At 65.2% G+C, this 56,372-nt stretch carries 53 protein-coding genes and 1 tRNA gene (1 of these 54 only partly in view); 26 read left to right on the top strand and 28 right to left on the bottom strand.

What is annotated here, in order from left to right; all coding sequences use genetic code 11:
• Positions 1 to 656, bottom strand: partial view of a CheR family methyltransferase gene (locus DFR31_RS08775; protein WP_121442309.1) — the 5' portion only. The gene continues 172 nt to the left of window position 1, outside the view; 656 of the gene's 828 nt are visible here — the first part of the coding sequence; it begins with the start codon at positions 654 to 656; the stop codon falls past the left edge of the window.
• A gap of 118 nt (positions 657 to 774) precedes the next feature.
• Entirely contained in the window at positions 775 to 1,713 is a 939-nt protein-coding gene (locus tag DFR31_RS08770) for a chemotaxis protein CheV (protein WP_121442308.1), read from the bottom strand.
• A gap of 273 nt (positions 1,714 to 1,986) precedes the next feature.
• Here DFR31_RS08770 and flgA point away from each other — a divergent pair, with 273 nt between their 5' ends.
• The 4 genes from flgA (at position 1,987) to DFR31_RS08750 (ending at position 4,204) form a co-directional block, all read left to right on the top strand.
• Positions 1,987 to 2,670 carry a flagellar basal body P-ring formation chaperone FlgA gene (gene flgA / locus DFR31_RS08765; RefSeq protein ID WP_211328277.1) on the top strand — a complete coding sequence of 228 codons (684 nt, stop codon included), beginning with the start codon at positions 1,987 to 1,989 and terminating at the stop codon, positions 2,668 to 2,670.
• Between the two features lie 148 nt (positions 2,671 to 2,818).
• Positions 2,819 to 3,136 (top strand): flagellar biosynthesis anti-sigma factor FlgM, encoded by a 318-nt coding sequence (gene flgM, locus DFR31_RS08760; RefSeq protein ID WP_121442306.1) that lies wholly within the window; start codon positions 2,819 to 2,821, stop codon positions 3,134 to 3,136.
• A 26-nt stretch (positions 3,137 to 3,162) separates the two neighbouring features.
• Positions 3,163 to 3,663, top strand: a complete 501-nt coding sequence (locus DFR31_RS08755; protein ID WP_121442305.1) for a flagella synthesis protein FlgN — start codon at positions 3,163 to 3,165, stop codon at positions 3,661 to 3,663.
• Positions 3,664 to 3,805: 142 nt separating this feature from the next.
• The gene (locus tag DFR31_RS08750; RefSeq protein ID WP_121442304.1) at positions 3,806 to 4,204 is read left to right on the top strand and encodes a hypothetical protein; all 399 of its coding nucleotides are present in this window, start codon (positions 3,806 to 3,808) and stop codon (positions 4,202 to 4,204) included.
• 102 nt (positions 4,205 to 4,306) lie between these two features.
• Here DFR31_RS08750 and rplS read toward each other — a convergent pair whose 3' ends face one another.
• From rplS to rpsP, 4 genes are read right to left on the bottom strand one after another with little or no spacing between them, the layout of a single operon-like run.
• Entirely contained in the window at positions 4,307 to 4,660 is a 354-nt protein-coding gene (gene rplS, locus DFR31_RS08745; RefSeq protein ID WP_121442303.1) for a 50S ribosomal protein L19, read from the bottom strand.
• A gap of 22 nt (positions 4,661 to 4,682) precedes the next feature.
• Positions 4,683 to 5,486, bottom strand: a complete 804-nt coding sequence (trmD, locus tag DFR31_RS08740) for a tRNA (guanosine(37)-N1)-methyltransferase TrmD (protein WP_121442302.1) — start codon at positions 5,484 to 5,486, stop codon at positions 4,683 to 4,685.
• Positions 5,483 to 5,989 carry a ribosome maturation factor RimM gene (gene rimM / locus DFR31_RS08735; protein WP_121442301.1) on the bottom strand — a complete coding sequence of 169 codons (507 nt, stop codon included), beginning with the start codon at positions 5,987 to 5,989 and terminating at the stop codon, positions 5,483 to 5,485. Before rimM ends, trmD begins: the two co-directional genes overlap by 4 nt.
• A gap of 21 nt (positions 5,990 to 6,010) precedes the next feature.
• Positions 6,011 to 6,277 carry a 30S ribosomal protein S16 gene (gene rpsP / locus DFR31_RS08730; protein ID WP_121442300.1) on the bottom strand — a complete coding sequence of 89 codons (267 nt, stop codon included), beginning with the start codon at positions 6,275 to 6,277 and terminating at the stop codon, positions 6,011 to 6,013.
• A gap of 388 nt (positions 6,278 to 6,665) precedes the next feature.
• Between rpsP and DFR31_RS08725 the strand changes: the two genes are divergently transcribed.
• The gene (locus tag DFR31_RS08725; RefSeq protein ID WP_121442299.1) at positions 6,666 to 7,136 is read left to right on the top strand and encodes a Z-ring associated ZapG family protein; all 471 of its coding nucleotides are present in this window, start codon (positions 6,666 to 6,668) and stop codon (positions 7,134 to 7,136) included.
• Between the two features lie 47 nt (positions 7,137 to 7,183).
• Here DFR31_RS08725 and DFR31_RS08720 read toward each other — a convergent pair whose 3' ends face one another.
• The 5 genes from DFR31_RS08720 to DFR31_RS08700 form a co-directional block, all read right to left on the bottom strand.
• A complete protein-coding gene (locus DFR31_RS08720) occupies positions 7,184 to 7,642 on the bottom strand; it encodes a PaaI family thioesterase (RefSeq protein ID WP_245971138.1) in 459 nt (152 codons plus the stop codon).
• A complete protein-coding gene (locus DFR31_RS08715) occupies positions 7,639 to 8,106 on the bottom strand; it encodes a PaaI family thioesterase (protein WP_245971137.1) in 468 nt (155 codons plus the stop codon). The genes DFR31_RS08720 and DFR31_RS08715 overlap by 4 nt, the downstream gene beginning before the upstream one ends.
• Before the next feature lie 135 nt (positions 8,107 to 8,241).
• On the bottom strand, positions 8,242 to 9,510 hold the full coding sequence (gene ltrA / locus DFR31_RS08710) for a group II intron reverse transcriptase/maturase (RefSeq protein WP_211328276.1): 1,269 nt from the start codon (positions 9,508 to 9,510) through the stop codon (positions 8,242 to 8,244).
• Positions 9,511 to 10,192: 682 nt separating this feature from the next.
• Positions 10,193 to 12,445, bottom strand: coding sequence for a TonB-dependent receptor family protein (locus DFR31_RS08705; protein ID WP_245971160.1), 2,253 nt, complete (start codon positions 12,443 to 12,445; stop codon positions 10,193 to 10,195).
• A 315-nt stretch (positions 12,446 to 12,760) separates the two neighbouring features.
• Positions 12,761 to 13,963, bottom strand: coding sequence for a pyridoxal phosphate-dependent aminotransferase (locus tag DFR31_RS08700; RefSeq protein WP_170153646.1), 1,203 nt, complete (start codon positions 13,961 to 13,963; stop codon positions 12,761 to 12,763).
• Positions 13,964 to 14,198: 235 nt separating this feature from the next.
• On the opposite strand from DFR31_RS08700, the gene DFR31_RS08695 reads away from it, so the two are divergent.
• The 5 genes from DFR31_RS08695 (at position 14,199) to DFR31_RS08675 (ending at position 21,416) form a co-directional block, all read left to right on the top strand.
• Positions 14,199 to 15,185 carry a D-2-hydroxyacid dehydrogenase gene (locus DFR31_RS08695; protein ID WP_121442296.1) on the top strand — a complete coding sequence of 329 codons (987 nt, stop codon included), beginning with the start codon at positions 14,199 to 14,201 and terminating at the stop codon, positions 15,183 to 15,185.
• Between the two features lie 64 nt (positions 15,186 to 15,249).
• On the top strand, positions 15,250 to 16,701 hold the full coding sequence (locus DFR31_RS08690; protein ID WP_121442295.1) for an NAD-dependent succinate-semialdehyde dehydrogenase: 1,452 nt from the start codon (positions 15,250 to 15,252) through the stop codon (positions 16,699 to 16,701).
• 281 nt (positions 16,702 to 16,982) lie between these two features.
• Entirely contained in the window at positions 16,983 to 17,969 is a 987-nt protein-coding gene (locus tag DFR31_RS08685; RefSeq protein ID WP_121442294.1) for a TAXI family TRAP transporter solute-binding subunit, read from the top strand.
• Positions 17,970 to 18,123: 154 nt separating this feature from the next.
• Positions 18,124 to 20,397, top strand: coding sequence for a TRAP transporter permease (locus DFR31_RS08680; protein ID WP_121442293.1), 2,274 nt, complete (start codon positions 18,124 to 18,126; stop codon positions 20,395 to 20,397).
• A 92-nt stretch (positions 20,398 to 20,489) separates the two neighbouring features.
• Complete coding sequence (locus DFR31_RS08675) at positions 20,490 to 21,416, top strand: AEC family transporter (RefSeq protein WP_121442292.1); 927 nt, start codon at positions 20,490 to 20,492, stop codon at positions 21,414 to 21,416.
• A 21-nt stretch (positions 21,417 to 21,437) separates the two neighbouring features.
• On the opposite strand, the gene DFR31_RS08670 is transcribed toward DFR31_RS08675, so the two are convergent.
• Both DFR31_RS08670 and recQ read right to left on the bottom strand, forming a co-directional pair.
• A complete protein-coding gene (locus tag DFR31_RS08670) occupies positions 21,438 to 21,755 on the bottom strand; it encodes a hypothetical protein (protein WP_121442291.1) in 318 nt (105 codons plus the stop codon).
• Between the two features lie 12 nt (positions 21,756 to 21,767).
• Positions 21,768 to 23,603 (bottom strand): DNA helicase RecQ, encoded by a 1,836-nt coding sequence (gene recQ, locus DFR31_RS08665; RefSeq protein WP_121442290.1) that lies wholly within the window; start codon positions 23,601 to 23,603, stop codon positions 21,768 to 21,770.
• 106 nt (positions 23,604 to 23,709) lie between these two features.
• On the opposite strand from recQ, the gene DFR31_RS08660 reads away from it, so the two are divergent.
• Positions 23,710 to 25,755 (top strand): translocation/assembly module TamB domain-containing protein, encoded by a 2,046-nt coding sequence (locus tag DFR31_RS08660; protein WP_121442289.1) that lies wholly within the window; start codon positions 23,710 to 23,712, stop codon positions 25,753 to 25,755.
• A 98-nt stretch (positions 25,756 to 25,853) separates the two neighbouring features.
• Positions 25,854 to 26,471, top strand: a complete 618-nt coding sequence (locus tag DFR31_RS08655; RefSeq protein WP_121442288.1) for a YdbL family probable chaperone protein — start codon at positions 25,854 to 25,856, stop codon at positions 26,469 to 26,471.
• 59 nt (positions 26,472 to 26,530) lie between these two features.
• Here the strand turns inward: DFR31_RS08655 and DFR31_RS08650 are convergent, their stop codons facing one another.
• Both DFR31_RS08650 and prmB read right to left on the bottom strand, forming a co-directional pair.
• Positions 26,531 to 27,814 carry a M48 family metalloprotease gene (locus DFR31_RS08650; RefSeq protein ID WP_121442287.1) on the bottom strand — a complete coding sequence of 428 codons (1,284 nt, stop codon included), beginning with the start codon at positions 27,812 to 27,814 and terminating at the stop codon, positions 26,531 to 26,533.
• A 20-nt stretch (positions 27,815 to 27,834) separates the two neighbouring features.
• The gene (gene prmB, locus DFR31_RS08645; RefSeq protein ID WP_121442286.1) at positions 27,835 to 28,767 is read right to left on the bottom strand and encodes a 50S ribosomal protein L3 N(5)-glutamine methyltransferase; all 933 of its coding nucleotides are present in this window, start codon (positions 28,765 to 28,767) and stop codon (positions 27,835 to 27,837) included.
• A gap of 130 nt (positions 28,768 to 28,897) precedes the next feature.
• Between prmB and DFR31_RS08640 the strand changes: the two genes are divergently transcribed.
• The 9 genes from DFR31_RS08640 to DFR31_RS14120 all read left to right on the top strand — a co-directional run bounded on the left by DFR31_RS08640 (position 28,898) and on the right by DFR31_RS14120 (position 38,006).
• Positions 28,898 to 29,536, top strand: a complete 639-nt coding sequence (locus DFR31_RS08640; RefSeq protein WP_121442285.1) for an SCO family protein — start codon at positions 28,898 to 28,900, stop codon at positions 29,534 to 29,536.
• Between the two features lie 131 nt (positions 29,537 to 29,667).
• The gene (gene asd, locus DFR31_RS08635; RefSeq protein ID WP_121442284.1) at positions 29,668 to 30,558 is read left to right on the top strand and encodes an archaetidylserine decarboxylase; all 891 of its coding nucleotides are present in this window, start codon (positions 29,668 to 29,670) and stop codon (positions 30,556 to 30,558) included.
• A 112-nt stretch (positions 30,559 to 30,670) separates the two neighbouring features.
• Positions 30,671 to 31,165, top strand: coding sequence for a GspH/FimT family pseudopilin (locus tag DFR31_RS13990; RefSeq protein WP_121442283.1), 495 nt, complete (start codon positions 30,671 to 30,673; stop codon positions 31,163 to 31,165).
• A gap of 24 nt (positions 31,166 to 31,189) precedes the next feature.
• Complete coding sequence (gene pilV, locus DFR31_RS08625) at positions 31,190 to 31,720, top strand: type IV pilus modification protein PilV (protein ID WP_425452535.1); 531 nt, start codon at positions 31,190 to 31,192, stop codon at positions 31,718 to 31,720.
• 12 nt (positions 31,721 to 31,732) lie between these two features.
• Positions 31,733 to 32,851, top strand: a complete 1,119-nt coding sequence (locus DFR31_RS08620; protein WP_170153658.1) for a PilW family protein — start codon at positions 31,733 to 31,735, stop codon at positions 32,849 to 32,851.
• 10 nt (positions 32,852 to 32,861) lie between these two features.
• Positions 32,862 to 33,413, top strand: a complete 552-nt coding sequence (locus DFR31_RS08615) for a pilus assembly PilX family protein (RefSeq protein ID WP_121442280.1) — start codon at positions 32,862 to 32,864, stop codon at positions 33,411 to 33,413.
• A gap of 101 nt (positions 33,414 to 33,514) precedes the next feature.
• A complete protein-coding gene (locus DFR31_RS08610) occupies positions 33,515 to 36,847 on the top strand; it encodes a pilus assembly protein (protein ID WP_121442279.1) in 3,333 nt (1,110 codons plus the stop codon).
• A gap of 89 nt (positions 36,848 to 36,936) precedes the next feature.
• Positions 36,937 to 37,353, top strand: coding sequence for a type IV pilin protein (locus DFR31_RS08605; RefSeq protein WP_121442278.1), 417 nt, complete (start codon positions 36,937 to 36,939; stop codon positions 37,351 to 37,353).
• Between the two features lie 53 nt (positions 37,354 to 37,406).
• Positions 37,407 to 38,006: a GspH/FimT family pseudopilin gene (locus DFR31_RS14120; protein ID WP_121442277.1), complete on the top strand. Its 600-nt coding sequence runs from the start codon at positions 37,407 to 37,409 to the stop codon at positions 38,004 to 38,006.
• Here DFR31_RS14120 and ispH read toward each other — a convergent pair.
• The 5 genes from ispH to murJ form a co-directional block, all read right to left on the bottom strand.
• A complete protein-coding gene (gene ispH / locus DFR31_RS08595) occupies positions 38,003 to 38,953 on the bottom strand; it encodes a 4-hydroxy-3-methylbut-2-enyl diphosphate reductase (protein ID WP_121442276.1) in 951 nt (316 codons plus the stop codon). The two genes, DFR31_RS14120 and ispH, sit on opposite strands and share 4 nt — an antisense overlap.
• Positions 38,954 to 39,040: 87 nt before the next feature.
• Positions 39,041 to 39,520 (bottom strand): signal peptidase II, encoded by a 480-nt coding sequence (gene lspA / locus DFR31_RS08590; RefSeq protein ID WP_121442275.1) that lies wholly within the window; start codon positions 39,518 to 39,520, stop codon positions 39,041 to 39,043.
• 7 nt (positions 39,521 to 39,527) lie between these two features.
• A complete protein-coding gene (gene ileS / locus DFR31_RS08585) occupies positions 39,528 to 42,353 on the bottom strand; it encodes an isoleucine--tRNA ligase (RefSeq protein ID WP_121442274.1) in 2,826 nt (941 codons plus the stop codon).
• A gap of 25 nt (positions 42,354 to 42,378) precedes the next feature.
• Positions 42,379 to 43,320 (bottom strand): bifunctional riboflavin kinase/FAD synthetase, encoded by a 942-nt coding sequence (locus DFR31_RS08580; protein ID WP_121442273.1) that lies wholly within the window; start codon positions 43,318 to 43,320, stop codon positions 42,379 to 42,381.
• A gap of 45 nt (positions 43,321 to 43,365) precedes the next feature.
• The gene (gene murJ, locus DFR31_RS08575) at positions 43,366 to 44,934 is read right to left on the bottom strand and encodes a murein biosynthesis integral membrane protein MurJ (protein ID WP_121442272.1); all 1,569 of its coding nucleotides are present in this window, start codon (positions 44,932 to 44,934) and stop codon (positions 43,366 to 43,368) included.
• A gap of 138 nt (positions 44,935 to 45,072) precedes the next feature.
• On the opposite strand from murJ, the gene rpsT reads away from it, so the two are divergent.
• Positions 45,073 to 45,333, top strand: a complete 261-nt coding sequence (gene rpsT / locus DFR31_RS08570) for a 30S ribosomal protein S20 (RefSeq protein WP_121442271.1) — start codon at positions 45,073 to 45,075, stop codon at positions 45,331 to 45,333.
• Positions 45,334 to 45,442: 109 nt separating this feature from the next.
• On the opposite strand, the gene proB is transcribed toward rpsT, so the two are convergent.
• The 4 genes from proB to rplU form a co-directional block, all read right to left on the bottom strand.
• A complete protein-coding gene (gene proB, locus DFR31_RS08565; protein WP_211328275.1) occupies positions 45,443 to 46,585 on the bottom strand; it encodes a glutamate 5-kinase in 1,143 nt (380 codons plus the stop codon).
• Positions 46,582 to 47,661, bottom strand: coding sequence for an Obg family GTPase CgtA (cgtA, locus tag DFR31_RS08560; protein WP_121442270.1), 1,080 nt, complete (start codon positions 47,659 to 47,661; stop codon positions 46,582 to 46,584). The genes proB and cgtA overlap by 4 nt, the downstream gene beginning before the upstream one ends.
• Before the next feature lie 95 nt (positions 47,662 to 47,756).
• Entirely contained in the window at positions 47,757 to 48,017 is a 261-nt protein-coding gene (gene rpmA / locus DFR31_RS08555; protein ID WP_121442269.1) for a 50S ribosomal protein L27, read from the bottom strand.
• 19 nt (positions 48,018 to 48,036) lie between these two features.
• Positions 48,037 to 48,351 (bottom strand): 50S ribosomal protein L21, encoded by a 315-nt coding sequence (gene rplU / locus DFR31_RS08550; protein WP_121442268.1) that lies wholly within the window; start codon positions 48,349 to 48,351, stop codon positions 48,037 to 48,039.
• A 251-nt stretch (positions 48,352 to 48,602) separates the two neighbouring features.
• Between rplU and DFR31_RS08545 the strand changes: the two genes are divergently transcribed.
• Together DFR31_RS08545 and DFR31_RS08540 are read left to right on the top strand one after the other, a co-directional pair.
• Entirely contained in the window at positions 48,603 to 50,495 is a 1,893-nt protein-coding gene (locus DFR31_RS08545; RefSeq protein ID WP_121442267.1) for a DUF294 nucleotidyltransferase-like domain-containing protein, read from the top strand.
• A gap of 9 nt (positions 50,496 to 50,504) precedes the next feature.
• Complete coding sequence (locus DFR31_RS08540; RefSeq protein ID WP_121442266.1) at positions 50,505 to 51,227, top strand: 3'-5' exonuclease; 723 nt, start codon at positions 50,505 to 50,507, stop codon at positions 51,225 to 51,227.
• An 86-nt stretch (positions 51,228 to 51,313) separates the two neighbouring features.
• Here the strand turns inward: DFR31_RS08540 and DFR31_RS08535 are convergent, their stop codons facing one another.
• On the bottom strand, positions 51,314 to 53,014 hold the full coding sequence (locus tag DFR31_RS08535; protein WP_121442265.1) for a BCCT family transporter: 1,701 nt from the start codon (positions 53,012 to 53,014) through the stop codon (positions 51,314 to 51,316).
• A 48-nt stretch (positions 53,015 to 53,062) separates the two neighbouring features.
• Complete coding sequence (locus tag DFR31_RS08530) at positions 53,063 to 53,488, bottom strand: universal stress protein (RefSeq protein WP_121442264.1); 426 nt, start codon at positions 53,486 to 53,488, stop codon at positions 53,063 to 53,065.
• Between the two features lie 206 nt (positions 53,489 to 53,694).
• Here DFR31_RS08530 and ispB point away from each other — a divergent pair, with 206 nt between their 5' ends.
• Both ispB and DFR31_RS08520 read left to right on the top strand, forming a co-directional pair.
• Positions 53,695 to 54,663, top strand: a complete 969-nt coding sequence (ispB, locus tag DFR31_RS08525; protein ID WP_121442263.1) for an octaprenyl diphosphate synthase — start codon at positions 53,695 to 53,697, stop codon at positions 54,661 to 54,663.
• Positions 54,664 to 54,679: 16 nt separating this feature from the next.
• Positions 54,680 to 54,756, top strand: a tRNA-Pro gene (locus DFR31_RS08520).
• Positions 54,757 to 54,830: 74 nt separating this feature from the next.
• On the opposite strand, the gene DFR31_RS08515 is transcribed toward DFR31_RS08520, so the two are convergent.
• Together DFR31_RS08515 and DFR31_RS08510 are read right to left on the bottom strand one after the other, a co-directional pair.
• Positions 54,831 to 55,358: a 6-pyruvoyl trahydropterin synthase family protein gene (locus DFR31_RS08515; protein WP_121442262.1), complete on the bottom strand. Its 528-nt coding sequence runs from the start codon at positions 55,356 to 55,358 to the stop codon at positions 54,831 to 54,833.
• A gap of 191 nt (positions 55,359 to 55,549) precedes the next feature.
• Positions 55,550 to 56,212 carry a peroxiredoxin gene (locus DFR31_RS08510; RefSeq protein ID WP_121442261.1) on the bottom strand — a complete coding sequence of 221 codons (663 nt, stop codon included), beginning with the start codon at positions 56,210 to 56,212 and terminating at the stop codon, positions 55,550 to 55,552.
• Positions 56,213 to 56,372 lie beyond the last annotated feature (160 nt).

The raw sequence follows: 56,372 nt of genomic DNA, 5'->3' as shown, positions 1-56,372 counted from the left end.
TTGCGGCAGAAGATAATGTCGAACCGGCCCAGCGAGGCGTAGCTGTCCAGCAGGTTGTGCAGCTTGAAGGTGGCCCGCCGTTTGATCTCCGGGCGCACCTCCCAGACGTCATCCCCCAACTCACGGAAGTAGCGCTGCTGGCGCTCGGAGGTCAAACCACGCCGGGCGACGCTGGCGCGGTACCGCCCCTGGCGGGCCGCCTCGATCATCCGGGGGGCGATATCGGTGCCGACAATCTCGGCATCGATGCTGCCCCTGCCCGTCCGGTTGAACTCGTCCACCGTCATGCTGATGGAGTAGGCCTCCTGTCCGGAGGAACAGGCGGCGGACCAGACGCGCACCGAGCGCTGGTTCTGCTTCACGTAAGCGGGCAGGATGTGCTCCTTGAGCACGCGGAAGGGGTAGCCGTCACGAAACCACTGGGTCTCGTTGGTGGTCATCGCCTCAATCACCCGGGCCTGCAGCGTGCCGCTGCCCGGCCGGCGCAGGCGTGCGACCAGTTCGCCCAGGTCGGACACCCCCTGGTCGGCCATCAATGGCCCCAGGCGGCTGGCCACCAGGTACTGCTTGTTATCGCCCAGCACGATCCCGCTGGAGGTCTCCAGAATCTGGCGGAATGCCTGGTAATCCTGCTCTTTGATGGCTGAAACGCTCAAGCTGGGCTCCTTGCGTGTTCGACCCCTGAAAGCCGGCCCTTCCCGGTGGCCGTGACGGCGTGCCGGCGCAGTATAACACCCCGACCGCCCCACGCCGACGCTGCCCGGGGCCTCGGGATCAGCCCGCCGAGACAGTCTGAAGACGCGCCTCTAACTTCTCGGCGAGTTCGTTCGAGCGAAACTTGGAGAGGAAGTCATCCGCCCCCACCCGCTCGACCATCTTCTCGTTGAACACGCCGGACAGGGAGGAGTGGAGCAGGACGTTGAGCCCGGCCAGTCGCTGGTCATCGCGGATACGGCTGGTCAGGGTGTAGCCATCCATGCGGGGCATCTCCACGTCGGAAATGACCATCAGCAGCCGCTCCAGCGGAGAGCCTTCCTCCTCCGCCCAGGTCTGGAGCAGTTCCAGCGCTTCCTGGCCATCGCGCACGGCCGTGCATTGCAGGCCCAGGTCCTCCACGGTATGGACCACCTGCCTGCGGGCGATCACCGAGTCATCCGCCACCAGTACATGCCAGTCATCGGCCCCCGCCAGCGCTTCGTCGGCACCGCCCTCGATCTGCCTCGGGTCCAGACCACCGGCGGCGTTGAGCTCCGCCAGGACCTTCTCGACATCGATGATCTGAACCATCTGCCCATCCAGGCGGGCAATGGCGGTCAGGTAGGTACCGCCCGAGCCCTGGGACGGCGGCGGCAGCACGTCCTCCCACTTCATGTTGACGATGCGGTCCACACCGCCCACCAGGAACCCCTGCACGCTGCGGTTGTACTCGGTGACGATCACGTAACCGCCCCCCTCCACGTCCAGGGGCGCCCCGCCGATGGCCATGCTCAGATCCACGACCGGAATGGTCTGTCCCCGGATATGCGCAATGCCCCGCGCTACCGGATGGCTGTTGGGAACGCGGCTCAGCTTCGGCGCCGGAATGACCTCGCGCACCTTGAACACATTGATGCCATATCGCTGCGAGCGCCCCATGTGAAACAGCAACAGCTCCATCCGGTTACGCCCGGCCAGCTGGGTCCGCTGATTTACCGCGTGCAGGATCTGCGACATGACTTCCCCCAAGATACGAAAGACGCCCGATGCGCCCGTGCTCTTACAGTCATCGGACAAGGGCGGCCGGACTTGAGCCCCGCTGTCACCGAGCCTGTTTTTCCGACCTATTCCAACAGACATTATCATGTTTGGACACCGGGCCTGCTACGGGCACCCCGCCAGACATAGGCATGGATCATGCTTGCTTCCCTTCAGCAATCGCCCGGACGGGCCTGAAATGGGGAAAATCCACTCATGCTGAACGGAAGAATGTCGATAAGGCGCATTGGCATGACTCTGGTGGCAGCCATTTTTCTGACGGCCCCATGGGCGGCTCAGGCGGAGCGGCAGCCGCTCGAGGATATCCGCGCCACGGCGGCGGAGTGGGCCCAACAGGCCTACGCAGAGCACGGCGACACGCTGGAGGTGGAGATCGGCCGGCTGGACCCCCGCCTCCGCCTGGCCCGCTGCGACGGCGAGCTTGAGGGGTTTTCCCCCCACGGCGATCGCGGTGTCGGCAATCTGACGGTCGGGGTGCGCTGTACCGGCACCCAGCCCTGGACGGTCTACGTCACCGCCCGGGTGGACACCGAGGTGGAGGTGCTGGTGGCCGCGCAGCCGCTGCGCCGCGGCGAGCGCATCCGCCCGGGCAGCCTGACCCTGGAGACCCGGTCGCTGTCCTCGTTGAACCGCCCCTATGAGACCGAAGCGGACCGCCTGATGGGCATGGAGGTTCGCCGTTCCCTGCGCCGGGGCGACCTGATCAGCCAGACGGCACTGGCGCAACCGCAGCTGGTGCACCGCGGCCGCACCGTTACCCTGCGGGCCGGCAACGGCGCCGTGGCCGTCACCGGTCGCGGCAAGGCCCTGGAAAACGGTAGCATGGGCGATATCGTCCGCGTGGAATCAGGCAGCTCCGGCCGGGTCATCGAGGGCCGGGTGGTCGGCGAATCGCTGATCGCTGTCGGGCAATAGGCCGGATCACCGGGCACGGAATTCGCATGTTCTCAAACCGGCAGGAGAAGGCTAAAGTCTTCGGAACACCTGCCGACATATTATCCAGAGTGGGCGTCCGGCCGCTGACCACAGGGCCGGGTAACGTGACCTGGACGGAGAGACGACAATGACCGACCCCATCAACAACGGCAATCGGCTGCCCGGCTCCCCCGGCCTGAACCCCGGCGGTGCAGGCAAGGCGGGCAACGCGAGCCGGCAGGAAGGCGCCGCCGACCGGCCAGCCACTGCCGACAACCGCGGTGCGGATCAGGCCAACGTGTCCGATCGCCTGCAGGCCGTGCGCCAGCAAATCGACGCCACGCCCGAGGTTAATCAGGAGCGGGTCGAGGCGCTGAAGGAGCGCATCGCCAACGGTGAGTACCCGGTGGATGCCGACAAGATCGCCAGCCGGATGGTCGAGTTGGAGAGCCTGCTGCAGCGCTGAGCATCGGCAACGGATGACGGACTGACATGACCATGACCGCCGTAGAGCCTGCCATCGTCGACGCCCTGCAACGCTGCAGCGACTGCGCGCAGTCGGTCATGGCGGTGTTGCGGCGCGAGCGCGCACTGCTGGATGAGCGCGACGCGGAGGGCCTGACCGCGCTGATGCCGGAGAAGCTGGAGGCACTGTCCGCCCTGGAAAAGGCGGAGCAGCAGCGGGCGGAAGCGGCCAAGGCGCTGGGCTACCCGGCCGGGCCGGAAGGCATGCAACGATTGCTGAAAGACCATGAGCAGCCCGAGCTGGAGGCTGCCTGGCGCGCCCTGACGGATCAGCTGCGCACGCTGCAGACCACCAATGAGGCCAATGGCCGGCTGATCCATCGCAGCCTCGAGCAGACCAGCGAGGTGCTGGCCATTCTCACTGGGGGCGGCGCGGGCACACCCGCCACCTACGGCAGCGACGGCATTCAGGGCAGTCGCGTTACCGCCGGCCAGGGCGGCGTTGGCCGCAGCATCACCCGCGCCTGACCCCCCCACCACGGCGCTGTTTTCAGCGCGCCGGTTCGATAACCCGCCCCGATTCCCTGCCGTCGGTGAACGTCGGCAGGCGTGTATTGTCTCAGCAGTACGAGCTATAGTAAGTCATTCATTCGCAGTTCCCGGAGGCCGCATGGTCGAGATCAACGCGAACCCGACAATCGCGCAGCAGGTCGCCAACTCAGGCGCCACCCAGGAAGCGCGGCGTAACGACCCGGCGAACACCACCCAACAGCAGGCGAACCAACCCGCTGCTGACACCGCCAACCCGGTGAACAACACGCCCGGCAACGAGGCCGCCCGCCCGGTCGAGCCCAACTCGGGCAGTGACCAGGTGACCCTGAGTACCGGCCAGGACCCGGTCGACGATGCGGACTCGGGCGCCCAGAACAGTGAGGCCGCGGCCGCCCTGGCGAATGAGGTCAGCGAGGCGGTGGCCGAGCAACCGGAGGCCGCCCTGGCCGCTGCCAGTGCCGGGTTTGAAACCAGCGATAGCGAGCGCGCCGAGCGGGCCATCGCCGCCCTGTCCTGAGCCCCTTTCCCGGTGACCTGACGCAAAAAGCCCCCAGCGGCCATGCCGTGGGGGCTTTTTGCTGCACGGGCCCGGTGCAGAACCGGGCCGGTCCGGGTCGCTTTACTTGACCTTTTCCTTGATGCGGGCGGACTTGCCGCTGCGCTCGCGCAGGTAGTAGAGCTTGGCGCGGCGCACATCACCCCGGCGCTTGACCTTCACGCTCTCGATGATGGGGCTGTAGGTCTGGAAGACGCGCTCGACGCCCTCACCGTGGGAGACCTTGCGCACCGTGAAGGCGCTGTTGATGCCCCGGTTGCGCTTGGCGATCACGACGCCCTCGAAGGCCTGCAGACGCTCACGGCCACCCTCTTTGACCCAGACCTGCACGGTCACGGTGTCGCCGGGACCGAACTCGGGAATCTTGGCCTCGCGGGCCTCCATCTGCTCCTTGTCGAGCTGCTCGATGATGTTCATGCCTGTACCCTCGGTTCTCGATTTACCGGTCCGCTGTCCGGTGCTCATCAATGAATTCTTCCAGAAGCCGGCGGCTATTATCGTCCAGCTCCTGAGCCTGCAGCAATTCCGGCCGCCTCAGCCAGGTCCGCCCCAGGGCCTGTTTGCGCCGCCAGAGATCCACCTTGCCATGATCGCCCGACAACAACACCGCCGGCACCTGCTGGCCCTCCCAGCACTCCGGCCGGGTGTAATGAGGGCAATCCAGCAGCCCCTCGGTAAAGCTGTCTTCCTCGGCGGAATCCTGGTGGCCCAGCGCCCCCGGGATCATCCGGGTGACTGCATCTACCAGCACCATGGCCGGCAGTTCGCCCCCGCTGAGCACGTAATCGCCGATGGACCACTCCTCGTCCACTTCGGATTCGATCACCCGCTCGTCGATGCCCTCGTAGCGCCCACAGATCAGTATCAGGCGCTCTTCCGCCGCCAACTCGCGCACCCCGGCCTGGTCCAGCCTGCGCCCCTGCGGGCTCAGGTAGATGACCCGCGTGGGCAAGTCACTGGCCGCCCGGGCCTTGCGCAGCGTGGTAGCCAGTGGCTCCACCTTCATGACCATGCCGGGACCGCCACCGTAGGGACGGTCATCCACCGTACCGTGGCGATCGGTGGCATCGTCGCGCGGGTTCCAGAGCTGCAGGTCGAGTAACCCCCGCTCCACCGCGCGCCCGGTGATGCCGTGCTCGCCCACCTGGGCGACCAGCTCCGGGAACAGCGTGACCACGTCGACCCGCCGTAGCCGGCCCGTGCCGCGTGCGCCCTCACCGTTGTCCTGCGCCCCGGTGGTCAAAAGTCGGGATCCCAGTCCAGTTCGATCACGCCGGCCTGCAGGTCTACCCGGCGGACAATCTCGCCGTAGACGAAGGGCACCAACCGCTCCCTGTCACCCTTGATCACCAGCACGTCATTGGCGCCGGTGGCGAACAGGTGGGCTACCCGGCCCAGCGTCTCGCCGTCGGGCGTGCGGGCTGTCAGCCCCTCCAGGTCCGCCCAGTAATACTGCCCTTCCGGTAGTTCGGGCAGGTCACCGCGCGGGATGCCGATCTGCAGACCGATATACTCGCGGGCCTCGTCGCGGTCGTTCACACCCTCAAAGGCAACAACGAGCCCCTTGCCCTGCGCACGGCCCCCGGTGCGCTCCACCGGGGCCCAGTCTGCGTTACCGCGGCGCAGGTACCAGCGGGGATAGTCCAGAATGGCGGCTCGCGGCTCGGTGTGGGAAAACACCTTCACCCAGCCCCGCACGCCATGCAGGCCAACCACCTCGCCCATCAGCACGATGTCGTCGGCCATCCCCTACTGCCCCGGGCAGCGTTACTCGGCAGCCGCAGTCGCGCCCTGGGCCTCGGCCTTGCGCAGCAGCTTGGCGGCACGCTCGGACGGGCGGGCACCCTTGTCCAGCCAGTGACGCGCACGCTCCAGGTCCACCCGCAGGGGCTCTTCCTGGCCGGCAGCGATGGGGTTAAAAAAGCCCAGGCGCTCGATGAAACGGCCATCACGGGCGTTGCGGCTGTCCGTCACCACGATGTGGTAGAACGGGCGCTTCTTGGCTCCGGTCCTCGCCAAACGAATGGTTACCATTGCGTAAACCAACCTCTTCAACTGAACAAAGCCGCGCCCACCTGGGAGCGCAGACACGGCTACGGCAAACTTGAGTAAGCCGGGCATTGTACCGGTTTTGCACGCAAAGTGAAGAGCCTGGATTGCATCGCGGAATGCCGGCGGCAGACGCCCTGCGCGCACCGTACTCTCTCCCCGGCCAGCAGGACCGACGGCGCGCTGACGCAACTGGCAGCCGACATTGGTGCCTGCGCCCATGCCGATGGCCAGCCGCGTTATCTCTGTCAGGGTGGTCATCAGAATGGGGCGCAACCGCCTGATCCTGGGCGTTGTGTACCGTTGAACTACCCTGGGGTTTAGTGCATGGTTCCTTGGTCATCCTCAACAAAACAGGGCGGAGAACCAGACAATGACCGGAGGAGAACTGCTGATCGTATTCCTGGGGCTGGTAGCGGTCGCCATCGTCGGTTTTGTGGTGGGTCGCGCCACATCATCTGGCAGTGGCCAATCGCACAAGCTGGAGCAGGAACTGAAAGAGGCCAAGGAGGCCCACGACTCTTATAAACAGGAAGTGAACACCCACTTCGAGAAGACGGCCGAGCTGTTCAAGGACATGACCGGCGCCTACCGCTCGCTTTACAACCACATGGCGGAGAGCAGCGGCAAGCTGGGCGTCGGACCAAGCGATCCGCTGTTGGAGGCGGACCCGGCCCGGCAGGAGCAAACCCGACTAGACTACGGCACAGCCGACGCCGAGACTGACGAGACAGCCCCGGCCCCGGAACGGCCGGCGGATTATGCTCCGGAAGAGACACCGGAAGAGAAAAAGGGACAACAGGCCCAAGAAGGCCAGGCCGGCACCCGCGACGACAAACGCTGACAAGCCCGCCTTAAACGGTGCCCCGACCCTCGGGCGGGGCACACACCCTACCGGGCACCGACGGCCCCGGCCTCGGCCTCGGGCATCAGGAAATGCCCGCGGGCCGTGGCGATGATCCGGTCCGGATCCCCTTGCCAGGCGGCCACCGCAATGTTGGCCACCCGCTGGCCCTGACGCCAGACCCGGCAGTCCCCCATGACATCCTCCGGCCTGCCCGGGCGCAGGTAGTCGATGGAAAAGTCCACTACCCGGGGCAGGGCCGCCAGCTGACAGTCCGCCTCCCAAAGGATCTGTGCCTGCGCCGACAGCTCCATGAAACCGCCCAGCACGCCGCCGTGAATCGCCGGCAATGCCGGATTGCCGATCAACTCCTCGCGATAAGCCAGCCGGAACTGCAGGCCCTCGTCGTGCAGCAATGGCTGCATGCCGATCAACGCCGCGTAAGGCCATTGCTCAATGGCGGCCTGTAACGCCCGGAACCTTGATTCGATGGGCTCTGCACTCACCGGCTGCCCTCCACGAAACCAGGCACCTGCCCCGTGCGCATGAAGCTACTCATGCTGGCAGCGACGGGCCGGGCCCGCTCGCCTTCCGGGAACACCGTGCAACGCGCAAAGCAGATGTTGGGGGTCACGCGGTAGCACTCCGCCTCCGCCACCACGGCCTGGCCAGGCCGGGCCCGGGCCAGGTGATCCACGCGCAGGTCCAGGGTGGCCACGGCCTCCAGCCGGCCGAGCCGGCAGAGCACCGCCGAACCACTGGTCTGGTCGATCAGCGTGGTGATGACGCCGCCGTGGAGATGGCCGCCCTGCGGATCCCCCACCAGGTCGTCGCGATAGGCGAGCCGTGTCTGTACGCGCTCGGCGTCAGCCTGGCGGACCTCAATGCCGAGCAACCGCCCATGAGGCAGTAGCTGGAAGAACTCCCGCGCCATCTGGAGCATGTCAGCGGTTTTGACGTCCTGCGCCACTGGACAGCCCTCACGTGTGAACCTGGTGTCAGGTTACCAGAAAGGGACCCGTCTGCGCCCGGAATCGAGTAGGAGGGGGAGTTGCCTCCCCCGTCCTCTCACACCACCGGGCGAACGGTTCCGTACCACGGCGGTTCACGCAAGATACTTGAGCCGATGGTGATGATCCATCAGCGATACCAGTTGAAGCCGATCAAAGCGCTTTTTGGGCAGCGCCTGGTTCATGTGCGAGGCCCCGGCATTCCACCACGGACCGCGTCCGTTGGTGGCGCTGCGCCAGGCTCGCTCCTCACCCAGTCCCAGGCGCATGAGCATCACCGCCCGACGGCGCGGGCGTTTCCATTGCCGCCATAGTAGCTTGCGCAGGTGCCGGCGGATCCACCCATCCAGTTCCTCGAAGACGCGCTTCACCCCGGCATGGCGGAGGTAGTTCAACCACCCCCGCAGCTTCGGCGCCAGCTCGGCAATGGTGCGCCGTAGAGAGCATCCGCGACCGCGTCGGAACACCGCCTTGACGCTGGCCTTGAGCCGTTCCACCGGCTTGGCCGCCACCTTCAGGCGGACGTTGCGTTTGCGGTTGCACACGGTGTAGCCCAGAAAGCTCCGTTTCCAGGGGCGGTCCACCGCGGTCTTCTCGCGGTTGACGCGAAGCCGGAGCCGTTGCTCCAGAAAGCGCGTCATCGAGGCCAGCACCCGCTCTCCCGCACGCTGACTATGCACGTACACGTTGCAGTCATCGGCATAACGGCAGAATCGGTGGCCCCGGCGCTCCAGTTCCCGGTCCAGGTCGGTCAGCAGAATGTTCGACAGCAGCGGCGAGAGCGGACCGCCTTGCGGCGTCCCCTCCGTGCGTGCCGTCGCCACTCCGCCTTCCATGATCCCGGCCTGAAGGTAGCGGCGGATCAACCTCAGAACCTGGCGGTCGTCCACCCACCGGGCCACGCGCGCCATCAGCACGTCGTGGTTCACCCGGTCGAAGAACTTCTCCAGGTCCACATCCACCACCCAGCGCCGGCCTTCTTCGATGTGCCCGCGCGCCGCACAGACCGCCTGGCCTGCGCTCCGACCCGGGCGAAAGCCGTAGCTGTGCTCCGAGAACGTCCCCTCAAACAGGGGACTCAGCACCTGATGCAGGGCCTGTTGGATAAAGCGGTCCAGCACCGTCGGGATACCCAGCATGCGGCGGCCGCCCCCCGGTTTCGGGATCTCGACCTTACGCACCGGGGCCGGTCGGTAGTGGCCCGCTTCCAACTGCGCTCTGATCCCGGGCCAATGGACCTTCAGGTAGCCTTTGAACTCGGCCACCGTCATCCCGTCCACGCCAGCGGCGCCCTTGTTGCGCACCACTCGGTCATAGGCCCGGTGTAAATTGCTCCGTTCCAGTACCGCCGACATCAGTCCCATGTCGGCCCCTCATGGGTCATCCCCGATCGCGCCGCAGGGCTTGTCGCCTTGTCCCGGTTATCTCGCAGGTTCCGCCCGCTACCGCCCCAGGCAAGGAAAGGCCTCTCAGCCTCCCGGTCTGCAACTCCACTCCCCATCGAGCGATCCGGCACCCAATCCATCTCACATGTTCGGCCCTTCAGTGGACGGTTACCCCACCTACTATGGCCTCGGCTGACTTCTGCGCACCCATCACGCCACCTCGCAGCAGCGCTAGCCTGTGGCAGGCGTGCAGACCTCCCAGGGTAATGCGCGCGACCTTCACACTTATGCCCGCCGCATCTACGCCGACAGCTCCCGTGCAAGTACCGGGCTTTGAAGATAGACGCCTTCTCACCCACTGCCGTCGCCTCGTATGCGATTCCTGTTCGTCGGACCAGTGCTTTGCCTTCGGCTTCCTTCAGATTCCACCTCACGATGGACACCCTTGCCGTTCGGCTAACCGTTCCCCTTGCCGGGCCGGTAGAGGACTTGCACCTCCAAGTCATCCGGAAACCACCACAGCCCCCGGAATAGCGCCACTCAAGGCGCTGCGCGCCATGCCTGGCGCACACCAAAAAAGCCTCCGACCATCCCTGTCGGGGGCCCGCAGCAGGGCGGCCGGCGGCCACCCCGTCCTGCTCAGCAAAACGCGGAGGATGGATCAGAAATCGACTTTCACCCCGGCCCAGAACTCACGCGGCTTGCCGGGCCGCGCGCCGGCCGGCCGATAGTGCGCGACATACTCCTTGTCGGTCAGGTTCTCCACAGCCCCGAAGAGCCGCACGTTATCGTGCACCCGATATTCACCGGACACATCGAAGAGCAGACGGGAATCGATCCGTTGGCTGCTCAAAGCCGGATCTGCCTTGGCATTGACCGAATTGACGTAGTTGGCATTCAGGGTCAAGCGCCACACTTCCTGGGCCAGTCCAATGCTCGCATTGATCTGGTGCTCCGGCACCTCCGGCAGGGAATCACCCCGCCGCGCGTTGGCCCACTGATTCGGGGCATCACCCCCGATATCCTGCTTGAACTCGCTCTGAGTCCAGGTATAACCGAGGCTGATCGGCACGCTGATGCCCAGATCCTGGGAGCGACCGAGATCGTGGATCAGGAGCGCCTCCAGACCATAGATGTCGACTTCGCCGGCGGAAACCGTATCCCCGATATCCGCGGCTCCGCAGCCGCCGCCCACTGCCGTGCACTCGATGTTTATGTTGGAGTACTCGTTGAAGAAGGCGATCACTTCGGACCGCGTGTTCGGCCCGCTATAACGGAAACCCACCTCATAGTTGGTGCTCCGCTCCTCCTTGTCGTCCGGGCTGGCCCCGCCAGGCGCGAACCCGCGGTGCACACCGGCAAGCACACTCCAATTCGAGTCGATGTCATAGGTCACCCCCAAACCGGGAATCCAGACCCGGTAAGTGTTGGAGCGATCCCGGTCCAGGCTTGAAGAATTCCTCTGGGGCGTGCCCCAGTCGCGCCGCCGAATCTCGATGTCCTCATAACGCAGGCCGGCGGCAATCTGCCACGGACCCCGGACCATGGTGTTCTGCGCGTAGGTGGCGATGGCATCCGCCTCTGTCAGACGGTTGGTCTTCGACCCGAACGGCTCGCGCTCGTCGAGGAAGAGATCACCCTGATCGCTGACGGCATAGATATCATGCCACTGATAGCGATCCTCTTCGTCCTCGTGGTATCGGACCCCCACCTCCAGTTCATGCGACCACGCGCCGGTGTCAAACCAATAGCCGCCCTTCAGGTCGATGCCCTGTGCATAGTACTCACGATTATTGGCGCGCAACGCGCCGCGTCCCTGGGTATTTTCGCCTCGCACCCAGGCCAACTCGTCAGCGAACTGCCCCGGGTAGTCAAGAATCGCCGAGATGCCGGTGAAATTCCCGTCACCGTCGCCATCGACCTCATGGAGCTTGTACCAGTTCCGCACCGTGTCCGTACGGTAAATCGTGGTGGTCAAATCGGTGTTGGCCGTCGGGGTAATGTAGTGGCGCAGCTGAAAGAGTTCGTTCTCCGTGTTGATCTCATCGCGCGCCGAGCCCACGTAGCGGCGGAACGGGTTGGCATCGAAGTCCTCCTGGGTCAGGCCCAGATAGGTGTCATCAATGCTACGATCATCCCGGGCGTACTTGAACTCCAACTCCTGGTAAACAGCGGCTGCCGGGTCGGTGTTCCAGCGCAGTTTAGTCATGAAGTTGCGACGGTCGAAGCCGGTATCCAGATCAGGCTGGTTCGGGCCGGAAGCCGGGTTGTCCAGCCGTTTGAATCCGTCGGACTGTTCAGAAAACCCCTCCAGCACCCAGCCGAACTGGTTGCCACTTTCGCCCAATGCAACGGTATCACCGACATTGGCATGGATTCGCCGCCCGTTGTTGGACCCGAAAAGCACATCCGCCCGCCCGCTGGTCTGACCGGGGATAGGCGTTGACAACATGTTTATGGCGCCACCGGTGGTATAAGGCCCGTGGCGAATGGCGCTGGAGCCCTTCTGGACCTCGACCCGGTCCATACGCGCCATCGGGGGGAAGTAGTAGGCGGCCGGTGCCGCATAAGGTGCGGGTGCGACCAGCACCCCGTCCTCCATCACCGTGATCCGGCTGTTCCGTTCCGGCGGCGTGCCGCGCATGCTGATATGGGGGAACTGGCCGTAGCCCTCCTCCTCGACGACATTGACCCCCGGCACCGCCCGCAGGATGCGATGGGGGTCGGAGTAGCCGTGGCGGTCCAGCACTTCCCGGTCCAGCGACTGGGCCGACCCCGGCACGGGACGAATCCGATCCGGGTCGCCCGTGATGGTAATCCTGTCCAGTAGGCGTGAACTGGATTCGGTTTCCGCCTTGACCCCCTGAACCCCGAAAGTCATGGCAACCGCCGCCGCTACCAGTGGCAGATCCACGCGCAACTTGAATGTTCTCATAAATCCCCCCTCAGAAAGGTGCTTGCACGGCCAAAAAAACGGCGGCACCTGGTTCTCTTTCCGTGTGCCGCCAAGCCGCTTCACATGTTCCAGAACGAAAGCTAATGCGAGTCATTCGTATTTGCAACCCTATTACAAGAGATTAGAGCACGTCTAAACTCCTGAATGGCAGCGCAAAGACCCGCAGAAAGCCCCTCGCCAGCGTGTAGCCGGCAGGGTTTCGCGGAGACAGCAGGTGGGGGAACGGCCGTCAGGCGCGCAGGGCATCCGCGCCTGACGGTGAGGAGGGAATGATCAGAACCGCTGCTTGGCCAGCCAGGGGATCATGCGCTCGAAGGCCTCTTCGATATCATTCATGCTCGCCGAGAAACTGATGCGCAACGAGTTGGGGCAGCTGTCGCCGAAGGCATCACCGGGCACCACGCAAACGCCGGTCTCCTGCAGCATGCGTATGGCCACCGTGGTGGCGTCGGTGTTCTGCGGCAAAGACGGGAAGATGTAAAACGCCCCCTGGGGCCAGTAACCAGTCAGATGGGGCGCGTCGCTGACCAGCTGCACCACCCGGTCCCGGCGCCGGCGGTACTCCTCCACCATGTGGTCCAGGCAGGATTTCTCTCCCTTGAGCGCCGCCACCCCCGCCCATTGGGCCGGCGTGTTGGCCACGGTGGTGGTAAAGATGTGGAACCTCCGCAGCTTCTTGATCGCCCCCTGGCTGGAGATGATCCAGCCGATACGCAGGCCAGACATGCTGTACGTCTTGGAGAAGCTGGACATCATCATCACGTGGTCCAGGTCGGAGGTGCAGTTGAGCACGCTGGCGTACTTCAGGTCGTCCAGCAGCAGGTGGTCATACACCTCGTCGCTATACACGTAGACGCCCCGGTAGGCGGCCTCCTGCACGATGGCCTCTATGGTCTCCCGCGGATAGACCGTGCCGGTGGGGTTGTTCGGCGAGTTCAGGATGATGCCGAAGGTTCGCATCCCTATACTGTCGATCACCTCCTGCGGGTCGAGCTGGTGGCCGTTCTCTGCCCGGGTCGGTATCGGCTTCACCTCCCCGCCATTCATCCGGATCAGCGGGGCGTAAAGGGGAAAACAGGGGTCCGGCACCAGGAACTGCCGCCCCGGAGCCGCGGTGGCGGCCAGTGCCAGGTAGATCGCCTCCGTGGCACCGGTGGTGACCAGCACATTATCCGGAGTCAACGGACGGTGGTAGCGCTCGGAGTAATACTCCGCGATCGCCTCGAGCAGTTCCGGTAGCCCTGCGTCCATGGTGTAACCGGTCTGGCCGTGACGCAGCGCGTCGATGTGGGCCTCGATCACATGTTCGGGCACCGGGAAGTCGGGCTGGCCGATGGACAGGTGGATCACGTCCTCCATCTCGGCGGCCATATTGACCATGCGCCGGATGCCCGGAATGGGCAGCGCCCTCAGGGCCGGATTCCACATGGGTTCCGGGGTTTCGGAGTACTCCAGCTCGACCGGATCCGCCACCATGCCCGTTCCTCCTATGCAGCGGCTGCGGATGACTGGTGATCGTCGCCCCATGCGGCGATCCCGACTTGTGCGCTAAGGTCCACAGTAGGCCCGGCAATGCGCCGGGTCAACAATTGACGCGACCCTCCGCTGAGGGCTACTAATGGGCACAGTGACGGGGGTTTCCGGGGTGCAGCACCCCGGGGCCCCCGGCTTTCGCGGATCAGCCAGAGCGCCAGCACAGGGAGTAGGACAAATGTCAGCCAACGCACAATCGGTCATCGCCCTGCTGACCGCCGTGGACGAGGACATCCCGCCCGGCCTGGAGGCGCTGGAAGGTCGGGCGCGGCTCATCCACACCCGCACGGTGGATGAGCTACGCGCAGCGCTGGACGAGGCCGATATCCTGCTGGTCACCGATTTCAATACCGACGTGGTGGAACAGGCCTGGCCGGCCGCACGCAAGGTCCGTTGGGTGCACGCCACCTCCGCCGGCGTCGACCGGCTGCTCTTCCCGGCGCTGCGCGAAAGCGACATCCCGCTCACCAATGCCCGGGGCATCTTCGACCGCCACATCGCGGAGTACGTGCTTGGCCTGATCCTGACCTACGCCAAGGATCTCCACACCACGCGCGACCTGCAACGCGCGCATCGCTGGCAGCACCGTGACACCGAGCGTATCGAGGGCCAGCGGGTACTGGTGGTGGGGGCCGGCTCCATCGGCCGGCAGATCGCCCGCGCCTGCGGCGCCATGGGCATGCAGGTCACCGGCATCGCCAGCCGCGACCGCGACGACGACCCGGACTTCCAGGCGGTCTACGGCAATGACCGCTTGCAGGCCGTGCTGCCGGAGCAGGATTACGTGGTCATCGCCGCCCCGCTGACGCCGGCCACCGAAGGCCTTTTCGATGAAGCGCTATTCCGCCACATGGCCGGACACGCCCGGCTGATCAACATCGGGCGCGGCCCCATCGTCCGCACGGACGACCTGGTCGCCGCCCTGCAAGCCGGAGAGCTGGCCGGGGCCGCGCTGGATGTCTTCGAGGAGGAGCCGCTGCCCGCTGACCACCCGCTCTGGGCCATGGACAACGTGATCATCTCTCACCACATGGCCGGCGACGTGGTGGGCTGGCGGCGCGCGCTTTCCGAGCAGTTCATCGCCAACCTGGAGCGCTGGCAGCAGGGCGAGGCCCTGCACAACCAGGTGGACAAGGGCCGCGGTTACGTCCCGCCCACCCCCTGAACCGAACAACCCGACACGGCCCCGACCCGCGGGGGCACACGAATGACACCACGAGGAGCGAACCATGGTCCAATCCCCCCTGCTGCCGAACCTGCACGGCTACATCGACGGCGCCTGGACACCCGCCGACAGCGGCGAGTGTTTTTCCGTGAGCAACCCGGTGAACGGCGATGAGCTGGCACGGGTTTCGTCCCTGGGGGCCGATGAGACCCGACGGGCGATTGACGCCGCCCAGGCCGCCCTGCGCGCGGGCAGTAGCCTGGAGGAACGCCAGGCGTGGCTCGACAGCATCGTCGACACCCTCAAGGCCCACAAAAAAGAAGTGGGCCGCATCCTCACCCTGGAGCACGGCAAACCGCTGAAGGAGGCGGAGGGCGAAGTACTCTACGCCGCCGGCTTTTTCGAGTACTGCGCGCGCAACCTCTATTCCCTAGGGCCGCGCACCCTGCACGAGCGGCCCAAGGACGCGACCTGGACGGTCTACAACCGGCCTGCCGGTGTCGTGGGGCTGGTCACCCCCTGGAACTTCCCCATCGGTATGATCGCCAAGAAGCTCTCGGCCGCCATCGCCGCCGGTTGCCCCAGCGTAATCAAGCCCTCCTCCAAGACGCCGCTCACCATGATCGCGCTGTTTACGCTCATGGACCGGGAAGTGGACCTGCCCCCCGGTTTCGTCAACCTGGTCACCGGGTCCTCCGGCCCCATCGGGGACACCCTCATGGAGGATGACCGCGTCCGGGTGGTGAGCTTCACCGGCTCCACCGAGGTGGGGCGCAAGCTCATCAAGGCCAGCGCGCCCGGGGTCAAAAAGCTGACCCTGGAGTTGGGTGGTAACGCGCCCTTCATCGTTTTTGCCGACACCGACCTGGACAAGGCGGCGGACCACCTGATCGCCAACAAATTCCGCGGTGGCGGCCAGACCTGCGTCTGCGCCAACCGCATCCTGGTCGAGGCCTCGGCAGAGGAGGCCTTCGCTGAGAAAGTGGCAACACGCGCCGCCAAGCTGAAGGTGGGTGACGGGATGGAGCCGGACACCGACCTGGGCCCGCTCATCGACCGTAACGGCTACGAGAAGGTCCGCCGGCACTTTAATGACGCCGTGGAAAACGGCGCCACCGTCGTGCTGGGCGAGGACCCGGGCGAGATCCACGACGACTGGGGCGGCTTCTTCCCCCCGGCCGTGCTCCGCGGGGTCCAGCCCGGCATGGACTGCACCTGCGAGGAGACCTTCGGCCCCCTGGTGCCCATCACCCCCTTTCGGGATGAGGACCACGCCCTGAAACTGGCCAATGACACCGAGTTCGGGTTGGCCGCCTATCTGTTCACCCAGAACGAGGCCCGGGCCCAGCGCATCATCCCGGCGCTGGAGTTCGCCCACGTGGGGCATAACACCGGCACCGGCCCGACGCCGGAGGCCCCCTTCGGCGGTATGAAATCCAGCGGCTGGGGGCGCGAGGGGGGCACCGAAGGGCTGTTCGAGTTCGTCGAGCCGCAGACGGTCCCGCGGGGCAACTGACCCCAGTTTGCGACAATTTGCCGCAACACGCGGTGTGCGCCATGTGAAAAAACGCCGGAAAAGCGCAGCAGGTAACTGCGTAATGGCGTGTAATGGCGCACATCGCATGCGGTGCTGCACAACAACCCACCGTTGACAGCCGCCACACGGCTGACATAAAAACGCGGTGTCAGACCATTTACCCGATCATTCCTATCCTTGAATGTCTGACCGTCCGGTGTGCCTGCCTTGGGCCACCGCAGCATTTTTCCGATCAGCCATCAGCGGAGATAGCGATTAAAATGTTTAACAGCACCCGCAATGTATTCGTAAGCCTGTGCGCTGGCGCAGCGGTCGCAGCCGGTGGCGCCGCCATTGCCGACGATCGCGGCGACTGGCCCCGCAGCATCACCGTGGGCACCGCCAGCCAGGGCGGCACCTACTACATTTACGGTTCCGGCTGGGCCAACATGGTTGGCGAATCGCTGGATATCAATGCCGGCGCCGAGGTCACCGGCGGCCCGGTGCAAAACGCCACCCTGGTGCAGACCGGCGACCACGAGTTCGGCATGGTCACCATGGGTCCGGCCCTGGCGGCCTGGGAAGGCGAGAGTGAGTTGGCCCCGGGCTTGGAGCACACCGACATCCGTGCCGTATTCCCCATGTACCAGACCGCCTTCTCGGTGATCACCCTTGAGGGCTCCGGTATCGAGTCCATGGAAGACCTGGACGGCAAGACCGTGGGTATCGGCCCGTCCGGCGGCACCTCCGACATGTACTTCCCGCAGTTCTTCGAGCAGCTTGGCCTCAACGTCCGCACCCGCAACGGCGGTGCCTCCGACCAGGTGGGTCAGCTGCAGGACGGCCTGATCGATGCCTTCGCCTTTGCGGCCGGCATCCCGATCTCCGCCTTCAGCCAGGCCGAGGCCCAGACTGACGTCAACATCTTCTCCGTTACCGAGGACGAGCAGGCCCAGCTGCTGGAGGCCTTCCCGGAGCTGGCCGCCTCCACCATTCCGGCCGACGCCTACCAGACCCTGGACGATGACATCCACGCCATCTCCATCTGGAACTTCGCCATTACGCACAAGGACATGCCCGAGAGTCTGGTCTATGGTGTGACCAAGACCGTGATGGAGAACAACGATGAGATGGTTCAGATTCACGGCGCGTCCAAGGAGACCCTGCCGGAGAACTGGGAGGTCAACGACTGGCTTCCCTTCCACCCCGGTGCGGTCCGCTGGTTCGAAGAGAACGGCTACGACATCCCGGATGATCTGCGCGGCTAAGCCACTGCGTATCCGGTGAAACCACCCCCATCCGCAACCGCGGGTGGGGGTTCTGTTTGTCCGGGCAGCCAAAACTGACATACCCGTCGGCCTGCCCGGCAGACCCCCTATCCGCAACGGGCCAAAAGCCCGACAACGGACAGTGAATCCAAACATGAATTCACAAAGGCAAGACAACCAGAAGTCACCCGACGAGAAGGACCCGCAAGCGCAGCAGGGCGCACCCACTGTCGTCGCCGACGACGTGACCGAGATTCCGCTCGGCCATAACGAGCGCGACGTCATCGGCTGGCAGCGCTGGCTGCTGTACAGCATCTGCGTGCTGTACACGGCGTTCCACCTGTATTCCCTCAACGTGGCGCCCATCGAGACCTGGGCGTTCCGCATCAGCCACGTGGCGGGCGGGCTGGTGATCGGCTTTCTGCTGACCACGGCGGCCACGTTGAACCGCACCGCCAATCCACGCGCCCTGACCACCGCGCAGATCGTCCCGCTGCTGGCCGGCGCAACGGCCATCGGCTATGCCGCCTTCTGCGTGGGCCTGGCGTGGTACCTGCGCGAGATGGGCGGCCAGCCCAACCCGCCGGACTGGGTCTTCGAGCACATGCGCTACGCGCTGATCGGCGGCACCGGCATCGCGCTGCTCTCCAGCTGGGTCTTCCGCAGCCCGGCCAACCGGGTGCACTGGCCGGACTGGCTGCTGTCACTGGCGGCCATCGTGGTGGCAGCGTTCATCATATTCGCCCTGTCGCGCTGGCGCATGGCGGCTGGCACCTCCTTCGTCGGCACCACCGAATTCCTGGTCTCGCTCACCGGTATCGTGCTCATCCTGGAGATGACACGCCGGGTCGCGGGCCTCGCGCTAGTGATTATCACCGGCGTTTTCCTGTTTTACGCCTTTGCGGGCCCCTGGCTGCCGGGCATCCTGGAGCATCGCGGTTACTCCTTCCCGCGCTTCTTCAGCTACGTCTATACGGACAACGGCATACTTGGGCCGACCACCGCGGTGTCGTCCACCTACATCATCCTGTTCATCACCTTCGCGGCCTTCCTGCAGGCCTCCAAGGTGGGTGACTACTTCGTGAACTTCGCCTTCGCCGCGGCCGGTCGCGCGCGGGGCGGGCCGGCCAAGGTGTCCATATTTGCCTCCGGCCTGATGGGCATGATCAACGGCACCTCAGCCGGTAACGTGGTGGCCACCGGCAGCCTCACCATCCCGCTGATGAAGAAGGTGGGCTACCACCCGCGCAGCGCCGGGGCCATCGAGGCAGCCGCCTCCACCGGTGGGCAGATCATGCCGCCGATCATGGGCGCCGGTGCCTTCATCATGGCGGAGATCACCGGCATCCCCTACACCGAGCTTGCGGTGGCGGCCATCATCCCGGCGGTGCTCTATTTCCTGTCCATCTACTTCATGGTGGACCTCGAGGCCCGCAAGATGGGCATGACCGGCCTGCGCAGGGATCAGCTGCCACAGCTGGGCGAGATGCTGCGCAAGGTTTACCTGTTCATCCCCATCATTGTGCTGATCGGCGCTCTGTTCATGGGCTACTCGGTGATCCGCGCCGGCACCGTGGCCATGCTCAGTGCCGCCGTGGTCTCCTGGCTGACACCGCACTGGATGGGCCCCAGGGCCATCCTGCGTGCGCTGGAGCTGGGCGCGAAGATGGTGATCCCGCTGGTGGCGGTCTGCGCCTGCGCCGGCATCATCGTCGGCGTTATCAGTCTCACCGGGGTGGGCGCACGGTTCGCGTCCATGCTGCTGGGCATCGCCCAGGTGGACGTGACCATTCCGCTAATCAACTGGACCATCGAGGGCAGCGGCCAACTGCTGGCGATGTTCTTCGCCATGTGCATCAGCATCCTGCTGGGCATGGGCATGCCCACGACGGCTGCCTACGCGGTGGCCGCATCGGTGGTGGCACCCGGCCTGCAACGGCTGGGCATCGACCCGCTGGTGGCGCACTTCTTCGTGTTCTACTTCGCGGTCATCTCGGCCATTACCCCGCCAGTGGCCCTGGCGGCGTACGCGGCATCGGCCATCGCCAACACCGACCCGCTGCGCACCTCGGTCACCTCCTTCAAGGTGGGACTAGCCGCGTTCATCGTGCCCTTCATGTTCTTCTACAGCCCCGCGCTGCTGGGTGAAGGCACCTGGGCCGAGATCGCTCGCGTGGTGGCAACCGCCAGTATCGGTATCTACCTGCTGACGGCTTCGGTGCAGGGCTGGTTCTTCGGCCACATGGTCTGGTACCTGCGGATCGGCCTGCTGGTCGGTGCCCTGTCGATGATCGCCGGTGGCTGGACCACCGACCTGATCGGCATCAGCATCGGCGGTGCACTGGTCGCACTGCAGCTGATCTTCAAGAAGCGGACCGGGGAACTGGCCGCTTCCGCCGACCAGGCACCCAAACCGCCGCAGACTTAACCCCCACGCGGGGCCGCCCTGCGGTATCATCTGCGAGGGCTGACCCGGGGCACCGGGTCGGCCCTCTTTTCGTTGGCAGCAAGGGAGTGGCCATGGGGTCCACCATCGCCGCGCTCATCAGCGTGTTCGGGCTAATCGCCCTGGGGCATATCCTCTACCGCACCGGCTTTGCGGCCGACGGCTTCTGGCCCACCGCCGAGAGGCTGACCTACTACCTGGCCCTGCCCGCATTGCTGGTGGCCCGCCTGTCGGAGGCCCCCCTGCACACGTTGGACCTGCTGCCGATCATCACCGTCCTGATCGGCGCCGTGCTGCTCATTTACCTGGCGCAGTGGGCGCTGCTGCGGCCCAGCACACCAGACGGGGGGCCTGCCTTCACCTCCGTGCTGCAGGGGAGCATGCGGCCCAACACCTACGTGGGCCTGGCCACCGCCATCGCCCTTTTCGGCGACAAGGGGCTGACCCTCGCCGCCATCAGCCTGGCGGTACTGGTACCACTGGTGAACATCCTGGCCGTGATCGCGCTGATGCGCTACGGAAAAAAGGGGGAACGGGGCGGCAACGGGTTCATCGGCAGTATCGTGCGCAATCCGCTGGTAATGGCCTGTGTGGTGGGGATACTCCTCAACGTGTTGACCCCGGGGCTGCCGGGCGCCGCGCTGATGTTCCTGGACGGCCTGGGACAGGCCGCGCTGCCGCTGGGGCTGATGGCGGTGGGGGCCGGCCTGTACTGGGGGGAGATCGGGCGCAGCCCGGGCGCGCTGGCACTCGCCAGTGTGCTCAAGTTGCTGGTCCTGCCGATGGTCACCGCCGTCGGCGGCTGGCTGATGGGGCTGGACGAGACGACCCTGGCGGTGCTGGTACTGTTCAGCGCCGTGCCCGCCTCGGCCTCCTGTTACATCCTCGCCCGACAGTTGGGCGGCGACGCGGTGCTGATGGCCACCATCCTGACGGTGCAGACCGCGCTCGCGGTGATTACCCTGCCGCTCGTGCTGGGCCTCACGCTCTGGCTGTTTTGACCGGCTACCGGTGGCAGCCCGTCAACCGAAGATACGCTCGCCTTTGAGCAGCACCCGGTGCTCCAGCGAGTGCAGGTGGTGGCGCTCCCGCTCCAGCTCATCGTGGGTGACCACCCGCGCCTCAATGGGCCGGTTGATCCGGCTCAGGCTGCGCTTGAGGTGGATACCCCGACGGGATGGCGGCTCGTAAGCTTCCGGCACCACCACCAGCAACTCGAGGTGGCGGTCTTCCGCTTCCGGCCCCTCCACCCCGGGGCCATAGAGGTAGATGGCTTCGGCCGGCACGGCCTCCCGAACGCGGTTGACGATCATCTCCTTCAGTTCATCCCTCAGCACCATCGGCCCGCTCCCTTAAAGCTGTTCCCTCACCACGCCCAGGAACTCATCACCGTAGAGCTCCAGTTTGCGCTCGCCCACGCCGTTGATCTCGGCCAGTTGCGCCAGTGTATCGGGGCGCGCCTCCACGATCTCACGCAGAGTGGCGTCATGGAAGATCATGTAAGGGGGAACCCCCTGCTCCTTGGCCAACTCGCGGCGGCAGCTGCGCAGGGCGTTGAAAAGTTGCTCGTCCTCCGGCCGGTCGAAGGGCGCATCCGGCACCCCCCGCTTTTTCCGGCCCCGTACCGGGGCCGGGTCGCGGCGCAGGTAGAGCGGCTGCTCGCCCCGCAGCACCGGCCGGCACCGCTCGGCCAGACGCAGCCCGCCGTAGCCATCCAGGTCCACGTCGACCAGGCCCAGGGCAACCAACTGGCGGAAGATCGTGCGCCACTGCCCCGGCTCCATGTCCGCCCCGATGCCAAAGACGGACAGCCGATGGTGGCCGAACTGCCTCGCCCGGTCGGTCTCCCGGCCCCGCAACACATCCACCAGGTGGCTGACCCCGAACGTCTGGCCGGTCCGGTAGACGGCAGACAGGGCCTTGCGCGCGGCTTCGGTTGCATCCCAGGTCTCCACCGGCTCCAGGCAGGTGTCGCAATTGCCGCAGGGCTCCGACAGGTCCTCGCCGAAATAACCGAGCAGGGACTGGCGGCGGCACCCGGTGAGTTCGCAGAACGCCAGCATGGCCTCCAGCCGGTGCCGCTCCACCCGCTTGTGCTCCTCCGCCGCCTCGGAGCTGTCCAGCATCTGGCGCAGGGTGATCACGTCCTGCAACCCGTAGCTCATCCAGGCATTGGCCGGCAGGCCGTCCCGCCCGGCACGGCCAGTCTCCTGGTAGTACGCCTCCACGCTGCGGGGCAGGTCCAGGTGGGCCACGAAGCGCACGTCCGGCTTGTCGATCCCCATGCCGAAGGCAACGGTGGCCACCACAATCAGCCCCTCCTCCTCGATGAAACGCTGCTGATTGCGTTGGCGCGTGGCCGAATCCAGGCCGGCGTGGTAGGGCAGCGCCTCCCGGCCCTTGCTGTTCAGCCACTCCGCCATGTCGTCCACCTTGCGCCGCGACAGGCAGTAGACGATACCCGCATCCTCCGGGTGTTCGTTCTGCAGGAAGCGCCAGAGCTGGTCGCGGGCATTGCGGCGCGGCGTCACCCGGTAGCGGATGTTGGGCCGGTCGAAGCTGGAGAGGAACTGCCGGGCCGCTTCCAGCCCGAGCCGGCGGGCGATCTCCTCGCGGGTGCGGGCATCCGCCGTGGCCGTCAGGGCAATGCGGGGCACGTCGGGGAAGCGCTCGTGCAGGACGCTGAGCTGCAGATATTCCGGCCGGAAGTCGTGCCCCCACTGGGAGACGCAGTGCGCCTCGTCAATGGCGAACAGCGCGATCCGCGCCCGCTGCAGCAGCTCCTGCATGCGCGGGGTCATCAGCCGCTCGGGGGCCATGTAGACCAGATCCAGCTCGCCCTGCAGCAGGCCCTGTTCGATCTCCCGCAGCTCATCAAGGGTGCGAGTGGAATCGAGCGAGGCGGCACGCACGCCCGCCTGGCGCAGCGCCCGCACCTGATCCTGCATCAGCGCGATCAGCGGCGAGACCACGATGGCCGCCCCCGGCCGCAGCAGTGCCGGCAACTGGTAGCAAAGCGATTTGCCACCACCGGTGGGCATGACCACCAGGGCATCGCCCCCGGCGCTCACGTGGCGCACGACATCCCCCTGCTGGCCGCGGAATTCGCGGAAACCGAACACCCGGTGCAGCAGGTCCGATGCCGGATCAGCCGTTTCGACGGTACTATGATCCACTACGTTAGACATCAAGACACCCTGCGCTTCCCTGCGCCCCTGATTTGGAATGACGGCACGCTAGCACCGGCCGGTTGCCGACGCAAACCGCACCAGTGCAGCCCCTTCACGGAGGATGATGACCGCGGTGGCCCGCCTGACCTGCAGCCTGCTCCTGTGCCTGACCGGCCTTGTGTTCGCCGGCCCGGCCCTGGCCATCGACCGCGTATCGCTGAGCATCGGTGATATCGAGGGCGAGGGCTGGCGCGCCGAGGGCCTGGACCTGCGCCTGCCCCTGCGCGGCGGGGAGGCCGAGGTGCGGGTCAAGCGCGTGCAGTTGCCCGGCGACACCCAGCTGACAGACCTGCGCCTTCGCTGCGGCGATCTAGGCCTGACGCCCACCACGCTGCGCTGTGACGGGGCCACATTGTCGACAACCCTGCCCTGGCTGGGCAAGGTCGAGGGGGCCGGTGAATTGACCATGAAGCTGGACGGCAGCCGGGTCGAGGGCCAGTGGCAGCTCACCACCGATGTGGGCACCGCCGAGTTCGCGGTGAAAAGCGACGATGGCGGCTGGACCGTGGACGTGGCGGAGCTGACGATCACGGAGCCCGGCGCCCTGCTGGCCGACTGGCTGCCGGCCGACCATGGCGCGGAGGGCTGGCTGGCGCTAGAGGGCCGGCTGAGGGCGGACGACGGCCGCACCCGCGCCTGGCTGGAATGGCAGTCCGAGCTCACCGCGCACGATGCCGAGGGGCGGCTGGCCAGCGAGGGACTGGCCCTCGATGGCCGGCTGCTGGCGCTTCGCCATGGCGCCGGCCCCTGGGCCCTGCGCACCTCGCTGCGCAGCGACCGCGGCCAGGCCTACGCCGAACCGATCTTTCTGGAGCTGGACGACCATCCCCTGCACCTGACCGCCGGGGCCGACTGGCACCCGGAGACCGGGCAACTGGATGTCCGCCAATTCAACCTGAACCAGCAGGGCCTGGGCGAGCTGAGCGGTCAGGCCCTGCTGACTGGCCTCGAATTTCAAACGGCCCGTGTCCGGCTGCGCAATGGCCGCGCCGGTGGCCTCTACAGCGTCTATGCACACCCCTGGCTGGTGGGCAGCAACCTGGACCAGCTCTCCCTCCAGGGGCGGCTGGATGGGGCACTGGAGTGGCGGGACGGTGCCCCCCATGCCGCCAGGCTGCAGGCGCATGGCCTGCAGCTGGATGATGCCGACCAGCGCTTCGCCCTGCGCGATTTCAACGGCCTGGTGAACTGGGCGGCCGCTGATGCCGAGGCACCGGCGGACAGCCGGGTACAGTGGCGAGAGGCCCGCCTGATGCAACTGCCCCTTGGCGAGGCCCGGCTGGGCTTCTCCGCGAGGGGGCGGGACGTTCGCCTGCAGCCCCGCCAGGTGCTGCCCATCCTGGGCGGAGGACTGCGGGTAAACCAGCTGCAGGTGGCCCAGATCGGCACCGACGATCTGGATATCCTGTTCGAGGCAGACATTCTGCCCATCGACCTCGGGGAGCTGACCCGGGAGCTGGGCTGGCCGCCGCTCTCCGGCATCCTGTCCGGCAATCTGCCGGAAATGACCTACCGCGACGGCCACCTCAACCTGGGCGGCACCCTCATCGCCCAGGTCTTCGACGGCCTGCTCCGCGTGGACGACCTCAGCCTGGAGGACCCCTTCGGCCCGGCGCCGGTCTTCCGCGCCGACCTGCGCATGCGCAGCTGGGACCTGGACCACTTCACCCAGGTACTGCAGGTGGGTCGCATCGAGGGCCTGGTACATGCCGACGTACTGGGGCTGCACATGATTGGCTGGGAGCCGGTGGCCTTCGATGCCCGCGCCTGGTCACCGGAGCGCACCCGCGAGCGTCGCCGGATCAGCCAGCGGGCGGTCGAGGACATCGCCCAGATCGGCGGAAGCACACCGGCGGACTGGGTCTCCCGGCAGTTCCTGCGGGTGTTCGACGCCTTCCGCTACCGGCGTCTCGGGATGAGCTGTCGCCTGGAACAGGGCATCTGCCACATGGATGGCGTGGCGCCAGCGAACGGCGGCTATTACCTGATCGAGGGCCGCTCGATCCCCCGAATCAACGTCATCGGCTTCGCCCGCGAGGTCAGCTGGCCCGCACTGCGCCAGCAGATCCACCAGGCCCTGCAGCAGGACGACGGCCCTGTGGTGGAATAGCAGCGATTGCGCTTTACTGGTCGGGCGATACTGGCGAGAACCGAATCGTGGTTTCAAGGATCTAACTGCAAGTGACCATGCCCACAAGGAGCCACTCCATGATTGCATCACCCTGGCGTTTCGGCGCCCTGTTCAGCGCCCTGCTGCTGCTCAGTGCCTGCGTGACCATCAATGTCTACTTCCCCACTGTGGCCGCTGAGCGTGCCGCGGACCGGATCATCGACGATGTCTGGGGGCCGGAGGCCCAGCAGCGCTCCAACCCGCCCGAGGAGGAAGGGGAGCCCCAGTCCCAGCGCCTGGAGCGCCAGGATCAACCCATGGCCATGCGGGTACTGAACCGCGTGGTGCCGACCGCCCACGCACAGGCCGACCTGGAGGTGGAAACACCTCGCATCCATGAGTTGACCAGCCGCATGCGCGACCGCCACTCCGACCTGCGTGCCCATTACGAGAGCGGCGCCATCGGCCTGACCAATGACGGGCTCCTCTCCATTCGCGACCAGAGCGCCATCCCGCTGCCTGACCGCAACCGGGTGCGCAACCTGGTGGAGCAGGACAACAGCGACCGCAGGGCGCTCTACCGGGAGATCGCCGAGGCCAACAACCGGCCCGACTGGGAGGGTGACATCCGCCGCACCTTCACGGAGCGCTGGCAGAGCCGCTTGCCCGATGGCTGGTACTACCAGGACAGCCGGGGGAACTGGCGACAGAAATAAAGCCCGGGGTTCGGGCTCGCGCGGCCTGGCTGCGCGAACCCGAACCTACCCCCCAGCTACTATTGGAGCCGCTGCAGCAACGCCTGCGCCTCGCGGCCCTCGGGGCTGTCCGACTGCGCGGCAACCGTGAAGTGCCCGCGGGCGCGGTCCCGGTTACCGGCGGCCAGTGCCAGCTTGCCCAGGGCGTTGTGGGCAATGGCATTGGGCAACAGGTCGTTGCTCCGCTGCAGGTCCCGCCGGGCCTGGCTGTTGTTGCCCAACTCCCGGTGGGATATGCCGCGGCCCAGGTGGAAAGCAAAGAAGTCGGGGTTACGCGAGAGCGCCCGGTCATAGGACTGAACCGCCTGCTCGTGCCGCCCCTGCTTGCCCAGTATGTCGCCGCGCAGGCCGTGGAAGATCGCCTCGTCCGGGTGCCGTTCGATGGCCTGGTCCACTAATCGCAGAGCCTCGTCCGGCTTGCCATCCTTCAGCGCCTTGCGGGCCTTGTCATGGGCTTCGAACGCTTCCTGGCGATCCCGCAGGTCCGCAATCGCCTGTTGGTAGGCATCCCGGCCCATCACGCACTCGCCGCACTGGCTCTCCAGCTCCTGCGCCGTGGCCCGGTTGGCCTCCAACCGTTCGCGGGATGGCGGGTGGCTGGCGAACATCCCCTCCAACCAGCTGGGCTCGCGCCGGTCATACATGCGCAGGAAGGTCTCCATCAGATCTACCGCACCCTGCGGGTCGTAACCGGCCCGGGCCATGTACTGCATGCCGTAGTAGTCGGCCTCGAGCTCGTGGCTGCGGCTGTGGCGCTGCATGATCAGTGTGGCTCCCACACCCGCGCCGGCCACCAGCAGCGGCCCGATATCCCGTTCGGCCGCCGATGCCCCAATGCCCACGGCCATAATGCCGGCCTGCAAGAGCAGCCCGCGCTCCATGCGCTGCGCACCGTGTCGGGCGGCGGCATGCACGATCTCGTGGCCGAGCACGGCGGCCAGCTCCGCCTCGGAGTCCATCTCCAGCAGCAGGCCGCGGTTGATGCCGATCTTGCCGCCAGGCAGCGCCCACGCGTTCGGCGTGCTGTCGTTGATCACCACGAACTCGTAGGGCAGGTTCGGCCGGTCACTGACCTCCGCCAGACTCTGGCCCACCCGTTGGACGTACCGGGTCAATGCCTCGTCCGTGGTGTAGGCGCCCCCCATCGACTGCTGCGTCTGGCCGTAATGCTGCTCACCAATGGAGATCTCCTCACGCTCGGAAACCAGGGCCAGCTGCCGTTCGCCGGTCACCGGATTGACCCCACAGCCCGCCAGCACTAGCGCGGCGACGCTCAGGAGGAAAAAGTGTTTCAGCATTTTCATGGCCACTCACCAGGTGTTGATCAACTCTCGGGCAGTGCCAGCGCGTCCGCGTGCTCCCGCAGCTGGTCCGCCGTCAGCAGGAACACCCCGTCGCCGCCGTGCTCGAACTCCAGCCACAGAAAGGGCACTGTCGGGTAGGCTGCCTCCAGCGCCGGCGCGCTGTTGCCCACCTCCACCACAAGTATGCCCTCCTCGGTGAGAAAATCACCCGCCCGCGCCAGCAGCCGCCGGACCAGATCCAGCCCGTCCTGGCCCGCCTCCAGGCCCAGGCGCGGCTCGTGCCGGAACTCCGGCGCCAGCTCGCTCATGTCCCGGGCGTCCACGTAGGGCGGATTGCTGATAATCAGGTCGTAGCGGTTCTCCCTGGGCAGCCCGTCCAGCAGGTCGGAGGGCACCAGGGAAACCCGCTCCTCCAGGTGGTGGCGCTGGATGTTGATGGCGGCAACGTCCAGCGCATCGCGGGAGATATCCACCGCATCCACCTTGGCCTCCGGGAACGCGTAGGCACACGCGATGGCGATACAGCCGCCACCGGTCCCCACGTCCACCACCCTGCGCACGTCATCACCCACCAGCCAGGGCTCGAACCCGCGCTGGATGTATTCCGCCAGCGGCGAGCGTGGCACCAGGACCCGCCGGTCCACGTAGAACGGCAGGCCGGCGAACCAGGCCTCGTGGGTCAGGTAGGGCAGCGGCAGCCGCTCCTCGATGCGCCGGCGCACCCGCGCCATGATGGCCTGCCGTTCGCTGGCCGTGAGCCGGCTGTCCCACCAGGCCGCCGGCAGGTCCGGTGGCAACCGGAGCGTGTGGAGCACCAGGGCGGCCGCCTCGTCCAGCGCGTTGTCCGTGCCGTGACCGAAAAACAGGCCACCCTCGTTGAACCGGCTGGCCGAATAGCGCACGAAGTCGCGCAGCGTCTCCAGCTCCGGGGGTACATTCTGCAAATTGTCCATGTGTGACTGCCCTCCTGACTTCCGCCAAATGGTAACACCGCTACACTTGGCATAAGTGAATTGGAGACGGGCCGCGGACGATGCCGCGTCCGCTACAAGCACACCGCACCCACGCTCGACTGGAGACCCCATGAAACACTGGATGCCCTGGATTCTCGTCGCCCTGATCGCCCTGAGCGGCGGCGCCTGGAGCGCTGCCTGGCTGAGCGGCTCCGGCCCCTCGGAACCCCCGGAGACCGAGGCCACCTGGCTTGAGGGCGGCCGGGTCATCACGGACTTCGACCTGATCGACCAGGATGAGACCCGCTTTGACAACGAGCGGCTGCAGGGCCAGTGGACCTTCATGTTCTTCGGCTTCACCTACTGCCCGGACATCTGCCCCATGTCACTAGCGGCCATGAACCAGATCGAGTCCCTGCTGGCGGAGACCGGCGATGATGAGGACCTGCAGGTAGTGTTCGTCTCCGTGGACCCGGAGCGCGACACCCCGGAGCGGCTGGCGGAGTACGTCAGCTGGTTCGGCGAGGACTACCTGGGGGTGACGGGCGAGATGGAGCGCATCGAGGTGCTAACCCGCGACCTGGGCATCGTGCACGCACGGCACGACACCGGCGACGGCGACGGCGACGGCGACTACCAGATCGACCACAGCGCCCAGTTCCTGCTGATCAACCCGGATGGGCATCTGCAGGCGATTTTCCGGTATCCGCACGAGCCGGAGTCAATTGCCTCGGACTTCCGCCAGATGAGGGCGTATCACGAGGGGTAAGCCGGTCCACTCGCTGGCTTCAGCGTCATAGGGCCACCCAGGTCAGTGACCTCAGGCTGCCGCTACCGGGCACTTTTCCGGTATGCTCTGCGTCAACCTGTGATGAACCACTGCTTGAGAACGCCCCCCGGATGAGTGTCTACCGAGACGAGAGCCCTGCCACCTGGCTGGACCACCTGAAGGCCGCTCTGCTCTACCCCCTGCCCCACCACGCGATCTCCCGCATCACCCACTGGGCGGTGCGCGTGGAGACGCCGTGGTTCAAGAACCTGCTGATCAAGACCTTCATCCGCGTGTTCAAGGTGGACATGAGCGAGGCGCTGGAGGAGGACCCCACCGCCTACCCCACCTTCAACGCCTTCTTCACGCGGGCGCTGAAGCCCGAGGCCCGGCCGATGCCGGACGACCCGGACGCCATCCTGTCACCAGCGGACGGCACGATCAGCCAGATGGGGCCGATCGAGGGCGATACGATCTTTCAGGCCAAGGCGCACGATTTTACCACCGCCGAACTGCTCGGCGGCGATGAAGCCTTGGCGGAGGAGTTTCGGGACGGGTGGTTCGCCACCATCTACCTGTCACCCCGGGATTATCACCGGGTGCACATGCCGATGAGCGGCACCTTGCGGAAGATGATTCACGTGCCGGGGCGGTTGTTCAGCGTGGCGCCTTTTACGGTGCGGACGGTGCCCAAGCTGTTTGCGCGCAATGAGCGGGTGGCTTGTATTTTCGACACCGAGCACGGGCCGATGGCGGTGGTGTTGGTGGGGGCTATCAACGTGGGGAGTATTGAGACGGTTTGGGCGGGGGAGGTGACCCCGCCGGCCGGGAACCATGTAACCCTCACAGATGGCAAACACCGCCCACTCCATCTGCCCCGAGCGGCAGAGTTAGGGCGTTTCAATATGGGGTCTACCGTCGTGGTGCTGACCGCGAACCAACTTCCTGCGTCGGACACCGCTACGGCCCAGCCCATCCGCATGGCCCATCACATTGGCACCTTCAGCAATTCCCACGGGTAACCACTAAACAATCACACCGGTTGTCGGGCCACGACGACCGCTCACCCCCCTACCACTCCGCTATCATCGTGAGCACCCCTATGTTGTATTCATAGGAACCAGGAGCATCTCCATGCAGACGCAGCGCGGTTTCACACTTGTTGAACTCATGATCACCGTGATCGTTCTTGCGGTGGTGGCTGGCATTGCCTATCCCAGCCTTCAATGGACGATCGCGCGCAGCACCACGTCGTCGGACGTAAACCGCTTGATATCTGACCTGGCGTTTGCGCGTTCCGAGGCCGTGCAGCGAGGCCTCACCGTCACCCTGACCCCTGAACAGGGCAATTGGTCCTCGGGCTGGCAGATCACTGACGAAAACGCCGAGTTGCTGCGCGAAACGTCGGCCCTGGGTGGCCAGGCGGTAACCAGCGGCGCCGGAGGCCAGGGCAGTGGCCCGGATAGCATCACTTTCACTTCAATGGGAAGAGTAGACAGCGGCAGCCAGATCATCCGTTACCAGCACCGCGAGGAAAACCCGTTGATTGATGCGCGTGAGATCCGGGTCAGTCGGATGGGGCAAGCCAGTGTCTGCACTACCGACAACAGTGGCTCCTGCTGGGACTAACGCTCTGGAAGAGGCTGGGACACCGTGACCAAACAACCAGATACCTATATGCCCCGCGTTACCAAATCAATAACCGCCTCCGAACGGTCTTCAGGATTTTCCCTGCTCGAGGTGTTAATTGCCGTCGTCGTGCTCTCCATTGGGCTTCTTGGCCTTGCTACGCTGCAGGCCACCAGCCTTGGTTTCAACCATGAAGCCTACACCCGCTCGCAGGCCACATTGACTGCCTACGACATCACAGACCGCATGCGGGCGAACCGCGAGGCCGCCGAAGATGGACACTACGACCTGACCTTCGAAAGTCGAGATTGTCTCGCCGCCAACCCCGGATCGAACATCACGACGGGAGACGCCTTGGCCACTAACGACCTACGAAGCTGGATAGAGAAAGTATGCGAATTACCCGCCGATGACAGCTCGGAGGTGCAGGCGCAGGTCGGGCCATGCAACGGCGGAGACATGGTATGCGTCACCGTAACCTGGCACGACAGGAATCCTGATGACCCGGATAACCCACGGGCGGTATCTACGGTATCGATGGCGACGGAGATCTGAGACAAGATGGTCATGGCAAGAATGTTCAAGACCCCCAACGCTCCATCCGTTGCGCGCCAACAACGAGGACTGAGCCTCGTTGAGCTCATGGTCGCTCTGGTCATCGCATCGTTGCTGATGCTGGGTATCGGTCAGATTTACCTCAGCAGCAGCCAAACATACCGGGTACAGGAAAACTTGTCCCGAATGCAGGAAACAGGGCGGTTCGCATCCTATGAATTGAAGCGAGACGTCCGCATGGCGGGCTTTGGCATACCGGACGACTTCAATGCGGATGCGCTATGCGTCATTGCGACCGCATTACATACTGGGTCTGGAGACCCGCCATTCGATGTCGATGACATCATCCAGGCGAATGATCCCGTCACTATTCGCAGCCATGCCGGATCCGGAGAAATGTGGCGTGACGAGATCCATGTCCGGTTCGAGGACGATGATACCGCCGGAACATCCGCCCGGGCTGTGCACGTCGATGGTCAGGGCAATACCTTTATATCAGACGAAGCAATCGATAATCCGGATTCCCTGGATGGCCAGATCCTCGCGTTCGTCGGCCCCAGCTATACCATCATCGGAGAGGTCACGAATGTTCAGCCTATTGGCGGTGACCGGATCAACCTCGGATTTTCCGGTAATGCGAACAGTTTGGGCCAACCGGTTGGGACCTGTGGGCAAGGGGGGATGCGTCCGGAACTGAATTCCACCTTCAGTCAATTCGGGGGCACAGGGGTACGGTACTATATCGCGGATACGGGCCGAGTGGACGCGACGGGAAACGCTGTACAAGCCTTGATGCGCCAGCAAGGGAACGATAACGCCGAGGAAATTGCCGAAGGCGTAATCGGCATGCAGGTACAGTATTTGCGCAGAGAGGGTGATGCCTACGAGGTTGTAGATAGCGGGGAGACGGTCGACTTTTCCCCAGCCGGTGACGAACCGATAGCTGCGGTACGGATCCATCTGCTTGTGGTGTCCGCGGATGGGCGCCTACTCGATGACCCTTCCACGGCGTGGCCCATTCCTTTCCAAACCGCCCCAGATGGATCCGCGATCCCCCGTTCCGGGGAAGATCAGCAGCGGATGACTCACGTGTATTCAACAACCATCAGCCTGCGCAACCGAACTTTTTAGGTCTATCGCCATGCAGTCAACCATGACCAAACGATCTGGAGAGAATGGGGCCGCGCTGATCGTTGCGCTGCTTATCCTCCTGGTGCTGACACTGCTAGGCGTTACCGCCATGCAGACCACGACCCTGCAAGAAAGAATGGCCGGCCACAGCACTGACCAAGAGCTCGCATTCCAGGCTGCGGAGGCGGCCCTCAGAGGAGGCGAACGAAGCATACACACCGTATCTCACTCATCCGCGGACCGACCTAGACTTTACGGCGATCATGATGGCGACCGCACAGCCTGGTTGGCGGCGTGGAAGGAAATGCTGGACGGACAACAAAGCCATCCGCATCCCGATAACGTGCCCAATGTCTCGCGCGCTCCAAGATTTGTCATTCATGAGCTAGGGCCTGCCATGGGACCAGCGGGGCAACAGTCTGCCAATGAGGTGGTTGATGATGCTTTCGGGCCAGCATCAGGGGGAACTACGCCGGATCATATGCAGTATTCAGTCACTGCCATTGGATACGGACAGTCGCAGACGGGGTACGTCATCCTCCAGTCCGTCGTGGACAGATAACCTCGATCGCACACGCAGCAAGATGCCATGAATTCGGGCTTTGAATCCCGGGCTCACGGTCGGAGAGGGGCTAGAAGGGCCTGAAGCAAGAGGAATCAGCGATGACCGCAAGTCACACGAAGCATCGGAAGCGCCAACGCCAAAAGACTGGACGAACAGCCCACGGTCTCGCGACGTTTACTGGAGTAGCTGCCATCACGTTCGCCAATGGGGCACTGGCGCTCGACATCGCGCAGACGCCCCTGTTTCTCCAGGAATCGGGCCTGCCACCCAACATCCTTTTCATCCCTGACACCTCCGAGAGCATGCAGGAGGGGCTGCGGGATGGGCGTGTAGCATTGGACGCTAACTGTGAACCCGGCCTCGATATGGACCCAGAGGAGTGCCCCGCCGGTGCGCGAAATCCCCAAAGTAAAGCCAGCATCGTAAAACGCGTGGGACTAGACCTGATCGACCGTTATAATGATCAGGTCAACATGGGCCTGCTGTCCTATCAACAGAGTCCAGCCAGCCGCCGTCGGGCTGATTTTGACCGCGGGTACACAGTGAGATGGAGACTGGTAGAGAGAATCGTTGATGCCAGGTATTCCCTCGATAAGGATCCGAGTTGGTATCGCCCAGATTACGATGGTAGTTGGGACTCAGATACCAAAAGGTTTCGAGTCGAACACCCAGACCCAGATGAAGACATTTGGATTTTCTTCAATGCTGCTGTCCCTGGCTACTGGTGGCGTCCTGGCGATTCTGGAGACTTCGGGATACCCAATGATGATCAGACAATCTTCCTAGACTTTACGACGCAGACCGGCCTTTTGTCTGCGGGAGCGTACCAAGTATTAACGACAAACTTGGATAATATTGTCCACCAGAACTACCTACAAAACTTTAACGTGCCCTTGGTGGACAGCCTCAGGCAACGGGGCATTGATAGCTGGGGCGATTACGTTCCGTTCCTGCCACTGAATCAATTGGAATGGCGAAGCACAAGTTCTCCTGGTCTAGGTTATCTGCACGTGCCAATTGGTGGCTTAGATCAGGATGGCAATCCCGATGAGGCGCATTGGGAAGCCATAGAGGCTAAGCTTCAGCCCCAAATTCACGACTGGGCAAGGGACGCCATGACTAACCCGGATTGGCCTTTGATCGCATCAGGTCTAACACCGCTAGAAGGCACGATTCAGACAGCCCAAGACTATTTCTTGGGCCGAAGCAATAATTTCGGGCCGGACCAAGGTAACACCGGTAATCTGACGATACCTGAGAGTTGCGATGTCAACGCAGCCATTTGGGTTACGGATGGCCTACCGTCGGTTGATGCGGACGGTAATGAGCTCGGTGATAGCCCGGGCACCGCACTTGCCAACGCCCGTGCCGCTATCAGAGAGTTCCACGAGCAAACCGGAGTGGACACCTATATCGTCGGTTTCGCGTTACCGCCAGGCGTTAGTTCTCTACCGGGCGTCGGGGATGATCCACTGAGTGGTCTCGCGGAGGCGGGCGGCACCGAGCGGGCATTCGACGCCACAGACGAAGCCAGCCTGGATGCTGCGATGTCGGAGATTTTTGCCACTATCGTCGCACAGGCTACCGGTAGTGCATCTGCAGTCTCCGCAGCCTCGTCTACCTACCAGCCCGAAGAGACTAACCTGCTATTCCAGGCCACCTTCAACTCTACGGACTGGTCTGGCGACCTGACTGGTTTTGAGTTCGACTTCAACGAACGTACCTACGTGGAGGTCTGGAACGCTTCAGACGAGCTCCCGAGCGCTTCGACGCGGAACATTTACACCTACGATGGAAACAGCGGCGTACCCTTCCGTTGGGGCAATGGCCAAGGACAAGGCATCTCCTCCGCACAAGAGGAATCTCTGAACGAAGACCCCGACCTGCTTGATTACCTCCGTGGCGACCCGACCGGTGAGTTACGTAATGGCGGCGAGTGGCGCAACCGGCCCTCTCCGCTCGGTGATTTCATCAACTCCAACCCGGCATACCAAGGCCCCGGTCTTCGCTTTAACTACAACAACATCGACGGCTACTCCGATTTCCTGTCTGACAACCAGAACCGGCCGGAGGTCGTATATGTTGGCGGCAACGCAGGCAAGCTGCACGCCTTCGATGCTGAAACCGGCCGGGAATTATTTGCATACATACCCAGCCAGGTGTTCGACCACCTACCCGAGCTGGCCGATCCGGATTACAGCCACCGCTTCTTCGTGGACGGCCAGCAAACCATCGCGCATGCGCAGATTGACGGTGACTGGCGCACCGTGCTGATTGGCACACTGGGTGCCGGAGGCAAGGGTGTTTACGCCCTGGACGTAACGGACCCGGATGACTTCTCCGCAGACAACGTGCTGTGGGAGTTGGGCCCCGATGATCTCGATAGCATCGGACACGTCTATGGCGAACCCATGGTAATGCCCGATAGCGGAGAGAACTGGTTTGTAACGTTCAGCAATGGCTATGGGAGCTCCGATGGGAGTGCCACCCTGATCAAGGCCGACCTTGAGCCCCATCAAAATATTCGCCAGTGGACCGAGGAAATAAGCACCGGCGCAAGCAACGGCAATGGCCTTTCGCCAGTCGTGGTGGCCTCGGATCGCAACACCGCATACGCCGGGGACCTCCGGGGCAATCTATGGCGATTCGACCTGCAGGATGAGGATTCGACCCGCCTGTTTACTGCAAGATCGCCTGGCGATGAACGGCAGCCCATAACGGCCAAGCCGGCGCTGGGCACCCACCCCGATGGCGGGCGCATCGTGCTGTTCGGGACCGGCCAGTACCTGGAAAACCAGGATAATCAGATCGTGGACTCCCCGAGGGTGGAAAGCTTTTATGGTATTCGGGACTACAGCAACCTTTCTCTCCCTGTTAACCGCAACGATCTCTACCAGATCGATATTCTCACGGAGGCAACGGTGGCAAACCAGAACGTGCGCGTCACCACGTCCGGCGAGGACTTCGACGGGAGCACGCACGATGGCTGGGTCCTGAATCTGGATTATCCCGCTCCCCGCGGCGAACGCGTGGTGGAGCCTGCTTCGATCGTCGATGGCCGGGTGGAGTTCGTGACCCTGATTCCGTCGGATGACCCCTGTGCAGGAGGCGGCACCTCGTACCTCTTCTCCTTGAATGCAGCGACAGGCGGACGACCAGATCGTCCGCCCTTCGATCTGACCGGCGACGGGCAATTCGACTCTGCTGAAATGGTGTACCACGAGGGCGAAATGGTACCGGTCAGTGCCGTGAACTTGGACCGAGGCATACTCGCGGCCCCTACGTTGATGCTCGGCCCGGATGGTCAGCGAACCCGTCTTATCGGCGGAACGGACGCCCCGGAGGACGAGCCGATTACCGAACTCGATGCGCCTCCAACCACGGGTGATACAGACGGGGCCGGCCCCAGGGCCTGGCGGCAATTGCGGTAAGAGGGAAGCCGGCCCCACATCGGGGTGGCCTAAAGCAGGCGCCCCGGTAGAGGGTCGGATGAATCAGAAGGCCAACACGGAATCAAAACATGACATCAAGAAGAGCGAGCCAGGGTCTTACCCTTATCGAGCTGATGATCGTGGTGGCGATTATCGGCATCCTGGCGAGTATTGCCTACCCGATTTACACCAACCAGGTACTCAGTGCGCAGCGCACAGAAGCCGTGGTGACCCTCACGGACACGGCACAACGCCTCGAGCGCTGCTACAGCCAGTTCAGCCGCTACGATCACGCCGACTGCAGCGTGTCTGATGGCGATGAAATCGACTCGGAGAGCGGATACTACACCGTAACGGTGACGGTAGACGACAGCACATCGTTCTCGCTCTCCGCAGCACCACAAACCGGACGGGTAAAGAACGACACTACTTGCGGCACCTACACGCTGGACCATACTGGGACCCGCAGCCAGTCAGGTAGCGGAGACCCTGAGGATTGTTGGTAATGACATGCAAGGTGTCTCGCCCCAGGGCTTGAATGCTTTAGAGGAAAAGCCAAATGATCGTTGCGCAAGGAAGCGCACCCCAACGCCAGTCTGGCGTTACTTTAATCGAGTTTGCGGTAGTATTGATCGTGCTGGCTGTAATGGCCTCGTTAGCCGCACCCCACCTCAGTCGCATGTTGGATAACCACCGGACACAGGCAGCCCAACAGCGGTTCACTACCACTCTCTACGCCGGCCGCCAACATGCCGTATTGAATGGCGTCAGTGTCGTTATCTGCAAAAGCAGTGGGGGCCCTGCCGCCGGCTGCGGAGGGAAAAAAGGCTGGGACTCAGGCTGGCTGGTTTTTGAAGACCCGGGGCTTTCTGCGGACTGTGTCGATAACAACGGTGATGGGTACTGCCACAGCGGAGGCCGACTGCTGATCAGTGAAGGCTCTTTGCCCGGAGGCGTGGTTGTAGCGCACAACCACAATGTCCGGGAACGTATCCGTTACAACCCTCGTGGGGCCAGTCCTGGATATAACGGCCGATTATCGTTTTGCCCCTCCCCGGCTTCAGACGAGGCCGCCAGGGGCTTGGTCATTTCCAGTAGCGGGCGCGTGCGGCCCGCTAACCGCACGGAATACCTGCCCTGTCCCGCGCCGGACCCTTAGCTTGCGGACCGGAGCGCTTTTGGCATAGAGAACACCACGTTTTCCTCGCGGCCCCGAAGTTCAGCGGGAGCCTGGCAGCCCCAGGCCCGCAACTGCTCCAGCACCTGCTTGACCAGCACCTCCGGCGCCGAGGCCCCGGCCGTCACGCCGACGGCCTTGCGCCCCTCCAGCCACTCGCGCTGGAGTTGTTCGGCCGAGTCCACCAGGTAGGCTTCCACCCCTTTCCGCTCGGCCAGCTCGCGCAGCCGGTTGGAGTTGGAGCTGTTGACCGAACCCACCACCAGCATCAGGTCCACCTGGTCCGCCAGCTCCTTGACCGCGTCCTGCCGGTTCTGCGTGGCATAGCAGATGTCGTTCTTTTTCGGCCCGGTGATGTTCGGGAACCGCTCCCGCAGGGCGTCGATCACGGTGGCAGTGTCGTCCATGGACAGGGTGGTTTGGGTGACGAAGGCCAGCGTGTCGGGGTCGCGCACCGTCAGGTTGCAGACGTCCTCCGGGTTCTCTACCAGGTAGATGTCCCCCGCCGTGCCGCCCAGCCGCTCGTACTGGCCGATGGTGCCCTCCACCTCGGGGTGGCCTTCGTGACCGATCAGCACCACCTCGCGCCCTTCGCGGGCGTACTTCTGCACCTCCATGTGCACCTTGGTGACCAGGGGGCAGGTGGCGTCAAACACGCGTAGACCGCGTCGCTCGGCCTCGCGGCGCACCGCCTGCGAGACGCCGTGGGCGCTGAAGATGACGATGGTGTCGTCCGGCACTTCGTCCAGTTCCTCGACGAACACCGCGCCCTTTTCACGCAGGTTGTCCACCACGTAGCGGTTGTGGACGACCTCGTGGCGTACGTAGATGGGCGCGCCGAATAGCTCCAGGGCGCGATCCACGATGTCGATGGCGCGGTCGACGCCGGCGCAGAAGCCGCGGGGGTTGGCGAGGAGGACTTGGGTCATGGTGGTGGTACCTGGGTCGGATTTCGCAGTTAGTTTGTCAGGAGTTGTGGGGCTGGGGCAAGGCGGCTGAGGCGTCAATGGCTCTGGTCACCGGCCCTCGTCATTGGCTTTGGGTTCCAGGAACACCATGTAGATGATGACGATACCGACGCCCACCGTAATGCCGATGTCGGCCACGTTGAAGATCGGGTAGTGCCAGTCCTGCCAGTAGACATGGATGAAGTCGATGACGTGGCCGTGCAGCACCCGGTCGATCAGGTTGCCGACGGCACCGCCCAGCACCAGTGCCAGCCCGCAGGCCAGAAAGTGCTGCTGGCCGCGGATCTGCTGCAGCCACCAGATGATGTAGCCTGAGATCCCCAACGCGACCACGGAGAAGAACCAGCGCTGCCAGCCCCCCGCCTCCCCGAGGAAGCTGAAGGCCGCGCCCGGGTTGTAGCTCAGCGTGAAGCTGAGCACCGGCACCAGCTCCACGCTCTGGTGGTAGATCAGCCACTGCTCGGCCATCAGCTTGGTGAGCTGGTCCAGGCTCATGACGAGCAGCGCCAACAGCAGCCAGGGGTTCATCCGCGCCTCAGGCGTAGTGCCGGGTCTCCCCTTCCCCGTCGACGTTGCTCACGCAACGGCCACACAGTTCCGGGTGATCGGCATGGTGGCCCACATCAGGGCGGTGGTGCCAGCAGCGGCTGCACTTGGCATGCCCGCTGGCAGCGGCATAGAGGCGGAAGCCCTGACCGTTCTCGCCGGGCACCTCCACCGACTCCACCGGGGCCTTCTCCAGGTCCTCCACGCGTGCGTCGCTGGTGATCAGCACAAAACGCAGCTCGTCGCCCAGGCGATCCAGGCTGGCCTTTAGCGCCGGCGGGCAGAAGAGCTGCACCTCGGCCTGCAGGCTGGCGCCGATGACCTTGTCGTTGCGCAGCTGCTCCAGCTCCCGGTTGACGCCGGCCCGCACGGCCAGCACCTCGTCCCAGAAGGCACGATCGAACTGGTCCTCCTCGTCCAGCGGGAACAGGCCCTCGTACCAGGTCTCCAGCAGCACGGAGTCGCCGCGCGCCCCGGGCAGGTGCTCCCAGATCTCGTCGGCGGTGAAGGAGATGATGGGCGCGAGCCAGCGCACCAGCGCTTCGGCCACGTGCCAGAGCGCGGTCTGACAGGAGCGGCGGGCCAGGCTGTCGGGCCGGGTGGTGTACTGACGGTCCTTGATGACATCCAGGTAGAAGCCGCCCAGATCCACCACGCAGAAGTTGTGCACCAGCTGGTAGATGCGGTGGAACTCGTAGCGGTCGTACGCCTCGCGCACCTGTTGCTGGACCAGCCAGGCCCGGTCCACCGCCCAGCGGTCCAGGGGCAGCATGTCCGCCGCGGCCACGGCATACTCTGCCGGCTCGAAGCCGTTGAGGTTGGCCAGCAGGAAGCGCGAGGTGTTGCGCATGCGCCGGTAGGCGTCGGCGGTACGCTTGAGGATACTGTCGGAGACCGCCATCTCGGCGGAGTAGTCGGACGAGGCCACCCAGAGGCGCAGGATGTCGGCGCCCAGCGTGTCCATGACCTTCTGCGGCGCCACCACGTTGCCGCGGGACTTGGACATCTTGTGGCCCTTCTCGTCCACGGTGAAGCCGTGGGTGAGCACCGCCTTGTAGGGCGCGGTCTCCCGTACCGCCACCGAGGTGAGCAGCGAGGACTGGAACCAGCCGCGGTGCTGGTCGGAGCCCTCCAGGTAAAGCTCCGCCGGCACCTGCAGCTCGTCGCGCTGCTCGAGCACGGTGGCGTGGGTCACGCCGGAGTCGAACCAGACGTCGAGGATGTCGGTGACCTTCTCGTAACGCTCGGCGTCGGCGCCCAGCAGTTCGGCCGGCTCCAGCTCGAACCAGGCGTCCACCCCACCCTCTTCCATCTTTCGGGCCACCGCCTCGATCAGCCGATCGCTCTCCGGATGCGGCTCGCCGGTGCGCTTGTCCACGAACAGGGCGATGGGTACACCCCAGTTGCGCTGGCGGGAGATGCACCAGTCCGGCCGGCCGTTGACCATGGATTCGATGCGCGCCTCGCCCCACTCCGGGTGCCAGCTGACGCCCTTGATGGCCGCCAGCGCGTGGTCGCGCATGCCGGCCCTGTCCAGGCTGATGAACCACTGCGGCGTGGCGCGGAACAGGATCGGGGTCTTGTGGCGCCAGCAGTGCGGGTAGCTGTGGCGGTAGGCCTCGTGGTGCAGCAGGGTGCCGCGGGTCTCCAGCAGTTCCACTACCTTGGGGTTGGCCTTGAAGACATGCTGGCCGCCGAAGTGCGGGGTCTCGTCGAAGAAGACGCCGTTGCCGTTCACCGGGTTCTCGGTGGGCAGGTCGTACTGCTGACCGACCACGTAGTCGTCCTGGCCGTGCCCGGGAGCGGTATGGACCGCGCCGGTGCCGCCATCGGTGGTGACGTGTTCGCCGAGGATCACCGGCACCTGCCGCTCCAGGAAGGGGTGCGCCAGCTGCAGGCCCTCCAGCGCGGCGCCGGTGCACCGGCCAACCACCCGGTAGTCCTCCACCTCGTAGCGGTTCATCGCCGACTCCACCAGCGCCTCGGCCAGCACCAGCAGCTCATCGCCGAAGGCCACCACGGCGTAGTCCAGCTCCGGGTGCAGGGCCACCGCCTGGTTGGCGGGCAGGGTCCAGGGGGTGGTGGTCCAGATCGGGATGGACACCCGTCCCGCGTTGGCCGCATCGCCGCTCAGACCGGCCCGGCGGTCCAGCTCTTCGGGCTCCAGCACGGCAAAGCGCACGTCGATGGCCGGAGAGGTCTTCTCCTCGTACTCCACCTCGGCCTCGGCCAGGGCGGAGCCGCAGTCGGCGCACCAGTGCACCGGCTTGAAGCCGCGGGTGACGTGGCCGCGGGCGATGATCCGGCCCAGGGCACGGAGGATATCGGCCTCCGTGCGGTAGTTCATCGTGAGGTAGGGGTTGTCCCAGTCGCCCAGGATGCCCAGGCGCTTGAAGTCCTCGCGCTGGCCGTCCACCTGGCTGGCGGCGAACTCGCGGCAGGCATCGCGGAACTCACGCGGGCTCACCTTGGCGCCGGCCTTGCCCAGCTTCTTTTCCACCATCAGCTCGATGGGCAGGCCGTGGCAGTCCCAGCCCGGCACGTAGGGCACGTCGTAGCCGTCCATGCTGCGGGACTTGATGATGATGTCCTTGAGGATCTTGTTGACCGCGTGACCGATATGGATATCGCCGTTGGCGTAGGGCGGGCCGTCGTGGAGCACGAAACGCGTCTTCCCGGCGCGCTCACGGCGCAGGCGGCCGTAGAGGTCGGCCTGGTGCCAGCCGGCAAGCCGCTCCGGCTCCCGCTTGGCCAGGTTGCCGCGCATGGGAAAGCCCGTTTTCGGCAGGTTCAGGGTGTGCTTGTAGTCACTCACGTTGCGGTCCTTGGGGTCGGATCGTCTAAAGAGGATTTTCGGCGAACAGGGCCTGGGCCTGGTCCACGTCCCGGCCGATCTGGGCGCTGAGCGCGTCCAGCGAATCGAAGTGCCATTCCGCGCGTAATCGCTGCAGGAACCGCACTTTCAGGTGGCAGCCATACAGTGTGCCTTGCCAGTCCAGCAAATGCACCTCCAGCAGGTGCTTGCGCCCGCCCACGGCGGGGCGGGTGCCCACGTTGGCCACCGCCGGCAGGGGGCGGTCGGCGACACCCTCGACGCTGACGGTGAAAATGCCCCCCAACGCCGGGCGCTGGTTGGGCCGGAAGGCGATATTGGCGGTGCGGAAACCGAGCTGCCGGCCGATGGCATCCCCGCGCACGACGCGGCCCGAGAGCTCATAGGGCCGGCCCAGCAGGTCCTCGGCCTCGGCCAAATCCCCCTCGGCCAGCGCGCCCCGCACCCGGGTACTGCTGATGCGCTCGCCATCCTCGGTGGCCAGGGTCTCCAGCCGGTCCAGCTCGAACCCGTGGCGCTCGGCGGCCGCAGCCAGCATGCTGAAATCACCCGCGCGCGCCCGCCCGAAGCGGAAGTCGTCACCGATCAGCAGGAAGCGCACACCCAGCCGTTCGATGAGCAGCGTTTCTATGAAGGCCTCGGCGGACATGCCCGAGAGGTCGGGCCCGAAACGCGCGACCAGCACGCGGGCCAGCGGCGTATCGGCCAGTGCCGCCAGCTTGTCGCGCAGGGGGGTGATGCGGGTGGGGGCCTGCTCCGGGCGCAGTGCTTCCAGCGGGTGGGGTTCGAAGGTGAGCAGCGCCGGTGGCACACCCAACCGCTCGGCGTTAATGCAAAGCGTGTCCAGCATGGCCTGGTGCCCCAAGTGCACGCCATCGAAGTTGCCGATGGTCAGCGCACAGCCATGGTGGCGGGGCTGCAGGTTGTGTAGGCCACGTACCAATTCCATACGGAGGGATCTGCTCGCAAAACGTCCATTATACAAGCACGCGACTCAGCCTGCGCGCTCGCCGGACGGGGGTTCTTTCATGCCGCGCCAGTCCCAGCCGAACAGCCGGAGGGCGCCGAAATAGACCAGGGCCGCGACCGCCAGCCAGCCACTCAGATGCAGCACCCGTTCCCACACGCCGGTCTGCAGCCAGTGCTCGGCCTGGCTGGCGGGCCAGAGCAGCAGGACGGCCATCACCAGGGTGGCGAGCCCCACCTGCCGGCCCAGCCGGCGCCAGCCGGGGCACGGGGTGTAATGGCCCGTGCGTCGCAGCGCCCGGTAGAGCAACGTGGCATTCACCCAGGCGGCGACCGCCGTGGCCATGGCCAGGCCCACGTGCCCCACCCCGGTGTCGTGGAGCCACAGCACCACCGTGACGCTCAGCACCATGTTGCAGAGCAGGCTGATCACCGCGCAGCGCACCGGCGTGCGCATGTCCTGACGGGCAAAGTGCCCGGGCGCCAGCACCTTGACCAGCACGAACCCGAACAGCCCCAGGCTGTAGCCGGCGAGGCTCAGGCCGGCGGCCATCACGTCCAGTTCACCGAACTGACCGTAATGGAACAGCGTGGCGATAATGGGCAGCGCCATGGCGGACAGGCCGACAGTGGCCGGCGCGATCAGCACCAGCACCCAGCGCAGGCCCCAGTCCATGGTGCGGCTGAAGCGCTCGGGGCTGGCTGCGGCGTGCTCCGAGGACAGTCGCGGCAGGAGCACCGTGCCCAGCGCCACCCCGAACACCCCTAGCGGGAACTCCACCAGCCGGTCGGAGAAGTAGAGCCAGGTCACGCTACCGGTGATCAGAAAGGAGGCCAGCACCGTGTCCAGCAGCAGGTTGATCTGCGCCACCGAGGAGCCGAACGCCGCCGGCGCCATCAGCCGCATGATCTTCCGCACCCCCGGGTGTCGCCACCCGAAACGGGGCCAACGCAACATCCCGATGCGCGCCAGGAAGGGCAGTTGCAGCAACAGTTGCAGCACTCCGGCCACCAGCACGGCCGCCGCCAGGGCCAGGATCGGTGTCTCCAGCAAGGGCGCGATACCGATGGCCGCGCCGATCATGCACAGATTGAGCAATACCGGCGCGAAGGCCGGCGGGCCGAACCGCCCCCAGGTATTGAGAATGCCCGCTGCCGCCGCGGTCAGGGAGATGAACAGGATGTAGGGGAAGGTCCAGCGCAGCATCTCCACGGCCAGGCCGTACTTCTCCGGCTCATTCGTGAACCCGGGCGCGAACAGGTTGACCACCCAGGGGGCCCCTGCCACGCCCAGGGCCGTGAGCACCAGCAGGACAGCACCCAGCACCCCCAGGGTGTTGGCGGCCAGGTTTCCGACCTGGTCCGGGTGCTTGGTACGGTATTCGGAAAGCACGGGCACGAAGGACTGCGAAAATGCGCCCTCCGCAAACAGCCGCCGCATGAAGTTGGGGATCTTGAAGGCGACGATGAAGGCGTCGGTCTGCGGCCCCGAGCCGAACACCCCCGCCACCACCATGTCGCGCACCAGCCCCAGCACCCGCGAGACCAGGGTCAGCGAGCCGAAGGTGAACACCGAGCGGAACATGCCCGCCTTCATGGCCTTCCGTTCCTGATTGTGATGGGTTCTTCCATGCCGTCCTTCCGATAGGCCTGAACAGGGTTGACATCACGCTGAAGGGTGCGCATATTACCGGCCTTTCGTTCGCACTGCAGTGATTCAATCAGGAGTCGAGCTTTGGCTAACATCCCTTCGGCAAAGAAGCGCGCCCGCCAGGCGGAGCAGCGTCGCAAGCACAACCAGTCGCAACGGTCCATGATGCGCACCTACCTCAAGCGCGTCGTGAACGCCATCAAGGCCGGCGACAAGGCGCGGGCCGAGGAAGCGTACAAGGAGGCTGTGCCGGTCATCGACCGCATGGCGACCCGCGGCCTCATTCACAAGAACAAGGCCGCACGCCACAAGAGCCGCCTGAACCAGCACCTGCGCAACCTGTAAGGGCTGGTTCCGCCGGGTCCCTGAGGGGCCCGCATCCAGGCTTGGCGCCAGAGAACGCCGGTCCCCGGTCAAACGGGGCCGGCGTTTTCGTCGTGTCCGGCCGCACCGCTTACAGGCCGGCGGCGGTGATCACCATGTTGTCGCGGTGGATCAGCTCGGGCTCGTCCACGTAGCCGAGGATGGACTCGATCTCACGGCTTGGCCGACCGACGATCTGCCGTGCCTCCTTGGCGCTGTAGTTGGCGAGACCCCGCGCCACCTCCTGCCCCTGGGGGTCCAGGCAGGCCACCATCTCGCCGCGCGAGAAGCGGCCCTCCACCCGATTCACGCCCACCGCCAGCAGGCTGCTACCCGCCTCGCGCACCACCCGGGCCGCGCCCTCGTCCAGCCAGAGCCGGCCGCGCAGGCGCAGGTGACTGGCCAGCCACTGCTTGCGCGCTGCCACGGGTTCGCGCTCGGGGTATAACAGGGTGCCCAGCCGTTCCCCGGCGGCAACACGGGCCAGTACATCCGGCTCGCGCCCGGAGGCGATCACCGTGGTGCAGCCTGACCGGGCGGCGCGGGCCGCCGCGCGCACCTTGGTCAGCATGCCGCCCCGACCCAGCGCACCGGCGCTGCTGCCGCAGTACCGCTCCAGGTCCGGGTCCTCCGCCGAGGCCTCCTGGATCAGCCGGGCGTGCGGGTTGCTGCGCGGATCGGCGTCGTACAGCCCCTCCTGGTCGGTCAGAATGACCAGCACGTCGGCCTCCACCAGGTTAGCCACCAGCGCCGCCAGGGTGTCGTTATCACCGAAGCGGATCTCGTCGGTGACCACCGTATCGTTTTCATTGACCACCGGCACCACCCCCAACCGCAACAGCTCCCGCAACGTGGTGCGGGCGTTGAGGTAGCGGCGCCGGTTGGAGAGATCATCGTGGGTGAGCAGCACCTGGGCGGTGTGCAGCCCCTTGGCGCGCAGCCCGCTCTCCCAGGCCTCCACCACGCCCATCTGACCGACGGCCGCCGCGGCCTGGAGCTGGTAGAGGGCACTGGGCCGCTCGGCCCAGCCCAGCCGGCTCATCCCCTCGGCCACGGCACCGGACGAGACCAGCGTGGCCTGTCGCCCTCCCCGGCGCAGCCCGGCCACTTCACCGGCCCAGGCCCCGATGGCCTCGCGCGCCACCCCTTGGCCATCGCCGGTCACCAGAGCGCTGCCCACCTTGACCACCCAGCGGGTGGCCCGCGGCAGACGCTCGCGCAGGGCCTCACTCATGCCGGGTCGCCCTCCCCGTCCTTTGTCTGGCGCATCGCCACCTCCTCGGCCTCGCGCGCCTCCTCGTCCATGGCCTCCAGCCGGTTCATCACGTCCTGCACCAGCGGGGTTGTGCCCTCACCGGAGAGGGCCGATATCCGGTAAACCGGACCTTCCCATTCCAGCCGTTCGAGCAACGCCCGTGCATGCGCCTCGCGGTCAGCCTCGGGAAGCAGGTCCAGCTTGTTCAGCACCACCCAGCGCTCCTTTTGCGCCAAGGCCTCGCTGTAGCGCGCCAGCTCCCGGACAATGGTGTCGGCATCGGCCACCGGGTCCTGCGCCGGGTCCATGGGCACGGCGTCGATGACGTGCAGGATCAGGCGGGTGCGGTCCAGGTGCTTCAGGAACTGGATGCCCAGACCGGCACCTTCGGCCGCCCCCTCGATCAGACCGGGGATATCGGCCACCACGAAACTGCGCGCGGCGCCCACGCTGACCACACCCAGATTGGGGTACAGGGTGGTGAAGGGGTAATCCGCCACCCGCGGGCGTGCCGAGGAGACGGCGCGGATCAGGGTCGACTTGCCGGCATTGGGCATGCCCAGCAGGCCCACGTCCGCGAGCAGGCGCAGCTCCATTTGCAGGTTGCGACGGTCCGCCTTGGTGCCGGAGGTGTGCTGCCGCGGGGCCCGGTTGGTGGAGCTCTTGAAATGGACGTTGCCCAGCCCGCCCTTGCCGCCCCGGGCAACCAGAATGCGCTGACCGTGCTCCAGCAGCTCGCCGATCAGCTCACCGGTGTCGGCGTCGCTCACCAGCGTACCCACCGGCACAGCGATCTCGATGTCCTGACCGCTTTTACCGTAGCGCTGCTTGCCCATGCCGTTCTCGCCCCGCTGGGCGGAGAACTTCCGTTCATGGCGAAAGTCGGCCAGGGTGTTCAGCCCCTCGTCGGCCCGCAGCCAGACGCTGCCGCCATTACCGCCGTCGCCCCCGTCGGGCCCGCCGCGCGGAATGTACTTCTCCCGGCGGAAGCTGGCGCAGCCATCGCCCCCATCACCCCCCTCGACCCGGATGCTCGCTTCATCGACAAACTTCATGGCGGTTTACCTTTGCCGCATACAAGAAAAGCCCCGTGCGCACACACGAGGCTTTCCGATAACTCACGCGGGCCGGACGGCCCAGGCGCGGGGCGTTACTGCACGGTGCGCACGCTGACGTAGCGGCGGTTGCGCGGACCCTTGCGCTCGAAGACCACCTCGCCGTCCGCCTTGGCGAACAGGGTGTGGTCATGGCCCAGACCGACGTTCTCGCCGGGGTGGAAATGGGTACCGCGCTGACGCACCAGGATGTTGCCGGCCAGCACGTTCTGACCGCCAAAGCGCTTCACGCCAAGACGTTTACTCTCTGAGTCGCGGCCGTTGCGAGTGCTGCCGCCTGCCTTCTTATGTGCCATGAGTGCTGAACCTCCCGAATCAGCCGGCGGCGATGCCGGTGATCTTGACCTCGGTGAACTGCTGCCGATGACCGGCGAAGCGACGATACTGCTTGCGGCGCTTGAACTTCTGGATCTCGATCTTGCGGGCACGGCCCTGATCCAGCACCTCAGCGGTGACCTTGCTGCCGTCCACGGTGGGCGCGCCGACTTTCACGTCGTCGCCCTCGCCGACCATCAGAACCTGGTCGAACTCCACGGAAGCACCCGGCTCACCGGCGAGCTTCTCGACACGCAGGACGTCTCCCTCGGAGACCTTGTACTGCTTGCCTCCGGTCTTGATAACGGCGTACATGACCCGTTCTCCGTTAGTGAATCTGTTGGCTGGTGTTCGCTTGCCACTCCGCTGATCGAGTGACCGGCCGCCTGGCTCCTCTGCTGGAGGGGGTTCGGCCTGCAGCGGATTCAAGAGCGCGGATTCTACCTGCCCGACCGGGGGTCGTCAATCGCGCTGTCGTGCACGCCCGGGCGCCGGGCTTCAACTTTACACCGCCCGAGCCCCGGCTGCAGACTGAAGCTGTCAGGGCACAGCCGGGGCAGGTATAGATGGACATCGAATCCCTGGAAGTCAGGCAACACATGGGGCGTTTCCCGCCCTTCGATAACCTCTCCGACGAGCTGCTGGACTCGGTGGCGGACTCGGTGGAGGTGGCCTACTTCAAGGCCGGCAGCGACATCCTCGAGCTGGACAGCGAGATCAACGACCTGCACTACATCCGCAGCGGTGCAGTGGATGTCTCCCGGCGGAACGGCACGCTCTACGACCGCCTGGGCGAGGGCGACATCTTCGGGCATTTCGCCCTGCTCCGCGACCAGCGGGTGCGCTTTCCGGCCAAGGCTATCGAGGACACGCTCATCTACTACGTCCCGCGCGCGACCTTCATGCGGCTGTGCGATGCGGACGAAACCTTCGCCGATTTCGTGGAACTGGAGAAGCCGCGGCTGGAATCCACGGTGGAGAAGCAGCACGACCACTCCAGCCTGACCACCCGGGTCCGCAAACTGATCGCGCGCAGCCCACTCCTGCTGGACGAGAACAGCAGCGTGCAGGAGGCGGCCAGGCTGATCCGCGAAGAGCAGAACCCCTCGGTGCTGATCCTGGGCGACGCCGAGGAGGACAACCCGGACCAGCTGCTGGTGCCCTACAACGGGGGTCGCCGCCGGTTGGTCGGGCTGATCACCGACAGCGACTTCCGCAACCGGGTGGTGGCCGAGGGACTGCCGCCGGAGACCCCGGTAGGCCAGGTGGCCAGCACCGACCTGATCACCATCCAGTCCGACGAGACCGTGCAGGAAGCCACCCTCTGCATGCTTCGCAACAACATCCACCACCTGCCGGTGCTGCACCGGCGTCGCCCGGTGGGCCTGCTGCACCTGTCCGACATCCTGCGGCACGAGACCCACAGCAGCCTCTACCTGGTGGACAGCATCTACCGCGCCCAGAGCCCCAAGCACCTGACCCGGCTCCGCCGTGACGCCCGCGAGACCTTCGTGCGCATGGAGGGCGAGGGCGCAAACTCCCAGATGATCGGCAGCGCCCAGTCCGCCATCGGGCGCAGCTTCACCCGTCGCCTGCTGGAGCTGGCCGAGGAGCAGCTGGGCCCGCCCCCGGTGCCCTACTGCTTCATGGTACTGGGCTCGATGGCCCGCAATGAACAGACCATCGTCACCGACCAGGACAACGCCCTGGTCCTGGATGACCGCTTCGACCCCGAGGCGCACGACGAGTACTTCGCGGAACTGGCAAAGCAGGTCTCCGACGGCCTGGCCGAGTTGGGGTACACCTACTGCAAGGGCGGCATCATGGCCACCAACCCCCGGTGGCGCCAGCCCCTCAAGCAGTGGAAGGCCTACTTCCGGGACTGGATACAGGAACCCAACGCCGAGCGCCTGCTGCACAGCTCAATCTTTTTCGACCTGGACAGCGCCTACGGGGAGGAAGTCTTTGTCGAGCAGCTACAGGAACTACTGGCAAGCTTGGCTCCGCGCCAAGAGCGCTTCCTGGCGGCACTCGCCCGCAATGCGCTGAACCGCACGCCGCCCCTGGGGTTCTGGCGCGATTTCGTCATGGAGACGGACGGCAAGCAAAACAAGATCATCAACATCAAGGGGCGGGGCACCGCGCCCATGGTGGACCTGGTGCGGGTGCACGCCCTGGCCTGCGGCTCCACGGCCCAGAACACCTTCGACCGGCTGGACGACATCAGCAAGACGACCCTGCTGCCCAGGGGCGTGGGCGACAAGCTGCGCTACGCCTTCGAGTTCATCTCCATGGTCCGCATCCGCCACCAGGTGGCGGACATCCACGACGAGCGCCCACCGGATAACTACATCGAGCCGGAGAACCTCTCCGACAGTGAGCGGCACAACCTCAAGGACGCCTTCCAGGTGCTCAGCAACGCGCAGCGCTTCCTGCGCTTTCGCTACCCGTTGGCCTGAACGCCGCTTATGCTTTCATTCCGACTCAACAGCACCGCGGCTGACGAATGGCCCGCCTACATGGCGGAACGTGCGCGGCAGGCCCGCGACCCCCGCCTACAGGCCTACTTCCAGGCCTGGCGCACCACCGCGGAGACCCCGGTGGGCGAGGCGCCGCTGGTGGCCCTGGACATGGAGACCACCGGTCTGGACCCCGACCGGCACGCCATGCTGAGCATCGGGCTGGTGCCCTTCACCCTACAGCGCATCCACCTGCCGCAACGACGCCACTGGCTGCTTCGACCGCCCAGACCACTGCTGCGGGAATCCATCCCCCTGCACGGCATCACCCACTCCGATCTGGAGGGGGCGCCGGACCTGGGCGAGGTACTGGACGACGTCCTCACCGCCCTGGCAGGTCGCGTGCCTGTGGTCCACTTCCGCAACATCGAGCGGCGTTTCCTCGATGCGGGGGTTCGGGCGCGACTGGGTGAGCCGCTGCTCTTCCCGCTGATCGACACCATGGAGCTGGAGGCGCGCCGCCACCGCCAGTCAGGCTGGTCGCGGCTGCGCCGGCTTTTTGGGGCGCGCCCGGTCCCCATCCGCTTGCACGACAGCCGGCTGCGTTACGGTCTGCCCGCCTACCAATCACACAACGCCGTGAACGACGCCCTGGCCACTGCCGAGCTTTTGCAGGCGCAGATCGCCCGCCACTACTCGCCGGAAACGCCTTTGAGCGCACTCTGGAGTTGAACAAAAAGGGGCGGCCCGCCATGCGAGCCGCCCCTCTGGTCTCAAGCCCTATGGCCTGCCGATCTCGGCAGGCCTCTCCAACGGGGTTACTTCACGCCCTCCTCCTTGGGCTCGATCTCGGGCAGCCCGCGCGGCTCACTCATCAGCCCCTTGATGATGGCGTAGCAGCCCACCAGCAGCACCAGCGTGAACGGCAACCCGGTGGACACTGCCATGGCCTGCAGGGCCGCAAGACCACCGCCGACCAGCAGCGCGATAGCGATCAGGGCCTCGATGATCGCCCAGAACACCCGCTGCGGCTTGGGCGCATCGACCTTGCCCCCGGCCGTAATGGTGTCGATCACCAGAGAGCCGGAGTCGGATGAGGTGATAAAGAAAACCACCACCAGCAGAATGCCAATGAAGGAGGTGATCTGCGCCAACGGCAACTCACCCAGCATGATGAACAGCTGCAGTTCAGTAGCCGCACCGAGCGCGCCTTCGAAGCCCTGGTTCATCACCTGGTCCAACGCGGCGCCGCCGAAGGCGCTCATCCACAGCACCGACACCAGCGAGGGCACCAGCAGCACGGCCAGCAGGAATTCCCGGACGCTGCGCCCCCGGCTGACCCGGGCGATGAACATGCCGACGAAGGGCGACCAGCTGATCCACCAGGCCCAGTAGAAGGCCGTCCAGCCCTGGCTGAAGTTCTCATCCTCCCGCCCGAAGGGCATGGAGAAGGCCGGCAGGTTGACCACGTAGGCCATCAGGTTCTGGAAGAAGCTCGTGAAGATCAGCAGGGTCGGCCCCACGAAAATGACGAAGAACATCAGCAGGGCGGCGAAGACCATGTTGATCTCCGACAGCCGCTTAACGCCCTTGTCCACGCCAGCCATAATCGACACGATCGCCACGGCGGTGATGCCGAGGATCAGCAGCACCATGGTGAGGTTGCCCTCGGGCACACCGAACAGATGGCTGAGGCCCGCGGCCGCCTGCTGCGCACCGATACCGAGCGAGGTGGCCAGCCCGAACAGCGTGGCAAAGACGGCCAGCATGTCGATCAGGTGCCCGGGCCACCCCCAGATGCGCTCGCCCAGCAGCGGGTAGAAGATGGAGCGCACGGTAAGCGGCAACCCCTTGTTGAAGGAGAAGATTGCCAGCGCCAGTGCCACCACTGAGTAGATCGCCCAAGGGTGCAGCCCCCAGTGGTAGATGGTGGCGGCCATCCCCAGGGTGGCTGCTGCCGCCTCATCACCCTCGGCGCCTCCCAGCGGCGCCCAGTCCGTGCGGACCCCGTTCTCAGTGGTTATACCGCCGAGAGCCGCGTCAAAGTGCCCCAGAGGCTCCGCCACACCGAAGAACATCAGGCCGATGCCCATACCCGCGGCAAAGAGCATGGAGAGCCAGCCCAGGTAGGAAAAGTCGGGCGTGGCCTCCGCACCCCCTATTCGGACCCTGCCCAGTGGCGAGAAAATCAACCCCAGGCAGAGCAGCACAAAGATGTTACCCGCCGTCAGGAAGAACCAGGACATGTTGCCGGTCAGCCAGTCCCTGAGCCCCTCGAACATCGGGGCCACCTGGTCCTGCGCCGCAAGGGTGATCACCACGAAAAGCACAGTGACCAGTGCCGAGATGGCAAACACCTTGCCGTGGATGTCGAGATTAAGGCGGATCTGGCCGGTGACGTTGTCCTGACCGATGACGTAATCGGTGTCGATCAGATTGGCAGCCCCTTCGGGGGCGGGCACACCCACACCGGCGTGTTCGTCGGACGAAGGTGTCTCGTTATCCTTTACCACAGGCATGTCTCCGTATTGCTCCGGATGCGATGGTCGAGCGTAGTCAGGTCGAGGTCAGGCTCGGGAGGGGCGCACCAGAAAGACCGAGACGTCGGTCTGCCTGGCCACCTTGCCGCCATGGGAGGGCATGATGGCATCGAGCTTGCGCGGCAGATGGGTCCCCATTACCACCAGGTCGGCCCCCACGTCCTTGACGCTCTTGACCAGCAGGTCCTCCAGGTCGGCCACCGGGTCGGCGCTGACATACACCTTGGTGCTCACCGGACGCCCGTGGCGCTGCCCCTGCTCCTGGGCGAACACCTTGAGTTTTTCCTCATACTCCTTGGGCGACCGTGCCACCCGCCCGGGCGTACCCGGGGTGACGCTGACGTAGCAGATCTCGGCTTCGTAGTGCTGCGCCATGTCGCCGGCGACGTTCAGGGCGCGCTCCAGCGCCCCCACGTGGGCCAAGTCCACCGGGACGAGAATGCGGTGGTACATAAAGAGTTGCCCCCCTTAGGATCGGAAAAGCCGCAGGAATACCCTGTTAACTGTTGTATAACAATCTTAAACATAGATCAGGGTAATAAAGAAACAACTGATCGCCGGCCAGGGCGGGCCACGCCCCGGCTGTCGGCCACCTTGACACCCCCGCGGCCGCGCCATAGCATGCGAGCCCATTCATCGTTCGGAACCTGCCGCGCCAGATGGACATCGATGCAATCCGGAACCTGGCAGCTGAAGACATGGCTGCCGTCAACCGCCTGATCCAGGAGCGCCTGAGTTCCGAGGTGGTGCTCATCAATCAGATGGGCAACTACATCGTCAGCAGCGGCGGCAAGCGGCTGCGCCCATTGCTCGTCCTGCTGGCCGCCCGCGCCGCCGGATACAGCGGTGACCAGCACATCAAACTGGCCGCCGTGGTCGAGTTCATCCACACCGCCACCCTGCTGCATGACGACGTCGTCGACGAGTCCACCCTCCGCCGCGGCCAAGGCACCGCCAACAGCATCTGGGGCAACGAAGCCGCCGTGCTGGTGGGCGATTTCCTCTACACCCGCTCCTTCGAGATGATGGTCGAGGTGGGCCTGCTGCCGATCATGCAGGTCATGGCCCGCACCACCAACACCATCGCGGAGGGCGAGGTCATGCAGTTGCTCAACTGCCACGACCCCGACGTGACCCAGGCGCGCTACCGCGACGTCATCTACCGCAAGACCGCATCGCTATTCGAGGCGGCCTGCTGCCTGGGGGGCACGGTGGCGGGACTGCCGCAGGCGCAGACCGATGCCCTGTCCGCCTACGGGCTGCACCTGGGTACCGCCTACCAGCTGGTGGACGACGCGCTGGACTACGCCGGCAAGGCCGAGGAGATCGGCAAGAACATCGGCGATGACCTGGCCGAGGGCAAGCCCACCATGCCGCTGATCCACGCCATGGGCAAAGGCTCGGACGAGGAGCGCGAGGTCATTCGGGAGGCGATCAGCGAGGGCGGCATGTCCCGCATTGAGGCGGTGCAGCAGGCCATTGAAAACACCGGCGCCATTCCTTATACTCTGCGCCTCGCTCGGGACGAAGCAGAGAAAGCGGTGGAGAGCATTGCATCGCTGCCGTCGTCCGAGTGGAAGACAGCGCTGGTGGAATTGGCCCGCTTGAGTGTGGCCCGAACCTACTAGCCTGTACCAGACAATTCGGGGTGTAGCTCAGCTTGGTAGAGCACTGTCTTCGGGAGGCAGGAGTCGCTGGTTCGAATCCAGTCACCCCGACCATCTTCGCCAGAACGGCGGCTTCGGTAACCCGGGGCCGCCGTTTTGCTTTTCTGTACCTTGCAGTCAGCGCCGGATCAGGGGCGGTAGCGCGCCCAGCAGTTGGGCGTCTCCCATACGGTGACCTCCAAAAGGTCCGCGTGCCCCTGGCTGCGCTGTTGCACCCTGGGGGCCAGGCGCTGAAACCAGTGCCGCGCCAGCACCTCCGCCGTTGGCGGCCCCGGCAGCAGGTAGAGCTTGCCCCCCAGCGACGGATCGCAAGCCTCGGCAAACCCGTTGGCCGCCACCGCCTGGCGAAGCCCTGCCAGCCACTCCGCTGGCTGCTCACTGCCGCCGGCGAGCATCTCCAACAGGGTCTGGTCATCCACCGACAGCAGCAGCCCGTGGTCACACGGCCCATCGATCACCGCAAGCATTTCCTCCTTCAGGAACCCGAAATCCAGCACCATGCCGCGCTCTTCGCCGCTCTCGTGCAGGTCCGGGTTGCCGCAGGCCGCCTCCACCACGTAGCGGTGGCCGTGCAGGTGCCGGCAGCGGGAGCCGTGGTCGGGAATGCGGTGGGCGGCGTCGATTTCCAGGCGACGGGTGACGGTAAAGCTGCTCACGCGGGCGCTCCGTGTCGGGCGTACTGGGGATAGGGTTAGCCGCTCAGTGTACCACTGCTGGCCCTGTCCGGGCTGGTCCGGGCGCGGGCAGCGGCACGACCCCAACCAAAAACCGGGGCGCCCCACGCTGGGGACGCCCCGGTTGGATCAGGCAACGCTGGCCGCAGCCGGCGTTTCAGCTGACCGACTGATTACAGCTGCTTTTTGCAGAAGTACCAGTCCACGTAGTCGTAGCCCTGATCCTTGCGGGCCTCGGCATCCTCGACCGTGGCCGGCGGGGGCACGATGACCTTGTCACCCGGCTGCCAGCCCTCGGGAGTGGCCACGCCGTGCTCCTGGGAGGTCTGCAGGCTCTTGACCAGGCGCAGCGCCTCGTCGATGGAGCGACCGTTGGTCATCGGGTAGTAAATCATCGCCCGCAGGATGCCCTCGGGGTCGATGAAGAAGGTGGCACGGACCGCGGAGGTGTCGCTGGCACCCGGCTGCACCATCCCGTACGCATTGGCGACCTTCATGTTCAGGTCGGCGATGATCGGGAAGTTGATGTCAACGCCGAAGTTCTCCTTGATGCTGCGCACCCAGGCGACGTGGGCATGGATACCGTCGATGGACAGCCCCACCAGCTCGGTGTTCAGGGCCTTGAAATCCTCGGACCGCTCGGCGAAGGCCATGAACTCGGTGGTGCAGACCGGGGTGAAGTCGGCCGGATGGGAGAACAGCACGACCCACTTGCCACGGTAGTCGCTCAGCTTCTTCGGACCGTGGGTGGTCTGGGCCTCCCACTCCGGGGCCGGCTTGTTGAGCTGGGGCATGGCGAGTACGGGCTCTTGCTGCTCTTGAACTTCTTCAGTCATGTCGACCTCTTTACAATGCAAGTGAATTGCGTATCAATGGTTATGAATATACAGACTGGCCCGCTCCGTGGCCAATAGAACGTCCCGAACGGGCCAATAGGCCATACTTCCATTTCATTATATGCTTATTCTAAACAAATCTATACGGCAAGCGGTACAC

This window comes from Alkalispirillum mobile, assembly GCF_003664325.1.
In the GTDB taxonomy this organism is placed as follows: Bacteria; Pseudomonadota; Gammaproteobacteria; order Nitrococcales; family Halorhodospiraceae; genus Alkalilimnicola; species Alkalilimnicola mobilis.
The sequence above is the reverse complement of the archived record's forward strand: the minus strand, read 5'-3'. Positions and strand labels throughout refer to the sequence as shown.

Coding starts and splice junctions, on each gene's coding strand:
- cgtA (WP_121442270.1), bottom strand. CDS start 47,661: ATGAAGTTTGTCGATGAAGCGAGCATCCGGGTCGAGGGGGGTGATGGG.
- DFR31_RS08725 (WP_121442299.1), top strand. CDS start 6,666: ATGACCGGAGGAGAACTGCTGATCGTATTCCTGGGGCTGGTAGCGGTC.
- DFR31_RS08655 (WP_121442288.1), top strand. CDS start 25,854: ATGATTGCATCACCCTGGCGTTTCGGCGCCCTGTTCAGCGCCCTGCTG.
- DFR31_RS08545 (WP_121442267.1), top strand. CDS start 48,603: ATGGACATCGAATCCCTGGAAGTCAGGCAACACATGGGGCGTTTCCCG.
- DFR31_RS08700 (WP_170153646.1), bottom strand. CDS start 13,963: ATGGTGGCGGATCCGGTCGAGCTGGAGTACTCCGAAACCCCGGAACCC.
- DFR31_RS08640 (WP_121442285.1), top strand. CDS start 28,898: ATGAAACACTGGATGCCCTGGATTCTCGTCGCCCTGATCGCCCTGAGC.
- DFR31_RS08755 (WP_121442305.1), top strand. CDS start 3,163: ATGACCATGACCGCCGTAGAGCCTGCCATCGTCGACGCCCTGCAACGC.
- DFR31_RS08690 (WP_121442295.1), top strand. CDS start 15,250: ATGGTCCAATCCCCCCTGCTGCCGAACCTGCACGGCTACATCGACGGC.
- DFR31_RS08535 (WP_121442265.1), bottom strand. CDS start 53,014: ATGCCTGTGGTAAAGGATAACGAGACACCTTCGTCCGACGAACACGCC.
- DFR31_RS08610 (WP_121442279.1), top strand. CDS start 33,515: ATGACCGCAAGTCACACGAAGCATCGGAAGCGCCAACGCCAAAAGACT.
- DFR31_RS08770 (WP_121442308.1), bottom strand. CDS start 1,713: ATGTCGCAGATCCTGCACGCGGTAAATCAGCGGACCCAGCTGGCCGGG.
- DFR31_RS08675 (WP_121442292.1), top strand. CDS start 20,490: ATGGGGTCCACCATCGCCGCGCTCATCAGCGTGTTCGGGCTAATCGCC.
- rplU (WP_121442268.1), bottom strand. CDS start 48,351: ATGTACGCCGTTATCAAGACCGGAGGCAAGCAGTACAAGGTCTCCGAG.
- DFR31_RS08685 (WP_121442294.1), top strand. CDS start 16,983: ATGTTTAACAGCACCCGCAATGTATTCGTAAGCCTGTGCGCTGGCGCA.
- ispB (WP_121442263.1), top strand. CDS start 53,695: ATGGACATCGATGCAATCCGGAACCTGGCAGCTGAAGACATGGCTGCC.
- rplS (WP_121442303.1), bottom strand. CDS start 4,660: ATGAACATCATCGAGCAGCTCGACAAGGAGCAGATGGAGGCCCGCGAG.
- DFR31_RS08670 (WP_121442291.1), bottom strand. CDS start 21,755: ATGGTGCTGAGGGATGAACTGAAGGAGATGATCGTCAACCGCGTTCGG.
- rimM (WP_121442301.1), bottom strand. CDS start 5,989: ATGGCCGACGACATCGTGCTGATGGGCGAGGTGGTTGGCCTGCATGGC.
- DFR31_RS08695 (WP_121442296.1), top strand. CDS start 14,199: ATGTCAGCCAACGCACAATCGGTCATCGCCCTGCTGACCGCCGTGGAC.
- DFR31_RS08750 (WP_121442304.1), top strand. CDS start 3,806: ATGGTCGAGATCAACGCGAACCCGACAATCGCGCAGCAGGTCGCCAAC.
- DFR31_RS08580 (WP_121442273.1), bottom strand. CDS start 43,320: ATGGAATTGGTACGTGGCCTACACAACCTGCAGCCCCGCCACCATGGC.
- lspA (WP_121442275.1), bottom strand. CDS start 39,520: ATGAACCCCTGGCTGCTGTTGGCGCTGCTCGTCATGAGCCTGGACCAG.
- DFR31_RS08540 (WP_121442266.1), top strand. CDS start 50,505: ATGCTTTCATTCCGACTCAACAGCACCGCGGCTGACGAATGGCCCGCC.
- murJ (WP_121442272.1), bottom strand. CDS start 44,934: ATGAAGGCGGGCATGTTCCGCTCGGTGTTCACCTTCGGCTCGCTGACC.
- DFR31_RS08510 (WP_121442261.1), bottom strand. CDS start 56,212: ATGACTGAAGAAGTTCAAGAGCAGCAAGAGCCCGTACTCGCCATGCCC.
- flgA (WP_211328277.1), top strand. CDS start 1,987: ATGACTCTGGTGGCAGCCATTTTTCTGACGGCCCCATGGGCGGCTCAG.
- DFR31_RS08680 (WP_121442293.1), top strand. CDS start 18,124: ATGAATTCACAAAGGCAAGACAACCAGAAGTCACCCGACGAGAAGGAC.
- flgM (WP_121442306.1), top strand. CDS start 2,819: ATGACCGACCCCATCAACAACGGCAATCGGCTGCCCGGCTCCCCCGGC.
- prmB (WP_121442286.1), bottom strand. CDS start 28,767: ATGGACAATTTGCAGAATGTACCCCCGGAGCTGGAGACGCTGCGCGAC.
- ispH (WP_121442276.1), bottom strand. CDS start 38,953: ATGACCCAAGTCCTCCTCGCCAACCCCCGCGGCTTCTGCGCCGGCGTC.
- DFR31_RS08530 (WP_121442264.1), bottom strand. CDS start 53,488: ATGTACCACCGCATTCTCGTCCCGGTGGACTTGGCCCACGTGGGGGCG.
- proB (WP_211328275.1), bottom strand. CDS start 46,585: ATGAGTGAGGCCCTGCGCGAGCGTCTGCCGCGGGCCACCCGCTGGGTG.
- DFR31_RS08605 (WP_121442278.1), top strand. CDS start 36,937: ATGACATCAAGAAGAGCGAGCCAGGGTCTTACCCTTATCGAGCTGATG.
- DFR31_RS14120 (WP_121442277.1), top strand. CDS start 37,407: ATGATCGTTGCGCAAGGAAGCGCACCCCAACGCCAGTCTGGCGTTACT.
- rpsP (WP_121442300.1), bottom strand. CDS start 6,277: ATGGTAACCATTCGTTTGGCGAGGACCGGAGCCAAGAAGCGCCCGTTC.
- DFR31_RS08615 (WP_121442280.1), top strand. CDS start 32,862: ATGCAGTCAACCATGACCAAACGATCTGGAGAGAATGGGGCCGCGCTG.
- asd (WP_121442284.1), top strand. CDS start 29,668: ATGAGTGTCTACCGAGACGAGAGCCCTGCCACCTGGCTGGACCACCTG.
- ltrA (WP_211328276.1), bottom strand. CDS start 9,510: ATGGGACTGATGTCGGCGGTACTGGAACGGAGCAATTTACACCGGGCC.
- recQ (WP_121442290.1), bottom strand. CDS start 23,603: ATGTCTAACGTAGTGGATCATAGTACCGTCGAAACGGCTGATCCGGCA.
- rpmA (WP_121442269.1), bottom strand. CDS start 48,017: ATGGCACATAAGAAGGCAGGCGGCAGCACTCGCAACGGCCGCGACTCA.
- DFR31_RS13990 (WP_121442283.1), top strand. CDS start 30,671: ATGCAGACGCAGCGCGGTTTCACACTTGTTGAACTCATGATCACCGTG.
- DFR31_RS08650 (WP_121442287.1), bottom strand. CDS start 27,814: ATGAAAATGCTGAAACACTTTTTCCTCCTGAGCGTCGCCGCGCTAGTG.
- DFR31_RS08660 (WP_121442289.1), top strand. CDS start 23,710: ATGACCGCGGTGGCCCGCCTGACCTGCAGCCTGCTCCTGTGCCTGACC.
- DFR31_RS08620 (WP_170153658.1), top strand. CDS start 31,733: ATGGCAAGAATGTTCAAGACCCCCAACGCTCCATCCGTTGCGCGCCAA.